56 protein-coding genes and 3 pseudogenes (1 of these 59 cut by a window edge) are annotated in these 54709 nt (G+C 73.6%); 32 read left to right on the forward strand and 27 right to left on the reverse strand.

Going from position 1 to position 54709, the window contains the following annotated elements; genetic code table 11:
* Window positions 1-229 precede the first annotated feature (229 nt).
* From ACIG5E_RS00485 to ACIG5E_RS00495, 3 genes are all read left to right on the forward strand, one after another.
* Window positions 230-3454 carry an amino acid adenylation domain-containing protein gene (locus ACIG5E_RS00485; protein ID WP_396530548.1) on the forward strand — a complete coding sequence of 1075 codons (3225 nt, stop codon included), beginning with the start codon at window positions 230-232 and terminating at the stop codon, window positions 3452-3454.
* Window positions 3455-3456: 2 nt separating this feature from the next.
* Entirely contained in the window at window positions 3457-4212 is a 756-nt protein-coding gene (locus ACIG5E_RS00490) for a leucyl/phenylalanyl-tRNA--protein transferase (RefSeq protein WP_396530549.1), read from the forward strand.
* A gap of 79 nt (window positions 4213-4291) precedes the next feature.
* Window positions 4292-5887 (forward strand): hypothetical protein, encoded by a 1596-nt coding sequence (locus ACIG5E_RS00495; RefSeq protein ID WP_396530550.1) that lies wholly within the window; start codon window positions 4292-4294, stop codon window positions 5885-5887.
* A gap of 73 nt (window positions 5888-5960) precedes the next feature.
* Here ACIG5E_RS00495 and ACIG5E_RS00500 read toward each other — a convergent pair whose 3' ends face one another.
* Window positions 5961-7190, reverse strand: a complete 1230-nt coding sequence (locus ACIG5E_RS00500; protein WP_396530551.1) for a serine hydrolase domain-containing protein — start codon at window positions 7188-7190, stop codon at window positions 5961-5963.
* Between the two features lie 263 nt (window positions 7191-7453).
* Here ACIG5E_RS00500 and ACIG5E_RS00505 point away from each other — a divergent pair, with 263 nt between their 5' ends.
* On the forward strand, window positions 7454-8215 hold the full coding sequence (locus ACIG5E_RS00505) for a serine hydrolase (protein ID WP_396530552.1): 762 nt from the start codon (window positions 7454-7456) through the stop codon (window positions 8213-8215).
* On the opposite strand, the gene ACIG5E_RS00510 is transcribed toward ACIG5E_RS00505, so the two are convergent.
* The 7 genes from ACIG5E_RS00510 to ACIG5E_RS00540 all read right to left on the reverse strand — a co-directional run bounded on the left by ACIG5E_RS00510 (window position 8202) and on the right by ACIG5E_RS00540 (window position 15370).
* Entirely contained in the window at window positions 8202-8648 is a 447-nt protein-coding gene (locus tag ACIG5E_RS00510) for a VOC family protein (RefSeq protein ID WP_396530553.1), read from the reverse strand. The two genes, ACIG5E_RS00505 and ACIG5E_RS00510, sit on opposite strands and share 14 nt — an antisense overlap.
* Before the next feature lie 65 nt (window positions 8649-8713).
* Window positions 8714-9850: an FAD-dependent monooxygenase gene (locus ACIG5E_RS00515; RefSeq protein ID WP_396530554.1), complete on the reverse strand. Its 1137-nt coding sequence runs from the start codon at window positions 9848-9850 to the stop codon at window positions 8714-8716.
* 87 nt (window positions 9851-9937) lie between these two features.
* Window positions 9938-10537 carry a GTP-binding protein gene (locus ACIG5E_RS00520; RefSeq protein ID WP_396530555.1) on the reverse strand — a complete coding sequence of 200 codons (600 nt, stop codon included), beginning with the start codon at window positions 10535-10537 and terminating at the stop codon, window positions 9938-9940.
* Window positions 10538-10540: 3 nt separating this feature from the next.
* Window positions 10541-11056, reverse strand: a complete 516-nt coding sequence (locus ACIG5E_RS00525; protein ID WP_396530556.1) for a DUF742 domain-containing protein — start codon at window positions 11054-11056, stop codon at window positions 10541-10543.
* A 5-nt stretch (window positions 11057-11061) separates the two neighbouring features.
* On the reverse strand, window positions 11062-11508 hold the full coding sequence (locus ACIG5E_RS00530; RefSeq protein WP_396530557.1) for a roadblock/LC7 domain-containing protein: 447 nt from the start codon (window positions 11506-11508) through the stop codon (window positions 11062-11064).
* Window positions 11508-14276, reverse strand: a complete 2769-nt coding sequence (locus ACIG5E_RS00535) for a nitrate- and nitrite sensing domain-containing protein (protein WP_396530558.1) — start codon at window positions 14274-14276, stop codon at window positions 11508-11510. Before ACIG5E_RS00535 ends, ACIG5E_RS00530 begins: the two co-directional genes overlap by 1 nt.
* 407 nt (window positions 14277-14683) lie before the next feature.
* Window positions 14684-15370, reverse strand: a complete 687-nt coding sequence (locus ACIG5E_RS00540) for a FadR/GntR family transcriptional regulator (RefSeq protein WP_396530994.1) — start codon at window positions 15368-15370, stop codon at window positions 14684-14686.
* A gap of 170 nt (window positions 15371-15540) precedes the next feature.
* On the opposite strand from ACIG5E_RS00540, the gene ACIG5E_RS00545 reads away from it, so the two are divergent.
* The 5 genes and pseudogenes from ACIG5E_RS00545 to ACIG5E_RS00565 all read left to right on the forward strand — a co-directional run bounded on the left by ACIG5E_RS00545 (window position 15541) and on the right by ACIG5E_RS00565 (window position 18695).
* Window positions 15541-17280, forward strand: a complete 1740-nt coding sequence (locus ACIG5E_RS00545; protein WP_396530559.1) for a 2-isopropylmalate synthase — start codon at window positions 15541-15543, stop codon at window positions 17278-17280.
* A pseudogene (locus tag ACIG5E_RS00550) lies at window positions 17253-17528 on the forward strand (peptidoglycan-binding protein); the annotation flags it as partial. The gene ACIG5E_RS00545 and the pseudogene ACIG5E_RS00550, both read left to right, overlap by 28 nt.
* Before the next feature lie 87 nt (window positions 17529-17615).
* Complete coding sequence (locus tag ACIG5E_RS00555) at window positions 17616-18080, forward strand: hypothetical protein (protein WP_396530560.1); 465 nt, start codon at window positions 17616-17618, stop codon at window positions 18078-18080.
* A gap of 11 nt (window positions 18081-18091) precedes the next feature.
* A complete protein-coding gene (locus tag ACIG5E_RS00560) occupies window positions 18092-18244 on the forward strand; it encodes a hypothetical protein (RefSeq protein WP_396530561.1) in 153 nt (50 codons plus the stop codon).
* Between the two features lie 67 nt (window positions 18245-18311).
* Window positions 18312-18695: a VOC family protein gene (locus ACIG5E_RS00565; RefSeq protein ID WP_396530562.1), complete on the forward strand. Its 384-nt coding sequence runs from the start codon at window positions 18312-18314 to the stop codon at window positions 18693-18695.
* A gap of 142 nt (window positions 18696-18837) precedes the next feature.
* On the opposite strand, the gene ACIG5E_RS00570 is transcribed toward ACIG5E_RS00565, so the two are convergent.
* Together ACIG5E_RS00570 and ACIG5E_RS00575 are read right to left on the reverse strand one after the other, a co-directional pair.
* Window positions 18838-19527 carry an alpha/beta fold hydrolase gene (locus ACIG5E_RS00570; RefSeq protein ID WP_396530563.1) on the reverse strand — a complete coding sequence of 230 codons (690 nt, stop codon included), beginning with the start codon at window positions 19525-19527 and terminating at the stop codon, window positions 18838-18840.
* 61 nt (window positions 19528-19588) lie between these two features.
* Window positions 19589-19744 (reverse strand): hypothetical protein, encoded by a 156-nt coding sequence (locus tag ACIG5E_RS00575; RefSeq protein WP_396530564.1) that lies wholly within the window; start codon window positions 19742-19744, stop codon window positions 19589-19591.
* A gap of 372 nt (window positions 19745-20116) precedes the next feature.
* Here ACIG5E_RS00575 and ACIG5E_RS00580 point away from each other — a divergent pair, with 372 nt between their 5' ends.
* Entirely contained in the window at window positions 20117-20770 is a 654-nt protein-coding gene (locus tag ACIG5E_RS00580) for a LysE family translocator (RefSeq protein ID WP_396530566.1), read from the forward strand.
* Between the two features lie 61 nt (window positions 20771-20831).
* Here the strand turns inward: ACIG5E_RS00580 and ACIG5E_RS00585 are convergent.
* The 3 genes and pseudogenes from ACIG5E_RS00585 to ACIG5E_RS00595 all read right to left on the reverse strand — a co-directional run bounded on the left by ACIG5E_RS00585 (window position 20832) and on the right by ACIG5E_RS00595 (window position 23871).
* Window positions 20832-21781: pseudogene (locus tag ACIG5E_RS00585) on the reverse strand (SDR family NAD(P)-dependent oxidoreductase).
* 306 nt (window positions 21782-22087) lie between these two features.
* On the reverse strand, window positions 22088-22984 hold the full coding sequence (locus ACIG5E_RS00590) for an aldo/keto reductase (protein WP_396530568.1): 897 nt from the start codon (window positions 22982-22984) through the stop codon (window positions 22088-22090).
* Window positions 22981-23871, reverse strand: a complete 891-nt coding sequence (locus tag ACIG5E_RS00595; protein ID WP_396530570.1) for an NAD-dependent epimerase/dehydratase family protein — start codon at window positions 23869-23871, stop codon at window positions 22981-22983. The genes ACIG5E_RS00590 and ACIG5E_RS00595 overlap by 4 nt, the downstream gene beginning before the upstream one ends.
* 109 nt (window positions 23872-23980) lie before the next feature.
* Between ACIG5E_RS00595 and ACIG5E_RS00600 the strand changes: the two genes are divergently transcribed.
* From ACIG5E_RS00600 to ACIG5E_RS00610, 3 genes are all read left to right on the forward strand, one after another.
* Window positions 23981-24961, forward strand: a complete 981-nt coding sequence (locus tag ACIG5E_RS00600) for a LysR family transcriptional regulator (RefSeq protein WP_396530571.1) — start codon at window positions 23981-23983, stop codon at window positions 24959-24961.
* A gap of 163 nt (window positions 24962-25124) precedes the next feature.
* Entirely contained in the window at window positions 25125-26336 is a 1212-nt protein-coding gene (locus ACIG5E_RS00605) for a tetratricopeptide repeat protein (RefSeq protein WP_396530573.1), read from the forward strand.
* 55 nt (window positions 26337-26391) lie between these two features.
* On the forward strand, window positions 26392-26517 hold the full coding sequence (locus ACIG5E_RS00610; protein WP_396530574.1) for a hypothetical protein: 126 nt from the start codon (window positions 26392-26394) through the stop codon (window positions 26515-26517).
* Window positions 26518-26571: 54 nt separating this feature from the next.
* Here ACIG5E_RS00610 and ACIG5E_RS00615 read toward each other — a convergent pair whose 3' ends face one another.
* Window positions 26572-27309: a TetR/AcrR family transcriptional regulator gene (locus ACIG5E_RS00615; protein WP_396530575.1), complete on the reverse strand. Its 738-nt coding sequence runs from the start codon at window positions 27307-27309 to the stop codon at window positions 26572-26574.
* A 150-nt stretch (window positions 27310-27459) separates the two neighbouring features.
* Between ACIG5E_RS00615 and ACIG5E_RS00620 the strand changes: the two genes are divergently transcribed.
* The 3 genes from ACIG5E_RS00620 (at window position 27460) to ACIG5E_RS00630 (ending at window position 30429) form a co-directional block, all read left to right on the forward strand.
* Window positions 27460-28161 (forward strand): NAD(P)-dependent oxidoreductase, encoded by a 702-nt coding sequence (locus ACIG5E_RS00620; RefSeq protein WP_396530576.1) that lies wholly within the window; start codon window positions 27460-27462, stop codon window positions 28159-28161.
* Window positions 28162-28287: 126 nt separating this feature from the next.
* Complete coding sequence (locus ACIG5E_RS00625) at window positions 28288-29100, forward strand: nucleotidyltransferase domain-containing protein (RefSeq protein ID WP_396530577.1); 813 nt, start codon at window positions 28288-28290, stop codon at window positions 29098-29100.
* A gap of 123 nt (window positions 29101-29223) precedes the next feature.
* Entirely contained in the window at window positions 29224-30429 is a 1206-nt protein-coding gene (locus ACIG5E_RS00630) for a glycosyltransferase (protein ID WP_396530578.1), read from the forward strand.
* Window positions 30430-30509: 80 nt separating this feature from the next.
* Here the strand turns inward: ACIG5E_RS00630 and ACIG5E_RS00635 are convergent, their stop codons facing one another.
* From ACIG5E_RS00635 to ACIG5E_RS00645, 3 genes are read right to left on the reverse strand one after another with little or no spacing between them, the layout of a single operon-like run.
* A complete protein-coding gene (locus ACIG5E_RS00635) occupies window positions 30510-31415 on the reverse strand; it encodes a hypothetical protein (protein ID WP_396530579.1) in 906 nt (301 codons plus the stop codon).
* Window positions 31412-31945 carry a SigE family RNA polymerase sigma factor gene (locus tag ACIG5E_RS00640; protein WP_396530580.1) on the reverse strand — a complete coding sequence of 178 codons (534 nt, stop codon included), beginning with the start codon at window positions 31943-31945 and terminating at the stop codon, window positions 31412-31414. The genes ACIG5E_RS00635 and ACIG5E_RS00640 overlap by 4 nt, the downstream gene beginning before the upstream one ends.
* Window positions 31946-32002: 57 nt before the next feature.
* Entirely contained in the window at window positions 32003-32578 is a 576-nt protein-coding gene (locus tag ACIG5E_RS00645; protein WP_396530582.1) for a GNAT family N-acetyltransferase, read from the reverse strand.
* A gap of 96 nt (window positions 32579-32674) precedes the next feature.
* On the opposite strand from ACIG5E_RS00645, the gene ACIG5E_RS00650 reads away from it, so the two are divergent.
* A complete protein-coding gene (locus tag ACIG5E_RS00650) occupies window positions 32675-33436 on the forward strand; it encodes an alpha/beta fold hydrolase (RefSeq protein WP_396530583.1) in 762 nt (253 codons plus the stop codon).
* 586 nt (window positions 33437-34022) lie between these two features.
* Window positions 34023-34832 carry an alpha/beta hydrolase gene (locus tag ACIG5E_RS00655; protein WP_396530584.1) on the forward strand — a complete coding sequence of 270 codons (810 nt, stop codon included), beginning with the start codon at window positions 34023-34025 and terminating at the stop codon, window positions 34830-34832.
* Window positions 34833-35332: 500 nt separating this feature from the next.
* Here ACIG5E_RS00655 and ACIG5E_RS00660 read toward each other — a convergent pair whose 3' ends face one another.
* Window positions 35333-35530 (reverse strand): hypothetical protein, encoded by a 198-nt coding sequence (locus tag ACIG5E_RS00660; protein WP_396530585.1) that lies wholly within the window; start codon window positions 35528-35530, stop codon window positions 35333-35335.
* Here ACIG5E_RS00660 and ACIG5E_RS00665 point away from each other — a divergent pair.
* The 10 genes from ACIG5E_RS00665 to ACIG5E_RS00710 all read left to right on the forward strand — a co-directional run bounded on the left by ACIG5E_RS00665 (window position 35529) and on the right by ACIG5E_RS00710 (window position 42841).
* The gene (locus tag ACIG5E_RS00665; protein WP_396530586.1) at window positions 35529-35912 is read left to right on the forward strand and encodes an urea transporter; all 384 of its coding nucleotides are present in this window, start codon (window positions 35529-35531) and stop codon (window positions 35910-35912) included. The two genes, ACIG5E_RS00660 and ACIG5E_RS00665, sit on opposite strands and share 2 nt — an antisense overlap.
* A gap of 98 nt (window positions 35913-36010) precedes the next feature.
* Entirely contained in the window at window positions 36011-36316 is a 306-nt protein-coding gene (locus ACIG5E_RS00670; protein ID WP_033349169.1) for an urease subunit gamma, read from the forward strand.
* A gap of 3 nt (window positions 36317-36319) precedes the next feature.
* Window positions 36320-37201 (forward strand): sirohydrochlorin chelatase, encoded by an 882-nt coding sequence (locus ACIG5E_RS00675; protein ID WP_396530588.1) that lies wholly within the window; start codon window positions 36320-36322, stop codon window positions 37199-37201.
* A 23-nt stretch (window positions 37202-37224) separates the two neighbouring features.
* A complete protein-coding gene (locus tag ACIG5E_RS00680; RefSeq protein ID WP_396530589.1) occupies window positions 37225-37653 on the forward strand; it encodes an urease subunit beta in 429 nt (142 codons plus the stop codon).
* Window positions 37653-39377 (forward strand): urease subunit alpha, encoded by a 1725-nt coding sequence (ureC, locus tag ACIG5E_RS00685; RefSeq protein ID WP_396530590.1) that lies wholly within the window; start codon window positions 37653-37655, stop codon window positions 39375-39377. Before ACIG5E_RS00680 ends, ureC begins: the two co-directional genes overlap by 1 nt.
* Complete coding sequence (locus ACIG5E_RS00690) at window positions 39374-40102, forward strand: urease accessory protein UreF (RefSeq protein WP_396530591.1); 729 nt, start codon at window positions 39374-39376, stop codon at window positions 40100-40102. The genes ureC and ACIG5E_RS00690 overlap by 4 nt, the downstream gene beginning before the upstream one ends.
* A gap of 26 nt (window positions 40103-40128) precedes the next feature.
* A complete protein-coding gene (gene ureG, locus ACIG5E_RS00695) occupies window positions 40129-40749 on the forward strand; it encodes an urease accessory protein UreG (RefSeq protein WP_188310185.1) in 621 nt (206 codons plus the stop codon).
* Between the two features lie 74 nt (window positions 40750-40823).
* Window positions 40824-41771 carry an urease accessory protein UreD gene (locus tag ACIG5E_RS00700; RefSeq protein ID WP_396530995.1) on the forward strand — a complete coding sequence of 316 codons (948 nt, stop codon included), beginning with the start codon at window positions 40824-40826 and terminating at the stop codon, window positions 41769-41771.
* Between the two features lie 112 nt (window positions 41772-41883).
* Window positions 41884-42480 carry a DUF2867 domain-containing protein gene (locus tag ACIG5E_RS00705; RefSeq protein ID WP_396530593.1) on the forward strand — a complete coding sequence of 199 codons (597 nt, stop codon included), beginning with the start codon at window positions 41884-41886 and terminating at the stop codon, window positions 42478-42480.
* Between the two features lie 22 nt (window positions 42481-42502).
* Entirely contained in the window at window positions 42503-42841 is a 339-nt protein-coding gene (locus ACIG5E_RS00710; RefSeq protein WP_396530595.1) for a hypothetical protein, read from the forward strand.
* Here ACIG5E_RS00710 and ACIG5E_RS00715 read toward each other — a convergent pair.
* The 3 genes from ACIG5E_RS00715 to ACIG5E_RS00725 are packed head-to-tail and all read right to left on the reverse strand — an operon-like array spanning window position 42838 to window position 45500.
* Window positions 42838-43281, reverse strand: coding sequence for a protein phosphatase (locus tag ACIG5E_RS00715; protein WP_396530596.1), 444 nt, complete (start codon window positions 43279-43281; stop codon window positions 42838-42840). The two genes, ACIG5E_RS00710 and ACIG5E_RS00715, sit on opposite strands and share 4 nt — an antisense overlap.
* Before the next feature lie 8 nt (window positions 43282-43289).
* Window positions 43290-44129, reverse strand: coding sequence for an SDR family NAD(P)-dependent oxidoreductase (locus ACIG5E_RS00720; RefSeq protein ID WP_396530598.1), 840 nt, complete (start codon window positions 44127-44129; stop codon window positions 43290-43292).
* A gap of 39 nt (window positions 44130-44168) precedes the next feature.
* On the reverse strand, window positions 44169-45500 hold the full coding sequence (locus tag ACIG5E_RS00725) for a LuxR C-terminal-related transcriptional regulator (RefSeq protein ID WP_396530600.1): 1332 nt from the start codon (window positions 45498-45500) through the stop codon (window positions 44169-44171).
* A 186-nt stretch (window positions 45501-45686) separates the two neighbouring features.
* On the opposite strand from ACIG5E_RS00725, the gene ACIG5E_RS00730 reads away from it, so the two are divergent.
* Window positions 45687-46616: an NADP-dependent oxidoreductase gene (locus ACIG5E_RS00730; protein ID WP_396530601.1), complete on the forward strand. Its 930-nt coding sequence runs from the start codon at window positions 45687-45689 to the stop codon at window positions 46614-46616.
* A gap of 4 nt (window positions 46617-46620) precedes the next feature.
* Here ACIG5E_RS00730 and ACIG5E_RS00735 read toward each other — a convergent pair whose 3' ends face one another.
* Together ACIG5E_RS00735 and ACIG5E_RS00740 are read right to left on the reverse strand one after the other, a co-directional pair.
* Window positions 46621-47058: a hypothetical protein gene (locus ACIG5E_RS00735; protein ID WP_396530602.1), complete on the reverse strand. Its 438-nt coding sequence runs from the start codon at window positions 47056-47058 to the stop codon at window positions 46621-46623.
* 97 nt (window positions 47059-47155) lie between these two features.
* Window positions 47156-48055: an NAD(P)-dependent oxidoreductase gene (locus ACIG5E_RS00740; protein ID WP_396530603.1), complete on the reverse strand. Its 900-nt coding sequence runs from the start codon at window positions 48053-48055 to the stop codon at window positions 47156-47158.
* A gap of 77 nt (window positions 48056-48132) precedes the next feature.
* On the opposite strand from ACIG5E_RS00740, the gene ACIG5E_RS00745 reads away from it, so the two are divergent.
* Both ACIG5E_RS00745 and ACIG5E_RS00750 read left to right on the forward strand, forming a co-directional pair.
* Window positions 48133-48519: a MerR family transcriptional regulator gene (locus tag ACIG5E_RS00745; protein ID WP_396530604.1), complete on the forward strand. Its 387-nt coding sequence runs from the start codon at window positions 48133-48135 to the stop codon at window positions 48517-48519.
* Between the two features lie 66 nt (window positions 48520-48585).
* A complete protein-coding gene (locus tag ACIG5E_RS00750) occupies window positions 48586-49362 on the forward strand; it encodes a GNAT family N-acetyltransferase (protein WP_396530605.1) in 777 nt (258 codons plus the stop codon).
* Window positions 49363-49427: 65 nt separating this feature from the next.
* Here the strand turns inward: ACIG5E_RS00750 and ACIG5E_RS00755 are convergent, their stop codons facing one another.
* The 3 genes from ACIG5E_RS00755 to ACIG5E_RS00765 form a co-directional block, all read right to left on the reverse strand.
* Window positions 49428-51260: a hypothetical protein gene (locus ACIG5E_RS00755; RefSeq protein ID WP_396530606.1), complete on the reverse strand. Its 1833-nt coding sequence runs from the start codon at window positions 51258-51260 to the stop codon at window positions 49428-49430.
* Window positions 51261-51562: 302 nt separating this feature from the next.
* On the reverse strand, window positions 51563-52234 hold the full coding sequence (locus ACIG5E_RS00760; RefSeq protein ID WP_396530608.1) for an ATP-binding cassette domain-containing protein: 672 nt from the start codon (window positions 52232-52234) through the stop codon (window positions 51563-51565).
* Between the two features lie 57 nt (window positions 52235-52291).
* Window positions 52292-52666, reverse strand: coding sequence for a hypothetical protein (locus tag ACIG5E_RS00765; protein WP_396530609.1), 375 nt, complete (start codon window positions 52664-52666; stop codon window positions 52292-52294).
* Between the two features lie 234 nt (window positions 52667-52900).
* On the opposite strand from ACIG5E_RS00765, the pseudogene ACIG5E_RS00770 reads away from it, so the two are divergent.
* Window positions 52901-53833 (forward strand): annotated as a pseudogene (locus ACIG5E_RS00770) (ABC transporter substrate-binding protein).
* Between the two features lie 23 nt (window positions 53834-53856).
* On the opposite strand, the gene ACIG5E_RS00775 reads toward ACIG5E_RS00770, so the two are convergent.
* Window positions 53857-54709 carry the 3' portion of a SpoIIE family protein phosphatase gene (locus tag ACIG5E_RS00775; RefSeq protein ID WP_396530610.1) on the reverse strand. Its footprint extends 332 nt past the window's final position, so 853 of the gene's 1185 nt are visible here — the last part of the coding sequence; the start codon falls outside the window, past its right edge; its stop codon occupies window positions 53857-53859.

The raw sequence follows: 54709 nt of genomic DNA on the forward strand, positions 1-54709 counted from the left end.
AGGCTCCCCCCTCCGCGACACCACCCCGCCGCCGGGGCAGGGGAGTTCGGGCGAGGACGGGTCTTTCGGGAACGGACCGCCCACGGCCCAGCGGCGTCCGGCGGGCTGTGCGACGGACGCTCTCGGTGGGCCGTGAATGCGTATAGTCGGAATTGTCGCACCTCCCAGCATTCTGCCGCTTCAGCACGAGGTCAAGCCGGTGGACGACGCAGTCGACAGCGCGAGAGGCGTGCGCACGGATGTGAACTCCGGGCGTCACGCCGTGGTACGGAACGACGACGGACAGTACGCGATCTGGCCCGGGGACTTGACCCTGCCGACCGGGTGGCGGCAGGTGTACGGGCCGGCCGGGCGGGCGCAGTGCCGGGCCTGGGTGGAACGGAACTGGCGGGAGTCACCGGTTCGCACCGCCCGCGCCGGGTTCGCCGAGACGGTGCACGGGCTGTTCCGGGCCCGGGCCGCGCACGATCCGGCGGCGGCCGCGGTGGTGGGGGAGGGCGCCACGCTGAGCTACCGCGAGCTGGACGAGCGCAGCGACCGGCTGGCGGCCGCGCTGCGGGCCCGGGGGGTCGGGCCGGAGCAGGTGGTGCCGGTGTGCCTGTGGCGCGGGGTGGAGCTGGTGGTGGCCTGGCTGGGGGTGCTCAAGGCGGGCGCGGCCCTCCTGCCGCTGGACCCGGCGCATCCGCGGCGGCGGCTCGCGGCGCTGGTGGCGGACTGCGGGGCGCGGGTGGCGGTCACGGACGGTCCCGAGTTCGACGGGGTGGAGGGGGTGGAGCCGTCCGAAGCCGACCCGGTGGGCGTGCCGGACGACGGCTCCGCGCCGGACGGTCTCGCCTACCTGATCTACACCTCCGGCACCACCGGCCGCCCCAAGGGCGTGCCGGTCACCCACCGTTCACTGGTTTTCACCCTCGACCGGGTCGTCCGCGCCTACGGTCTCGCCCCCGGTGAACGGGTGCTCCAGCTGGCCGCGCTCGGCGCGGACACCGCGCTGGAGCAGGTGTTCTCCACGCTGCTCGCGGGCGCGACCGTCGTCCTCGGCGGCCGGGACACCTGGGCGCCCACCGAGCTGGTCCGGCGGCTGCCCCGGCTCGGCCTGGCGGTCGCCGACTTCACCCCCGCGTACTGGCACCACGTGCTCGACCTGCTGCCGCCCGGCGGGCTCGCCCCGGCCGGGCTGCGGCTGGTGGTGGTCGGCGGGGACGTGGTGCACGCCGACGACTGCCGGGCCTGCCGGGAGCGGCTGCCGGGGGTGCGGCTGCTCAACGCGTACGGGGTGACCGAGGCGGCCGTCACCTCCCTGCACTGCGAGGTCACCCCGGAGCTGCTGGACGCCCCGGCCGCGCCGGTGCCGATCGGCCGCCCGCTGCCGGGCGTGCGGGTGCACGTGCTGAACGAGCGGCTGCGGCCGGTGCGGCCCGGCGAGCGGGGCGAGATCCACCTCGGCGGGCCGGGCCTGGCCCGCGGCTACTGGCGGGAGGCCGGGCTCACCGCCGAGTCGTTCCTGCCCGATCCGTACGCGCCGCTGCCCGGCGAGCGGATGTACCGCACCGGCGACGCCGGGCGCTGGCGGGCGGACGGGCAGCTGGAGATCCTCGGGCGCTTCGACGACCAGGTGAAGGTGCGCGGGCACCGGGTCGACCCGGCCGAGGTCGAGGCGGTGCTGGCCGGCCACCCGGCGGTGCGGCAGGCCCGGGTCGCGGCCGACGGCAGCGCGCCGGACGGCAGCCGGGTGCTCACCGCCTACTACACGCTCGGGGACGCCGTCGTGCGGCCCGAGCTGCTGCGGGCGTTCCTGGCGGAGCGGCTGCCGGAGTACCTCGTCCCGGCGGAGTTCGTGCCGCTGGAGGCCATGCCGCTCACGGCGGCGGGGAAGATCGACCGCCGGTCTCTGCCACAGGCCCGGGCGCGGACGGCCCCGGTCCGCGCGGCGGCCACGGGCGGACCGAGCGCCGTGGCGGCCGCGGGCCGACCGGAGGCCGTGGAGGCCGCCGGCGGAGCGAGCGCCGTGGAGGCCGCCGTCGGACACCTCTGGGCGGAGCTCCTCGGCGCCGAACACGTCGGTCCCGACGACGACTTCTTCGCCCTCGGCGGCACCTCGCTGCTCGCCATGGAGATGCTCGCCCGGGCCCGGATGATGTTCGGCCTGGACGTCGGCCACGTCCGCACCCTCACCCGGGCGCTGCTGCGCTCACCCGTGCTGCGCGACTTCACGGCCGCCCTGCAGGCCGCCCGCATCGGCATCGCCCTGGGCGAGGCCGCCGTCGACTGGCACGCCGAGGCCCAACTCACCCACGCGGTGGGCCAGTCCTGGAGCCCCGCGCCGTCCCGGGCCGAGCCCGCGGAGATCCTGCTCACCGGCGCCACCGGCTTCTGCGGCGCCCACCTGCTGGACGTCCTGCTCGCCACCACCCGGGCCCGGGTCCACTGCCTGGTGCGCGCACCCGACCAGGAACACGCGCTGGAACGGCTGCGCGCCAGCCGGCAGCGCTTCCTGCGGCGGGACCTGAAGGACGCCCGGGTGGTGCCGCTGGTCGGGGACCTCGCCGCCGATCGGCTCGGATTGACGGAGCATCAGTTCGACTGGCTGGCCGGGCACCTGGACGCCGTTTACCACCTCGGCGGGCAGGTCAACTTCCTCTATCCGTACCACCAGTTGCGCGCACCCAACGTCGGCGGCACCCGGGAGGTGGTCCGGCTCGCCGGGCACAGCCGGGGCATACCGGTGCACTACCTCTCCACCCTCGCCGTGCTGGCCGGGTTCGGTGCGGCCGGTGTCCGCGAGGTAAGCGAGCGCACGCCACTCGCCCACCCGGAGCGGCTCGGCGTCGGCTACGTGGAGAGCAAGTGGGTCGCCGAGCAGCTGCTGCACAACGCGGCGGCGGACGGACTGCCGGTCACCGTGCTGCGCACCAACGACGTCACCGGGGACCTCGTGGCCGGGGTGATGAACACCGGCACCGAACTCTGCGCACTGATCAAGTACTTCGCCGACAGCGGCACCTGCCCGGACGTGCGGCTGCCGCTGGACTTCGTCCCGGCCGACCGGTTCACCCGTGCGGTCGCCCACATCGCCGCGCACGCGCCGGCCGACGGCGAGGTCTACCACCTGACCTCGCCGAACCCGGCCGGGCTCCCCGACCTCGCCGACCGGCTCCGGGCGCGCGGCCACCGGATCGCCGAACTCCCCTTCCGGGACTGGGTGCAGCGGCTGGTCCGGTTCGCCGCCGGGCACCCGACGCACCCGATCGCGCCCTTCGTCCCGCTGTTCGTCGACCGGGCGCCAGGGGCGGACATGTCCATCAGCGAGCTGTACTTCCAGCCGGTGTTCCCGCGCTTCGACCGGCTGAACGCCGAGACCGCGCTGGAGGGCAGCGGGATCGAACTGCCGGACGTGGACGCCGCGTTGCTGGACCACTACCTGGTGCGGCTGGCGGACGAAGGGTTCCTGTGACCGTGACCGGCTTCGAAGCGCTGGACCTCCGGCTCGCCTCCGGCGAAAGGCCAGTGGCCTTCGGCGGGGAGCTCGGGCCGGAGCAGCTGCTGACGGCGTACCGGCACGGGCTGTTCCCGCTGCCCGCGGCGGACGAGTACGCGAGCGCCTACAACGAGGCGGTGCACGGGGAGGCGGTCGAAGCCGGGGAGGTGGCCCTGCTGCCGGGCGCGGAGGACCCGTACGCGCTGGCGTGGTGGTCGCCGGACCCGCGGCCGGTGCTGCGGCCCGGCGGGGTCCGGCTGCCCCGCAGGCTCGCCCGGCGGCTGCGGGGCGCGGCGAAGTGGTTCACGACCGCGGACGCGGCCTTCGGGGCGGTGCTCACGGCCTGCGCCGAAGGACGTCAACCAATCTGGCTCACCGAGGAGTTGCGGACGGCCCTGGTGGAGCTGAACCTGCGCGGAGCGGCCCACAGCGTGGAGGTGTGGGAGGGCGAGGAGCTGATCGGCGGGGTGTTCGGGGTGGCCGTCTGGCCGGTGCTGAGCCTGGACTCGATGTTCCACCGACGGCCGGACGCCGCCCGGGTCGCCATCGCCGACCTCGGCGCGCGGTTCGGCGCCGTGGGCGGGCGGCTGCTCGACGCCCAGTGGGACGGGCCGTATGTGCGCAGCCTCGGGGCGGTGCCGATGGCGCGCTCCCGCTACCTCGCCGAACTGGCCGGGGCCCCCGCGGCGGGCACCCTGCCGACGGTTCGGCTGCCCGTCGCGCGGCTGGTCTGACCCGCGATCGAGGCTCCCTCCGGCCCCCGCATTGGCCTGTCTTCGACAAACTTATTCCTCGTCAGTAACATGACGCTGCGTGTTCAAGCCCTCGATAGGCCGGGCCGCGCCCGCAGCCCTGCTCACCCTCATCCTCGCCGGGACGGCCGCGTGCGGGCCCACCAGCCCCGGCACCACCTCCCAGGCCGCCGGCGAACCCGCCGCCGCCACCAGCACCGCCGACGCCGCCGCGACCACCGCCGGGGGCAGCCCGGCGGGCGCCGCGACCGCCCCCGGCGCCCCGCACGCCCGGGCCGGCACCCCCGCCTCCGGCCACCCGACGCCGGTCGGCACCAATGTCACGGCCGCGCCGGCCGGGGACAAGCAGGCCGCCATCGGCGCGCCGGGCAAGGACGGCGGCGCAGTCACGGCCGCGAACAAGGCCCTCCAGCTCACCTCGTACGACCCGGGGAAGGGCACCGCTGTGCTCACCGCCGGTGGCGCGACGGCTTCGCCGACCGCTTCGCCGACGGCTTCGCCGACGGCTTCGCCGACGGCTTCTCCGACCGCCGTCCCGTCCGCCTCGCCGACCGCTTCTCCGACCGCCGTCCCGTCCGCCTCCGCCTCCGCCACCGCCGTTGCCGCGGCCGTCCAGCCCGGCCAGCTGATCGCCAGCCCGCCCACCGCCGCCGCGCCGCAGGGCGCACTGGTCGCCGTCACCGGCGTCAACCCCGCCGCGGGCAACACCCTCAACCTCACCACCCGGCCGGCCACCCTCTCCGAACTCCTCGGCGGCACCGAGGCGGACGGCCAGGTCCCCGTCGACCCGCACGGCATCACGGTGACCCCGCTGGTCAAGGACCTCAAGGCGACCGTCGGAGCCGACCTGGGCGGCGTGAAGGCCGACGCCTCCGGCACCCTGGAGGTCGACGTCAAGGCTCCAGTGCCGCTGCCCGGCGGCGCCAGCCTGGACGCCTCCGGCTCCCTCCAGCTCCACCCGGCCGTCCACTTCGCCTACCACGGCGCGGCCGCCACCAGCCCGCGCACCGCCTCCGTCGGCTTCGACCTCGGCGCCCACGCGAACTGGAAGATCACCGGCGACGTCGCCCGCAACACCGGTGCGGCGCCGATCCGGGTGCCCTTCGCCAAGCTGCAGGCCAGCCCGGTGCTGACCGTCGCCGGCCTGCCCGTGGTCGTCAACCTCGGCCTCACCTGCTACCTGGAGGTCGGCGCCGACGGCCAGGTCCACCTGGAGGCCGAGCAGGACGCCACCGGCACCTGGGCGGTGCGCGCCGACTACACCGGCGGCAAGGGCTGGACCTCGGCCACCAATGCCGACACCAAGATCTCCCCGGTGCACGTCCGCCTCAACGGCAAGGCCTCCGTCCGCGCCGCCCTCGGCGCCGAGATCAGCCTCGGCCTCTACGACACCGTCGGCGTCGAGACCACCGTCGCCCCCTACCTGAGCGCCAAGGCCGACGGCTCCCTCGCCGTCGACGTCCCCGGCAACACGCCCCAGATCCAGGGTAGTTGGGCCCTGGTCGGCGGCGTCGACCTGAACGGCGCACTGACCGCCCACCTGAAGATCTTCGGTACCCCGATCATCGAGGGCAAGCTGCCGTTCCCGCCCTTCCACCGCGAGTGGCCCCTCCTCGCCGGCTCGGCCGCCCTGCCGTCCCCGCGCGCCAGCAGCTGATCACCTGAGAACGAGCGAGGAGTGGGAAGTCGGCCCCGCCGACTTCCCACTCCTCTTCTCGTACCGGCCGGGGTCAGTCCGCGACCGCCTGGTAGACCGTGCTCCAGAAGTCGTGGATCAGCTGCGCCGAGTACGGGACGGACATCCCGACCTGGGTGAGCAGGATCCCGGTGAGCCCGTTCTCCGGGTCGGCGTACGCCGTGGCGCCGCTCCCGCCGTCCCAGCCGAACTGGCCGACCGGCGCGTAGTCGCCGCGGTAGGTGCGCACCGCCATTCCGAAGCCCCAACCGCCGTGCTGGCCCTGGCCGTACGAGAGGTGGACGTTGTCCCGGGCCAGGGCGGTGCGGGCGGCGGTCTGCTCGGGCGTGAGGCGGTTGGTGGTCATCAGCTCGACGGCGGGCCGGGACAGGATCCGCTCGCCGCCGTGCACACCGCGGTTCAGCAGCATCCGGAAGTAGGCGTGGTAGTCGTCCACGGTGGAGGCCAGCCCACCGCCGCCGCCCGGGAACGCCGGGGGCTTGCTCCAGCGCCCGTCCGCCGGTTCGTCCCAGACCGTGAACGCCCCGGTCTGCGGGTCGGGGGCGTAGAGGGGCGGCAGCCGGTCGATCTTCTCGGCGGGCACGTGGAAGCCGGTGTCCGTCATGCCCAGCGGATCGAGGACGCGTTCGCGCAGGAAGGCCTCGAACGGTTGGCCGGTGACCCTGGCGACGAGCACGCCGAGGAGGTCGCTGGCGATGTGGTACTGCCACTGCTCCCCGGGCTGGTGCATCAGCGGAAGCGTGCCGAGGCGGCGCAGCCACTCGTCCGGCTCGGGCATCGGGGTCGGCAGATCGGGCGTCAGCCCCTGCTCGAAGACCGCGTTCATGATCGGGGTGCCCAGTGCCGTCAGATCCATGCCGAGCCCGAAGGTCGAGGTCAGCACGTCCCGTACGGTGATCGGGCGCTTCGCCGGCACGGTCTCGTCCAGCGGGCCGTCGATCCGCTTCAGTACCTGCCGGTTCGCGAGTTCCGGCAGCCACTGCTCCACCAGGTCGTCCAGCCGCAGCCGGCACTCGTCCAGCAGGACCATCGCGGCGGCCATCGAGACAGGCTTGGACGTCGAGGCCATCCGGAAGATCGTGTCCCGGCGCATCGGAGCGCCGCCGTCGTGGCTCATCGTGCCGACCGCTTCGACGTGGGTCTGCCCGCCCCGGCTGACCAGGGCGACGACCCCGGGGATCCGCCCGGAGTCGACGTGCCGCGCCAGTACGTCGTGGACCTTGCCGAGGCCTGCGTCGGAGAAGCCGCCGTTGCTGCTGCCCATTGTGATCTCCCCCTGCGTGAGTGTGTTCGGGAATTGCTGAACGACAACGAAGCTACATTGCGTTTACCCATCCGTCAACGTTGCCTTGGCAGGCTAATTAGGCTGCTTGACAGGGAAATTGGCTCGTGGTTGCAATGGATCTGACGCTGAACGCAACGGGCGGTCGAGGAGATCGTTGCAATGAGCTGCGGGTGAACGCAGAGTTAGCGCATTCGGGTGACGGGGAGTTATTCCGCCGGGCCCACCGCCCCTACGCTGTCCTCATGCTGTCCGTAGTGGTGGCCCCCTGGGCGGGCGATGGCGAGCCGGTGTTCACGCGTGCACCGGACGAACTGCACGATGCCGCGAGCACGATGAAGGTCGCGGTGCTCGCTGCGCTCACCCGTGGCGGGGCGGACCTCGATGCCGAGGTGCCGGTGGTGAACCGGTTCCAGTCCGTGGTGGGCGGTGAGTTCGGCAACGATCCGGAGTGGGACAGCGATCCGCTGCCCTGGGAACTGCTCGGTACCCATGTGCCGCTGCGCCTGCTGGCCGAGCGGATGATCACCCACTCCTCCAACCTGGCGACCAACCTCTGCCTGGCCCGTACCGACCAGCGTTCGGTGGCCGAGGTGTGGCGCCGGGCGGGGGCCACCCGCAGCGCCAGCCCGCGTGGGATCGAGGACTACGCGGCGCGCGGCGCGGGCGTGCACAACCGGGTGAGCGCCCGTGATCTGGTCCGGCTGCTGCACTCGCTCGCGGACGAGCCGGAGCTGCTGGCGCTGCTGGAGCGCAACGACTTCCGGGTGGACCTCGCGGCCGGCCTCCCGCCGGGCGCCCGGATCGCGTTCAAGAACGGCTGGGTGCCCGGCGCCCGGCACTGCGTGGGGCTGGTCCACCCGCGCGACTGCCCGCCGTACCTGATCGCCGTCTGCTACACCGGCCCGCTCGCCGACGGCAGCGACCGTACGGACCCGGCGGCCCGGCTGCTGGCCCGGGTGTCGGCGGAGGTCTGGAGGCGCCGCCGAGAGATCAGTCCTCGCTGATCACCGGCATCGCCGCGCCGCCCGGGTTCCAGGCCGTCAGGAAGTCCGACTGCCGGGCGGTGTCGACGAGTTCGATCTGCGCGCCGAGGCTCTCCAGCCGGTGGTAGACGAAGGGGCGCCCGTACGGGCAGCCGGAGAAGGCCTCCGGGAACCCGGCGGCGGTGAGCCGGGCCGCGCCCGCCGTGACGTCCGAGGACCAGAAGCCGAGGTGGTGGAACCGGGCCTCGGAAGTGTCCCCCCAGGGCCCGTCCGCCGGGGCCTCGATCAGCTCGATGTGCGGCGCGTCCCCGGCCGTGAACACGATCCGGTAGTCCCACTCGCCGATCCGCCCGGCCGCCGGCTCGCTCCAGCTCATCCCCGCGGCGGCGGTGAGGTCGGTCATGGCGGCGTCGAGGTCGGGCACGGTGAAGCAGACGTGGTAGAAGGCGGTCATGATCGCCAGCCTGCTACGGCCCCCTCGCGGACGCAACTCCCGCTCGGGGGCCGGGTGGCGAGGCCTCAGTACGGCTTGACGAGGACGTGGGCCGCGCCGGGGATGCCGGTCTTCAGCAGCTCGTCCTCCTCCGGGGTGGTCGGCGTGCCGGTCTCCTGCTTGAGGACCGCCCGGGACAGCGCCTGCACCCACATCGCACGCGGGCGGCGGCGCTCCTCCCAGGCGGCGAGGGCAGCCGGGACGTCCTGCGCCGTGTCCAGGCTCTGGGCCAGGACGAGGGCGTCCTCGACGGCCATCGCGGCGCCCTGGGCGAGGTGTGGGGTGGAGGCGTGGGCGGCGTCTCCGGCGAGGGCGATGCGGCCGACGTGCCAGGGCTCCTCGACGGTGACCTGGGAGATGCGGGAGTAGACCACCGCGGCCGGGTCGGTGACCTGGGCGAGGGCCTCGGCGATCGGGCCGCCGAAGCCGGCCAGCCGCTCGTGGAGCTGCTCGTGGGCGGTCGCCTGGTCCGGGCGGAAGTCCTCGGCCTCGGCGAACACCGCGCCCAGGTACATGAGTTCCTCGCTGATCGGGGTGAGCAGCGCCTTGGCCCTGAGGTTCCCGGCGGACATCACCACGCCCTTGACCTCGGGCGAACGCGGCAGCGTGACGCGCCAGTTGGCGAAGCCGGTGTACTCGGGGGCGTACTTGTCGCCGTACAGGTGCCTGCGCAGCGGCGAGCCGATGCCGTCGAAGCCGACGACCAGGTCGTAGCGGCCGCTGTGGCCGTCGGTGAGGGTGACGTCGACCCCGGAGCCGTCGTCGGTGAGCTGCGAGACGGTCGTCCCGAAGCGGAGGCCGGCGCCGGCCGAGGTGGCGGCGGCGGCCAGCACCCGGGCCAGGGCGGGGCGCGGTATGCCGTTGTTGGACGGGGCGTCGCCCATCCGGGGCTGGGGGATCCGGGCGAGGGTGGTGCCGGCCGGGTCGCAGATGGTCAGCACCTCCCATTCGAAGCCGACGGCCAGGCACTCGTCGAGCACGCCGATCTCGCGCATCACGTGCAGGGCGTTGGAGGGCTGGACGATACCGACGCCGAGGGCCTCCAGCTGGTCGCGCAGCTCGGCGACCTCGACGTGGTGGCCGCGCCGGGCGAGGGCGGTGGCGAGGGTGAGGCCGCCGATGCCGCCGCCGTGGACGAGGATGCGCAGGGGTGCGGTGGTCATGAAGGGGCGCTCCAAAGGGGGTTGGGCCGACGGATCGGGCCGACGGATCGGGCCGACGGATCGGGCCGACGGATCGGGCCGACGGGTTCAGCCGACGGGGGCGGCGGCGAGGTCCATCAGGTGGTCGACCAGGGCGAGCAGCAGGTCGCGGCCGAAGTCGCGCTCGCGCACGTCACCGATCAGCATCGGCACCTGCGGGTCGAGGTCGAGGGCGGCCCGGATCTCCTCCGGGGTGCGGGTGTTGTGGCTGTGGAAGCAGTTGATCGCGACCACGAACGGGATGCCCCGGCTCTCGAAGAAGTCGATCGAGGCGAAGCTGGTGTCCAGCCGCCGGGTGTCGGCGATGACGATGCCGCCGAGCGCGCCGTTGACCAGGTCGTTCCACATGAACCAGAAACGTTCCTGCCCGGGCGTGCCGAACAGGTAGACCACCAGCTCGGGGCTGACGGTGATCCGCCCGAAGTCGAGGGCGACGGTGGTGGTCTCCTTCTGGTCGACGCCGGCCAGGTCGTCGACGCCGACGCTGGCCGTGGTCAGGTACTCCTCGGTGCGCAGCGGGGCGACCTCGCTGACCGAGCCGACCAGGGTGGTCTTGCCGACGCCGAAGCCGCCCGCGATCAGGATCTTGACGGCGGCCGGGGCGGCGGCGGGCTCGTCAACGGAATTGCGGGAGTGGGGTGTTGCCATCGTTCAGAGTCTCCGGAGTCCTTCGCGTACGGCCGTGAGCAGGCCGAGGTCCACGCCCCCGGCGGCGCGGGCCACCGAGAGCGGCGCCCGGGCCTTCAGCAGGCCCTGGGCGACCAGGTCGCCCAGCAGGATCTTGGTGACCGAGACCGGGAGGTCCAGGCCGGCCGCCACCTCGGCGACGGCCGCCGGGCGCCGGCAGCGGTCGAGGATCAGCCGGTGCTCGGGCTGGAGGCCGCGGGCACCGGCGCGGCTGCCCCGCGCCAGGGCCGCGTCGGCCTCGGCCTCGGCCGTGGTGAGCACGGTGATCAGGGTGAGGTCGTCGCGCTCGGGCGCGGTCCGGCCGCGGGTGATGGTGTACGGGCGCACCATGACGCCCGTCTCGTCCTCGGCGTCCGGCTCCTCCAGCTCGCTCCAGTGCGGCACCCGGCCGCGCGCCCAGGCGTCCCCCGCGCCGCTGAAGGGGCCGTGGGGGCCGTCGTGGGGTTCGCCGCCGTAGGGGGCGTCGCTGTACGGGCCCACCCGGGTCAGCCCCGGTTCCGGGAGACGAAGGCGTCGAAGGACGCGGGGGCGCCCTCCGCGCGGGCCGGGGTGGTGAGCTTCTGGCCGACCTGCTGCACCAGGGTGTGCATGGCGACGGACATCACCTCGGCGTCCACCTCCTGGGAGGCGACCACGGCCAGGTGGGTGCCCTGGGCGGCGGCGATGACGAACAGCCAGCACTCGGCGAGCTCGACGATCACCTGGTGCACCGGCCCGCCGTCGAACAGCTGGCCGACGCCCCGGGCGAGCGACTGCTGTCCGGTGGCCACGGCGGCGAGGCGCTCGGCGTCGGCCCGCTCGATGGTGCGGGAGTGGCTGACCACGAGGCCGTCGTCGGAGAGCAGGACGGCGTTGCGGGTCCCGGGCACCGAGTCGACGAGCCCGTCCAGCAGCCAGTCCAGGTCCTGGTGGGTGGCGGTCGTGCGGTTCATCACTGGTCATCCGTTCGTGTGGTTCGGGGTTCCGCGGCCGGCAGTGCCCAGGGGGAGGGGGCGGACGCGGAGGCTGGGGGGCCGGCGGGCGGAGCGGGGGGAGCCGGCGGGGAGGCGGAGGCGGGCCGCGGGTGTTCGCCGCTGTCCTGGGCCCGGGCGGCGCGGGACTGGCGCTGGAAGGCGCCGATGGTGGCGCCCGAGCGCCGGACCGGCCGCCCGTTCTCGGGCTGTACGGGCTGTACGGGCTGTACGGGCTGGTGGAGCGGGCCGTTGGCGGGCTGTTCGGCGGTCGGCTCGACCCACTGCTGCCGGGTCGGCGGCGGCACCCGCAGCTCGGCGGCCAGGCTGGCCTGCCGGACGCGCTGCGGCAGCGGCGGCTGCCCGCCCTCGACCGGGCTCAGCGGCACGGCGGAGGGGTACTCGCGCCCCCGGCGCCGCTCGGCCAGCCGGTAGTGGTCGGCCGGGCGGTACTGCTCGTCGGCGTACGGGGCCTCGGCCTCGGTGACCCGGGCGTAGGCGATGTCCGGGTAGGCGGGGGTGGGGGCGTCGGGGGTGGGGGTCGGCGCGGTGCCCGTGCCGTCCGGCGGGTCGGCCGGGGCGGCCGCGTACACCGGCGGCGGGTCGGCGGGGGAGCTGTGCTGGATCGGCTGCTCGGCGAAGCCGGGCGGGCACGGCTGCTCCTCCTGGTACGCCGGTTCCTGGAACGCCGTGGCGACGGACTCGACCGGCGCGCCGTTCCCGACGGCCCCGCCGTTCGCGAGGGCCCCGACGCTCCCGTAGGCCTCGGCCTGCCCGAACGCCTCCACCGGCGCGACCGGCGGTGCGGGCGGCCCCGCCGGCTGCGGCGCCTCGTCGGAGGCGGAGCGCACCGCCCGGCGCGAGCGCCGGACCAGCGGGATCGGTTCGACGGGCGCGGCGTCCGGCAACCCGGCGTCGCCGTCGATGACCAGTTCGTCCGGCACGAGCACGACGACCCGGGTGCCGCCGAAGGCGGACGGCCGGAACTCGATCTTCAGCCCGGTGAGCGCGGCCAGCCGGGCGACCACGTAGAAGCCGAGCCGGATGTCGTCGGCCCGGGCGAGCACGTCGGTGCGCGGCGGGCGGCTCATCAGCTCGTTGGCCGCGTCGTACTGTTCCGGGTCCATGCCGAGGCCGCGGTCCTCGATCTCGACCGCGAGTCCGCGTCCGACCATGGCGGCCCGGACCTCGACCGGGGTGGGCGGCTTGGAGAAGGTGGTGGCGTTCTCCATCAGCTCGGCGAGCACGTGGGCGACCGGCCCGACGGCCCGCTCGGAGAGCCACGGGTGGCCTTCGACGTCGATCACGATCCGCCGGTAGTCCTGCACCTCGCCCTGGGCGGAGCGCAGCACGTCCAGCAGCGGTACGGGCTTGCGCCATCGCCGCTGCGGCTGGCCGCCGGCCATGATGACGAGGTTCTCCTCGTAGCGGCGCAGGCGGGCGGTGAGGTGGTCGAGGTCGAACAGGCCCTCCAGGACCTCCGGGTCCTCGTGCTTGCGCTCCAGCTCGTCGAGCTTGCGCAGCTGGCGGCCGATCAGCAGCTGGGTGCGGCGGGCGATGCGCTGGAGGAGGCGTTCGAAGCCGCGGTGCTGTTCGGCCTGCCGGACGGCTGCCGCCAGGGCGGCGGAGCGGGCCAGGTTGAGGGTCTGGCCGAGGCGGGCGAGTTCGTCGGTGCCGTTGCCGTGTTCGCCGGTGGTGACCTCGCGGCTCTCGGCCTCGGTGTCGACCTGTTCACCGCGGCCGAGGCGGTCGACCACCTCGGGCAGGGTGCGCTCCATCTCCTCGGCCTGGGTCTGGAGTTCCTTGATCCGGCGGCGCAGCGAGCGGCTGATCCGCCAGGAGGCGATGACGACGGCGATGACCGTGATCAGGCCGATGACGGTGGTCAGCACGACGCGGGTGAGCAGGTCGAGGATGGTCCCCTTGCCGACCTCGACGATGGCGCTGGTGCGGGTCTCGATCGCCTTGACCAGCTGCGGGTTGAGCTGGTCGACGGCCTGGCGCCACTGGTCCTGGGCGGCGGGCAGCTTGACGGTGCCGTTGGAGTCGGCGGCGGTGGGCCGGGTGAGCTGCTGTTCGACGGCGGCCTTGGCCTGCCAGGCGGGGCTGTTCATCAGGTCGTGCCAGCCGGCCGCCTCGCCGTCCGGGACGTACGGGACGACCTGGACGGTGAACAGGTAGTCCTCGGCGCCGATCAGCTGCTGGACCTGCTGGTAGTCGGCGGTGCTGAGCCGGCCGCTTGGCCAGCCGCGGGCCAGGACGGCGTCCTCGCGGGCCAGCATCTCCTTGGCCCAGAAGGAGTTGACCAGGGTCTTGGACACCCAGGTGACCTCGCCCGCGTCGACGTGGCTGAGCGCGGTGAACAGTCGCAGGTCGACGGAGATCAGGTCGGTGTAGTAGGCGAAGACGGTCTGCTGGTCGACCGAGCCCTTGTCGACTGCGGCGCGCTGTTCGGCGAGCTTGCCCATCGCCTGCCGGGCTTCGGCGACGGCGCTGCGGACGTCGTCCGGGGCGTTGTCGGTGCTCTCCCCGGACAGGACCTGGAACTGGCGCACCGCGTCGTCGGTCAACTGCCGCTGGTGGCGCAGCTGGTCGGTGTTGGCGCCGGGCCGGGCGAGCGCCTCGGCGCTGAGCCGACGCTCCTCCTGGAGGTTGTAGTAGACGATGTTCGACGGCTGGCCGGCCTTCTGGGCGAGCATGCCCTGGGCGGCCTGGCGTTGGAAGTCGAAGACGGTCTCGCCGCTGGTCACGGCCCAGAGGGCGACCAGGGCGAGGCTGGGGACGACGGCCAGGACGAGCAGCGCCGACCGCAGGGACAGGCGTGGACGCCTGCGGGGGGCCTTCGGCGTCGGGGGCCGCCGATTCGCACGCGCGCGCAGAGCAGACTCCTTGGGGCTGGCGGCCGGCCGGTGAGGGGCGGGCCGTCCGGGCACGGGCTTTTTGACGAAGCGATATTAGTCATACCGTGTGATTGAAGTGAAAGCCCGTTCGCCGCCTGGGCCGTACTTGCGCACGGATCGGACACAATGTCACCCGCACGTTGACCGTTTGTGCTCGAAGCAGCTGGGTCCCGCAGTGCTTGACACAGTATCGACGCCGTCCAAGGCCGCTGGATGACCACTGTGTGAAGACTCTGTGACGCTCCGTCAATGGGTCCTCAGGAGCTGAGCAGCCGCACCCGGGTCGACTCCAGCTCTGCCGCCAGCACCCGCCCGGCCGCCGCCGGATCGCCGTCGTGCAGCGCCCGGACGAGCTCCGCGTGCGAGGCGTAGCCCTGGTTCGGATCGCCCTCCCGCAGGCCGAACAGGCCCACCAGAGCGACCAGATGCTCCCTCAGAACCGGGGCGAACTGAGCGAAGAGGTCATCCAGGACGGGGTTGTGGGCGGCGGCCACGATCGTCGTGTGCAGCGCGATGTCGGCGTCCACGAAGCCCGCGTCGTCCGCCCCGCCCGCCGCCAGGCGCGCGGCCAGTGCGGCGTCCACGGCGGCGAGGTCCGCCGCCGTACGGCGCTCCGCCGCCAGCCGGGCCGCCTGCACCTCGACCATCGTGCGCACCTCGTAGACGTGCGCCAGCTCGGCGGCGCGCAGCCGGGTCGTCCAGTCCCCGGTGGCCGGGCGGTCGGCCGTCACGAACACCCCGGAGCCCTGGCGGCTGTGCACCATCCCGGCCGCGGCGAGCGTGCGCAGCGCCTCCCGGACGGTCGAGCGTCCGACGCCCAGCTCCTTGGCGAGCGCCACCTCGCCGGGCAGCTTGCCGCCGACCGGCCACTCCCCGGCCCGGATCCGCTCCTCGATCAGGGCGGCGGCCTGTCCGGCGAGGGGGGAGGGGCGGAGCGGGGGCATCGTCGTCACCTGTCAGGTTGTCTGAGTACTTGTGTCGTGGTTACTCTACCCGCCATGCAGCCGTGGAGTGCGCTCCTTCTTGGTGGCCGCAGCGGGGCGTGACCGGACCGGCACCCCGCTGCGGGGCGCCGTCCCTGCCGGTCTCCGGTACCCGAGTTGAGGACATCCCCATGCGATTCCCGACCCTGCACGCCCCCGCCGGTCCCGTCCCGGCCGACGCCCCCGCCTGGAACCCCCAGCGCGGCGGCGCGATGCCCTCCCACCGCTACCGCCCCGCCCACGAGCGGGTCCACGTCCCCGCGCTGCTGCGCCGCTGGCCCGGCCGCCGGATCGAGCGGGCCCCGCTGTGGGTGCCCGTCGACCTGCGCGACGGCAACCAGGCGCTCGCCGAGCCGATGGACCCGGCGCGCAAGCAGCGGATGTTCGACCTGTTCCTGGCCATGGGCTTCAAGGAGATCGAGGTCGGCTACCCCTCCGCCAGCCGCACCGACTTCGACTTCGTCCGCCGGCTCGCCGAGCAGCCCGGCGCGGTGCCGCAGGACGTCACCGTCGTCGTCTTCACCGCCGCCCGGGCCGACCTCATCGACCGCACCTTCGAGGCCGTCGAGGGCCTGCCGAACGTGGTCGTCCACCTCTACACCGCCACCGCGCCGCTGTGGCGGGACGTCGTGCTGGGCAAGGGCCGGGACGAACTGCGGGCGCTGATCACGGCGGCGGCCGAGCGGATGGCCCGGCTGGGGGAGGGCCGGGACGGCCTGCGCTTCCAGTTCTCGCCCGAGGTGTTCAACCTGACCGAGCCGGACTACGTGCTGGAGGTCTGCAACGGCCTCACCGCGCTGTGGGACGCCAGTCCCGACCGGCCGGTGATCCACAACCTGCCGGCCACCGTCGAGATCGCCACGCCCAACGTGTACGCCGACCAGATCGAGTACGCCGACCGGCACCTGGACCGGCGCGACGCGGTGATCCTCTCGGTCCACCCCCACAACGACCGGGGCACCGGCGTCGCCTGCGCCGAACTGGCGGTGCTGGCCGGCGCCCAGCGGGTCGAGGGCTGCCTGTTCGGCAACGGCGAGCGCACCGGCAACGTCGACCTGGTGACCCTGGCGCTCAACCTCCACACCCAGGGCGTCGACCCGATGCTCGACCTCTCCGACATCGACGAGATCCGGCGCACCGTCGAACACTGCAACCGGCTGCCGGTGCACGAGCGGCACCCGTACGTCGGCGACCTGGTGCACACCGCCTTCTCCGGCACCCACCAGGACGCCATCAAGAAGGGCTTCGCCCAGCACGCGAAGACCGCCGCCGAACTGGGCCTGCCCGAGCGGGAGGCGCCCTGGTCGGTGCCGTACCTGCCGATCGATCCGGCCGACCTCGGGCGCGACTACGAGGCGGTGATCCGGGTCAACAGCCAGTCCGGCAAGGGCGGGATCGCCTATCTGCTGCAGACCGGCGCCGGGCTGGAACTGCCCCGGCGGCTGCAGATCGAGTTCGCCCGGGTGGTGCAGGAGGCGACGGACGACAGCGGGCTGGAGGTCACCGGCGAGGAGCTGTACGGGCTGTTCCGGGCCGAGTACCTGGACGCGGGCGCCGGGCGGGACTGGCGGGTCGGCGACGACTGGGCCGAGGTGGACGGCCGCCGGGGCACCGGCGCCGGGCCGGTGGACGCGGTAGCGGCGGCGGTGGGGGTGGAGATCCTCTCCTTCAGCGAGCACAAGGTCGGCGGCAGCTCCGACGCGGTCGCGTATGTGGAGGGCCGGATCGACGGTGAGGTGGTCTGGGGCGTCGGGCGGGACGCCTCGGTGCTCGCGGCGGGAGTACGGGCGGTGCTGAGCGCCACCGATCGGGCCACCGCCGGGCGGGCCATCGCGGGGCGGGCGCCTCGGCCGACGGTGCCATCGCGCTGAAGCACGCCGTGGGCAGCTGCCCGCTGAACATCACCGGCGGCACCGAGACCGGCCACGCCGGCGGCACCTACAGCCACGGCAACGGCTACAAGCTGGACTTCGGCATGTCGAGCTGCCTCACCAACTACATCCACGGCGCCTTCACCCACAGCGGCACCCGCGGTGACGGCGCCGACCTGTGGACCGCCCCCTCCGGCAACATCTACGCCAACGAGGGCAGCCACTGGGACGTCACCTTCATGAACTGACGCCCGCGGCACGCGGATTGCGAGGGGCGGGGCCACCGGACACTTCCGGTGGCCCCGCCCCTCGCCGCTCCAGGGGATACTGCTGCGATGCTGCTGACCTGGATCGCCGAGCTGGCGGACGAGCCGCTCGCACTGGAACCGGACGACCGGCCGGTGGAGTGGGAGACCAACACCTGGTGGCTCGCCGCCGAGGACGAGGACCGGCGGGCGCTCACGGTCGCCGAGGTGGTCGCCGCCTTCGAGCGGACGGCCGCACGGCTGCGGGAGCGGGTCCGCGGCCTGGACCACGCCGGGCCGGCGACCTTCTACGCCTGGCACGACGAGCAGGCGGGGCAGCTGAGGTGCTCCACCGCCTCGGTGGGCCCCGGCGAGCTGCCCTTCGGCGGCGCGTACCGGCCGGTCGAGGACCTCGGCCCGATCGTGGCCGACTACCTTGCCGACGACGAACCCGCAGTGGTCCAGCCGTCTGACGTGAATCCGGGGGAGGAGCCGGAGCTCCCGCCGTTCCCGGTCTGGGTCCGCGCCGTGGGTGCGCCGGAGGCCGGGTCGTAGGATCCCGCGCCATGGACGGGGAACGGGCCCGGGAGGGCTTCTGTCGCCTCCTCCAGATCGGCCTGAGCGGCAGCTCGGACGAAGCCGACACGGTGGCCGACATCTGCGAGCACTTCGCCCTCGGCGGCGAGAACTGTCGTAACTGGGTCCAGCGCTCCGGATGACGGGCGTGCGCGAGGAACCGGCGCGACTCGGTGGCGTCCGGAGGGGAAATCGGGAAGGCTCGGGCGCATGGTCTCGGTATTGCAGAACGTGGCGATCGACTGCGCGGACGCCTATGGGCTGGCCCGGTTCTGGAGCCGGGTGACCGGCCGTCCGCTGGGTCCGGAGGACGGGCCGGGGGACCGGGAGGTCGCGGTGATGCTGGGGGAGGGGCCGGTGTTGTACTTCAGCCAGGTGCCCGAGCCGAAGACGATCAAGAACCGGGTCCATCTGTGCCTGCGGCCGGAGACCTCGCGGGAGGAGGAGGTGGAACGGCTGCTGGGGCTCGGGGCCACGATGGTCAGCGATCTCCGGAATCCCGACGGCTCGGGGTGGGCGGTGCTCGCCGATCCGGAGGGCAACGAGTTCTGCGTGCTGCGCAGCGAGTCCGACAGGGCCGCGACGGCGTCGTAGCGGTTCCGTGCCGTCGGCCCGCCGCTCGGTGGCGGCGGGGGACGGCGGCGCGGTGCTCTCCGTCGGCCTGGAGGCCGTTGCCCCGGTCCTTGGGAAGTCGGCCGGGCCGACTTCCCACTCCTCTCTCGTTCGCCCGCTGCGACTACAGCGCGGTGCGGTACGCCTCCAGCCGCTCGGCCAGCTCCTTCGGGTGGCCGAGCATCGGCATGTGGTCGCCGGGCATCTCGTCCGGCTGGAAGCCGAGCCGCTCGGCCATCACCCGCCGCATGAACTCCGCGGGGAAGAACCGGTCACCGGTGGACAGCAGGGCCCTGGTCGGCACCTTCGGCCAGGCGGTCAGCGGCCAAGGGCGGCCGAACGGGGTGGCGGCCTGTTCCCGCTGGTGCTCGGCCAGCAGTTCGGCGGCGAGGGCCGCCGGGGTGTCGTGAAGGTAGAAGGAGAGCGGGTCCTCCTCCGTACCCTCGGGGACGCCCCTGCGCCGGTCGGCCTCCTGGCGCGCCGGCCCGTACCCGGTGTTGTCCCACCACAGGCCCGGCGCCTCGCCCGGGGCCGGGACCTGGGCCTGGAGCATCACCAGGAGGTCGACCGGCAGCCGGTCGCACACCAGCGGCCCGGTGAATCCGCCGAACGAGTGGGCGACGACCACGAGTTGGGTCCGGTCGCCGATCGCCTCGACCACCGTGTCCGCGTACTCCGCGAGCCCGGCCGCCTCGTCGTCGCACGGCAGGTCCGGCGCGACCACCTCATGCCCCCGGTCGCGCAACTCGGCGGCCAGCGGCCCCCAGTACCACGCGTCGGCCGCTGCGCCGTGGATCAGTACGTACGTCGCCACCGTGCACTACCTCCGTCATCCGGAACTCGCTGCTCTCCGGCGGTACTTCGCCGTTCGCAACCTACTCGGCGGCAGTGACAGCCGCCGCTTCCCCCTGCTCGCGGCGGCGGGCCTCGTACCGCATCGGTGCGTCGAGTATCCAGGCCCAGTGCTTCCGATCGAAGGAGGCTTCGTCGATGTCGGCGTCGGTGCAGCGGGGATCGTCCAGTGCGGCCACCCCGAAGGCGCCCCACAGACGGGTGGTCTGACCGTCGTCGCCGAGGCGCTCGGCCAGGAGGTCCGCGATCCCGGGCCGTGGCGCTCATTTCGGACTCGGTGCGACTTCCGACATCCTGCGCTGGCCCTCCTCGATGACCGCGATCAGCTCCGGACGCATGGGGACCGCTGCTCGGCATCCCCACCGTGCACTACTACCGCCGCCGCTGCGCCGCCGAAGCCACGGCGACGCCCAACGCAAACTGACGGCCCGGTCGGCGGCCCGCCGCTCGTGGTTCACGTCGGTGGCAGGAGCAGCGGCATCAGTCCTGCTGATGCGCGCTGAAGCGGACCTCGTTGGACGTGATCGCGGCCGTGCCTTCAGGATGGCCGCATGACCATAGCCTCCGCCATCGCCTCGTTCGCCGTCGTGGCCGGCATGCTGACCATCATGCCGGGACTGGACACCGCTCTGGTGCTGCGTTCCGCCATCACCCTCGGCCGGCGTCGGGCCTTTGCTACGGCGCTGGGGATCCTCTGCGGAGTGCTCGTGTGGGGGGTGGCCGCCGCGGTCGGTGCCTCGGCGGTGCTCACGGCATCGCATCTGCTGTACGACGCGCTGCGCGTGGCCGGCGCCGGGTACCTGGCGTGGCTGGGGATCGGCATGATCCGCCGGACACTCAAGGAGCGCGGCCGGCCTGCCCCGGGGGACACGGCGGGCTCAGCGGGGACCACGAACGCGGAGGCGACGTGGGCACGGTCCTGGGCGCGCGGGCTGGGCACCAGCCTGCTGAACCCCAAGAACGGCGTCTTCTACATGGCGATGCTGCCCCAGTTCATCCCCACCGGCGCCTCGCACCTGCTGATGGGGGTCGTCCTGGCGACCGTGCACGACCTGGAGGGGCTGGTCTGGTTCAGCGCGCTGATATTCGGTACCCAGCTGGTCCGCCGGTGGCTGAACCGCGGCTCGGTGCAGCGGGCCATCGACGCGATCACCGGCACGGTGCTCGTCGGCTTCGGCATCAAGCTGGCCCTCGCGGACAACTGACCACCGGGGTGGCCCGGTGGGCGCTCGCGGGCACGGAGCGGGAAGTCGGCCCGGTCGGCTTCTATCCGGGGAGGGCGCCCGGGTCGACGCCGGTCAGGTCGCGGCTGGTGTCCCACAGCCGGGCCGCGACGGCGGTGTCGGTGAGGTGGGTCCACACCGGTTCGCGGTGGGGCTCGCCGCGCAGGCCGAAGGCGCGCGGTCCCCACAGCTGGCCTCCGCGTACGGCCGGGTCGAGCACCGCTCGGACGGCGGGCCAGGCGCCGGCGTGCTTGCCCTGGACGAGGAGGGCCGCGGGTGCGGCGCTCAGGCGCGCGGTGGTCGTCCGTACGTGGATCGGCGGCCGGGAGGGGGTGAGGGAGTCCAGTGCGCCGCCGGGGTGGACCACCACGCTCGCCACCGTGCTGCCGGCCGCGCGCAGGCGGCGGTCGAGTTCGAGGCCGAAGTGCATCTGTGCCAGCTTGGAGCGTCCGTAGCTGCGCTTGGGCCGGTAGTCCCTGCGGGACTGCAGGTCGTCCAGGTCGAGGCGCTCGGACTTCGCCGCGAAGCTGCCCATGGTGATGACGCGGGCCGCCGGGGCAGCGGACAGCAGCGGCATCAGCCAGCGGGTGAGCGCGAAGTGCCCGAGGTGGTTCGTGCCGAACATGAGCTCGTGACCGTCCCCGGTCTCCTGGCGCGGCGGGTCATCGAGCGCGACACCCGCGTTGTGGACCACCGCGTCGAGGTGTTCCACCCCCAGTGAGTCCGCGACCGTTCGCATCGACGGGAGGTCGGCGAGGTCCATTCGTACGGCGCGCACCCGCGCACCGGGGACGCGTGCACGGATCGAAGCCGTGGCGTCCTCGGCCTTCGCGGGGTTCCGGCTGCCGAGCACGACGGTCGCTCCGGTTGCCGACAGCTGCTCCGCGACGAAGTACCGATGCCGGCGTTGCCGCCGGTGACCAGGAAGACGCTGCCGTCGGCACGCGGCAGCCGTCGGACATTCCAGGGCGGGGTGGAGGGTGCGGACGACATAACGGCGGGACTCCCTTGCTGGTGAAGGCGGCTGCGGCTGCCTGCCGGGCGGCTGCCTGCGGGGCTGCTGCCTGTGGGGCGGCTCGGAACCCACGGTTCCAGCGGCCACCTGCACGTCGCCCACAGATCACTGCCGGTCCTGTCGGACGGCCGACATGCCACTGACACGGCGGGAGGGCGAGCTCAGAACTCGGTGCCGCCGGAGGCGGCCGCTTCGCCCAGTGCGAGGAGTTTGCGGTCGGCCAGGGAGAAGGACCTTTACTGCACCTGTAGTTACTGCGGCTGTAGTTACTGCACCTGTAGTTACTACAGGTGCAGTCCCGCCATCTCCTCCGCCGACAGCGCCAGCCCGGCCGCCGCTGCCGAGTCGCGGATGGAGGCGGGCCGACGCGCGCCAGGGATCGGCAGGACGGCCGGGGACTGCGCCAGATGCCAGGCGAGGCAGATCTGCTGCGGACTGACGCCTCGGGCGTGGGCCAGGGCGTGGAACGGGGTGTCCGTCGCGGGCGCGCCACTGCCCGGCTCGTCGACGGCGCTGAGGGAGATGCCGCCGAGCGGGCTCCAGGGGAGGAAGGCGAGGCCGAGTTCGGTGCACAGGTCGAGGGTGTCGCGGGTGGCTGTGTGCGCCGGGGAGAAACGGTTCTGTACGGAGACCAGGCGCGGGCCGAGGACCTCCCGTGCGGTGCGGATCTGCGCGCAGTCCACGTTGGAGAGGCCGACCATCCGGATGGTGCCCGCGTCGGCCAGGTCGCGAAGCGCGCCGACGGATTCGGCGAACGGGACCGCCGGGTCGGGCTTGTGCAACTGGTACAGGCCGATCGTCCCGACGCCGAGCCGGGCGGCCGAGGCCTCGGCGGCGCGGCGCAGGTGGCGCGGGTCGCCGTCGACCGTCCAGCTGCCGTCGCCGGGGCGGCCCCGGCCGCCCTTGGTCGCCACCAGGACGCCGTCCGCGCCGCCTCCGTAAGCGGCCAACGCGCGGGCGATCAGGTGCTCGCTGTGGCCGACTTCGTCCGCGTGCCAGTGGTAGGAGTCGGCGGTGTCGATCAGCGTCACACCCGCGTCGAGGGCGGCGTGGACGGTGGCGATCGCCTGCTCCTCGTCGGGTCGGCCCTCGACGGACAGCGGCATCGCGCCGAGTCCGATGGCGCTGACGGTGCTGCCACCGATGATGCGGGTGAGGGCAGTTGCCTGGGCGGCGGTCATGCGTGGGCCTCCTTGACGGCCTGGGGCAGCCAGTCGGTGACGGCGGAGAAGCGAAAGCCCAGACGGGCCGACCTTCCGGTGTCCATCGCGTAGCAGCGGTCGAAGGAGAACGGTGAGGGCTGCTCGCCCGTTCCCGTGGTCAGCCGGGGCTCGGCGCCCGTCGCCCGGCCGATGGCGGCGCACAACTCCCGGACATCCATGGAGCCTTGGGAGGCGGCGTTGACCGGTCCGGTGAAGTCGGCCAGCGCGGCCCAGGCCAGGAAGCGGGCGATCTCCGCCTCGTGGACGAAGGACGCGCGCTGCGGTGCGGCGTGGACGGCCACCGGCAGGCCGCGTCCGATCAGCTCCACGTAGTGGGCCAGTCGTCCGGTGAAGTCGGCGCCGCCGAGGACGTGCGCCGTCCGGACGGTGACGAGGTCGAAGGGCGCCTGCCGGGTGAGCAGCGCCTCCGCCTGGCGCTTGCCCTCGGCGTAGTGGGCGGCGACGAAGTCCTGCTCGTTCCACGGGAGTTGCAGGTCCAACGGCTCGGCCGACAGGTCGAGAGCCGGTTCCGCGAGCGGTGGACCGCCGGGCCGTCCGAGGTGGGCGTATACCTCGACGGTGGAGGTGAGCACATAGCGCGGGGTGCGGCTGGCGAACACCCGGGCGGCGATGGCCGCCTGGACGGGGGTGTAGCAGACCTGGTCGACGACGGCGTCGAAGCGCCGGTCGGCGAGCGCGGACCGCAGTGCGGCCTCGTCGTCGCGGTCGGCGCGCAGGTGGGTCACACCGTGCGGGGCGGGGGTCGAGCCCCGGTTGACGACGGTCACCGCCGCGCCCGCGTCACGGAGTTCCTCGACCACCTGCCTGCCGAAGTAGCGGCTCCCGCCGATCACACACACGTCCACGCTTCCGATCCCTTCCCGTCGCTTCCGGTCGCTTCCGATGGGGTCAGCCTGCCGTGGACAGGCCATCAGCAGTAGTGTCGATGTGAGAAGACCATCATTAGGAGAACTGTTGATCGACGTCCAGCGACTGGCGGTGCTGCGGGAAGTCTCCCGCCGCGGCAGCTTCAACCAGGCGGCCCTGGCGCTGCACTGCACCCCCTCGGCCGTCTCCCAGCAGGTCGCCGCGCTGGAACGCGGCCTCGGCGCGCCCGTGGTCGAGCGCTCCACCCGGGGCGTCACGCTCACCGACGCGGGCCGGCTCCTGGTGGAGGCCGCCGACGCGATCGCCGCCGAACTCACCGACACCCAGCAGCGCATCGCCCGGCTGACCGCCGAACGGACCGCCCTGACCGTCGCCACCTTCGCCAGCGGCGGCCGACGCCTGCTGCCTGCAGCGCTCGCCGGCTTCGCCGCCGACCACCCGGAGGTGGAACTGACCATCCTGGAGGCGGAACCGGAGGAGAGCCTGCCCGCGGTCCGCGAGGGACGGGCCGACCTCGCCCTCGCCTATCACCTCGAAGGCCCGCCGCCCGTCCGACCCGGCGACCGCTCCGGGCTGGACTGGACGGAGCTCTGCGAGGACCCGCTGCGGGTCGTGCTGCCGCGCCACCACCCCGCCGCCGCCCGCTACCGGGCCCGGCCCGAGGCGCCCCACCTGGCCGAACTCGCCGACCAGCGCTGGATCCTGGGCTGCCGCAAGTCCGCCGGCCAGCTCGCCCGCTACGCCGACCTGGCCGGCGTCGACCTGCGGATCTCGTGCACGGCGACGGACTACGAATTCGCCCAGTCGTTGGTCCGCGCGGGCATCGGCATCGCGCTGATCCCCGAGATCGGTCTGGCCCGGCACCCGGAACTGGTCGCCCTCCCACTGGCCGAACCCAGCCCACGCCGCTACCTCGGGCTGGCCCTCGCCCGCCGCCGACGCGGACGGGCCGCGCGGCTGGCGGAGGAACTGGCCTCCCGGCTGACCGGGGGAGCGGGAGGGGAAGGGGAGGCCGCGCCGGGCGCCGGCACGTCACCGGCCCGGACGGTACTCGCGGCCGACGCGTGACACGCGCCGCCCCCGGCCGAGGCGGGGGTGGTCGTTCGAAGCGGAGGCGTGGCAACGGAGGCGTGAAACGCGGACCACCGTGGCTCGATTGGCTGTTGATGGATCCACCCGCAGGGCCGATGGTGGGTACTTCGGGTACGTGGTACGTCAACAGGAGTGGCACATGGGCATATTCGGGCGGAAGAAGAAGCAGTCCTCGCCCGCCGGGCTCGACATCGGCGGCGGGACGCGCCTGCACATCGAGGCCTCGCCGCAGGAGATCAAGCGGATGGTCAAGGACCCCCGCGCCCGCGCCGAGGCCGGGGACGTCGAGGCGATGGCCGGTCTGGGGCGGATGCTCGAGTACCAGGGCAAGGTCGAGGAGGCCAAGCTGTGGCACGGGCAGGCCGCCGCCGCCGGGGACTTGGACTCGGCCGCCTGGCTCGCCGACCGGCTGCTCAAGGAGGGGCAGACCAAGACGGGCCTCGACTACCTGCGCCTCGCCGCCCGTGGCGGACACCTCTCGGCCACCTTCAACCTCGGTGCCATCCTGCTGAGTCAGGACCAGAACAGCGAGGAGGGCGCCCGCTGGATGCTGCGCGCCGCCGAGGCGGGCCACCAGAAGGCGATCGACTACCTCGGCGTCGACATGGCGAAGGTCCGGGCCACCCGGGAGGACGTCGCCCGGGACGTCGCCAAGGCCGAGCAGGGCGACGCCGAGGCCGCGCACCGGGCGGCGACGGTGTTGCTGGACTTCGGTGAGGGCGAGCAGGCCGAGCGCCTGCTGGAGATCGCCGCGAACGGCGGGATCGCTGACGCCGCCTGGGAGTTGGCGCTGCGGGTGCACGACCGCGGCGACACCCCGCGCGCCCTGGAACTGCTGGAGCAGGCCGGCCGCAACGGGCGCCCCGGGGGTGCCAAGCTCGCCGGGCTCTGGCTGTACACCGAAGGCGAACCTGCGGCCGCGGTGCCGCTGCTGCGCCGGGCGGTCGCGGAGGGGGACGAGCTGCTCACGGCGGTGCTCGGCGCCGCACTCAGCGCCGCGGGCGACCTGGACGGTGCGGAGGCGGTGCTGCGCCCGGCGGCGGAGGCGGGCGACTGGCAGGCGCAGTACAACCTGTTGGCCGTCCTCCAGCAGCAGGCGGCCCGCACGGGCGGTGACCGGCAGACCGAGGAGATGTGGAGCCTGCTCTCACGGGCCACGGTCGGTCTGCACGCACAGGCCCAGGAACGGCTGGACGCCGGAGAGCCGCAGCGGGCCGTCGACCTGCTGCTGGTCGGCGCCCGGGCCGGCGACCCGGCGGCGCAACGGTCCTTGGGGGAGCTGCTGTTGTCCATCGACCCGAAGGACCCGGAGGGGCGCGAGTGGCTGCGGCGCTCGGGCGGCCGGCGCTGACTGCGGGCGGCGAATGGGCAGATCGGGGGTGAAGGCGGCGTCCATGGTGGTCACCATGGACGCCGTATTCACCCTGGCCTGGCAGCATGCCGCCGGTCAGGTGTTCCCCGAGGGCTTGCCGATGGCTGCCGCCGAACTGCTCGCGGTCGCCGAGGACCCGCGCCTCTGGTCCCGGCGGTGATGAACGGCGGCCGTGAGGGCCTTTGAGTCGCGAGGGCCTTGAGTCGTGGGACCGCTAGGCCGCGAGGCCCAACGACCGGACCAGCTGGGCGAGTTCGGAGCGAAACAGCTTGTCCGGCGCGGAGGTCTGGGCGCGCAGGTGGCCGTAGATCTCCAGCGCGACCAGGCCGTGCAGGTGGCCCCAGATCCGCAGGGCCAGGGCGACGCCGGCCGGGGGCAGTTCGGGGAAGGCCGGGCGGACCTTGTCGAGCAGGCCCGGATCGAAGTCGTCCCAGCCGAAGTCGCTGTCCCTGCAGGCGGGTTCGGTGCTGCTCCAGGCGGCGTCCGCGAGGGCGGCGATGCCGACGCAGACCCGCCGGGCGGCGTCCGGGGCGGGGCCGTCCTCGGGGGCGCGGTAGCCGGGGACGGGGTCGCCGTAGATCAGCCGGAAGCCTTCGGGGTTGGCGAGTGCCCAGCCGCGGAAGGCGTGCGCCCAGGCCGTGATCCGTCCGGCCGGGGCCACCCGACTCGACGGGCCCGACGCGCCCGACGCGCCCGAAGCGGCCCAGGCGGCGTCGACGGCGTCGGCGAGTGCGGTGTACACGTCCGCGATGAGGGCGGTGACCAGGTCGTCGCGGGTCGCGAAGTAGCCGTAGATGGCGTTGGCGGTCATGCCCATCTCGCGGGCGATCGCCCGCAGGGTGATCGCGTCCGGGCCGCCGGAGCGCATCAGGTCCAGGGCGGTGCGCTTGATCTCGGCGGTCGTCTCGGCCCGCAGCCGCTCGCGTCGTCCGGTGCTTCGGGTGGCTGCCACGGACTCACTCTACCGTGTCGCTCTACGGCGTCACGATGCTGATTGCCGTTCAGAAACTTCACGCCGTATAGTTTTCGCACGGCGTGAGGCAACATGCCTCCGTGCGGCCCATCCGCACGACCGCGCACCACGCATGAACAGGGGAGAACCATGCACATCGGCGTCATCGGAGCCACCGGCACCATCGGGAGCCGGGTCGTCACCGAGGCCCTCCAGCGCGGACACCGCGTCACGGCGTTCAGTCGCGACGTCTCCGCGATCACCGACCGGCGGGAGAACCTGACCTGGTCGGACATCGACGTCCTCGACGCCGCGAGCATCGCCGCCGCGCTGCCCGGCATGGACGTCCTGATCAGCGGCTTCCAGCCCGGGAACGCGGCGAAGGACTTCGAGGACACCGTCCGCCGCTCGATCGCGGACCCGACCGTCTACGCCACCGCCGCCCGGGCCCTGCTCAAGGCCCTGGAGAGCCACCCGCGCACCCGGCTGATCGTCATGGGCGGCGCCGGCAGCCTGGAGCTCGAACCGGGCGTCGTCCGCGCCGACCACGACGAGCTCATCCACGCCTCGCTGGACGAGCTCGGCCTCCCGCGCGAGTACGCGGCCGCCGTGCGCGGCCACCGGGAGGCGCTGAACGTCCTGCGCGCCTCCGATCGGCTGTGGACGTACTTCAGCCCCGCCGAGCGGATCGGCCCCGGTGAGCGCACCGGCCGCTTCCGGGTCGGCGGCGACCAGCCGGTGCTGGACGCCGACGGCGTGAGCCGGATCTCGGCGGAGGACGCCGCGGTCGCGCTGGTGGACGAGGCGGAGCTGCCGCGCTTCGTCCAGCGCCGGTTCACCGTCGGCTACTGAGGCCGGCCCGCGCCGTCGGAGCAGGAAGTCGGAGTAGGAAGTCGGCCCGGCCGACTTCCTGCTCCGTCCGGTTGTGGAACTCGAATCCGCTGGCCCGGCGCCCGCCCAGCCGCCAGACTTCCCGCCATGCATGCGATCGACGAACACATCGAGGCCATGGCGGCCCGACTCGCGCACGTACCGGGCGTGGTGGGCGTGATGCTCGGCGGTAGCCGGGCGCGCGGGGAACACCGGCCGGAGTCGGACTGGGACCTCGGCGTCTACTACCGCGGCGAGCCCGACCTCACCGCGCTGCGGGCGTTGGCCGGGCCGGACGTCGAGGTGGCCGGGCCGGGCGGCTGGGGGCCGTGGGTGAACGGCGGGGCGTGGCTGCGGGTCGACGGGGCCGCCGTGGACTGGATCCTGCGGGACCTCGACCGGGTCGAGCGGGTGTGGGCGGACTGCCGGGCCGGCCGGTACGAGGTCGGGGTGCAGGCAGGCCACCCGCTGGGGTTCTGGTCGCCGTGCTACGCCGGCGAGGTAGCGCTCGGCCGCGTACTCGCCGATCCCGCACGTGAGTTGGCCGCCCTCCAGGTGCAGACCGCTCGGTACCCCGAGCCGTTGCGGGCCGCCCTGATGGGTGCGGCGTGGGAGGCGGAGTTCCTGGTCGGCGGCGCGGCGAAGGGCGCGGCCCGGGGCGACACCCTGTACGTCGCGCTCTGCCTCTCCCGGGCGGTGGGCGTGCTGGTGCAGGCGCTGTACGCGCGCGACCGGCGCTGGTGCCTCAACGAGAAGGGCGCACTGGCGGCGGCCGACCAACTCACCGGCGTGCCAGCGGACTTCGGTGTGCGGGTGCGTCAACTGCTGGGCGCTGCCGGGGAGACGCCAGAGGCGCTGGCCGCGACCGTGGACCGGGCGCGGCAGTTGGTCGGAGAGGTCGTGGCCGTCCTGCGCGGATGACCGCACGCGCTTCCCGCCACTCTCAACGTATAGCGCACGGGGGCCCTTGCCGCAAGGCCCCGGTCATCCCGCAGAATCGTCAACTCCAGGGCGGGCCCTGGGGAAAACGGGAGGAATGACGACATGCGAGTGGTGCTGTCCACGTACGGGTCGCGCGGCGACGTCCAGCCGCTGGCGGGTCTCGCGGTGAAGCTGCGGGAACTCGGCGCGCAGGTGCGGCTGTGCGCGCCGCCGGACGAGGAGTTCACGCAGCGGCTGGCCGCCGTCGGCGTCGAGATGGTGCCCGTCGGGGACTCGGTGCGGGGGCTGGTCAGCGGGACGCCGCCGGCGCCGGGGGACTTCCCCCGGCGGGTGGCCGCGCTGGTCGCGAAGTTCCACGAGGCGGTCGCGGCGGCCGCCGAGCCCGGCGGCGTGGTGGTGGCCACCGGCATCTTCCCGGCCGTGGCCGGTGCCCAGGCGGCGGCCGAGGCGGTGGGCGCCCGCTTCGCGTACGTAGCCCTCCAGCCGACCATGCTGCCCTCCCCGCACCACCGGCCGTTCGAGTACCCGAGCCAGCCGTACCGGCCGGAGCTGACCGGCAACCGGGAGCTGTGGGAGGACGACGTCCGGACCATGAACGCGCTGTTCGGCGAGCAGGTCAACGCCCACCGGGCGTCGGTCGGCCTGCCGGCCGTGGACAACGTTCGCGACCACGTGTTCACCGACCGCCCCTGGCTGGCGACCGACCAGGTGCTCGGCCCCTGGCTGCAGCCCGCCGAGCGCGAGGTCGTGCAGACCGGCGCCTGGCTGCTGGCGGACGAGAGCCCGCTGCCCGCCGAGCTGTCGGCGTTCCTGGACGCGGGCGAGCCGCCGGTCTACGTGGGCTTCGGCAGCATGCCGCTGCGCGGCACGCCGGACGCCGCCCGCGTCGTGGTCGAGGCGGCCCGGGCGCACGGGCGGCGTGTCGTGCTCGCCCGGGGCTGGGCGGAACTGGCTCCGGCTGACGGCGGGGACGACTGCTTCGCCATCGGCGAGGTCAACCAGCAGGCGCTGTTCCCGCGGGTCGCCGCCGTCGTCCACCACGGCGGCGCGGGCACCACCACCACGGCCGCGCTGGTCGGCACCCCGCAGGTCGTGGTGCCGCAGATCGTGGACCAGCCGTACTGGGCCGGGCGCGTCGCCGAGTTGGGCATCGGCGTCGCCCACGAGGGGGCGGTTCCGACGGTCGAGTCGCTGTCCGCCGCCCTCGGGCAGGCCCTGGCGCCGGAGGTCGGCGCGCGTGCGGCGGCCGTCGCGGGCGAGATCCGCACCGACGGCGCGGAGCTGGCGGCGAAGCTGCTGCTGGGCTGACACGCGGACTCCCGGTAGCCCGGTAGCCCGGCGCAGCCGACTTCCCACTCCTCGTCCTGCGTACCGCACCACCGGCCGAACTACTGGGTCAGGAACTGCCCCCCGGAGTCCGGGATCTTGCGGCCGATCCTGTCGAAGTACTCCCAGAGCTTGGCCGTCTTGCCCTCCGGCCGGGCCACCACCGCCTGGCGCACCGGCGAGTCGGCCACGCCGACGATCGGCGGCTCGGTGACCGTGCCGTCCGTCCAGGTCACCTTCACCCGGCCGATGTCGGGGCCCAGGGTCAGACCGACGATCTCTCCCGGGGCCACGGTGTCGCCCTTGCCCCGGGCGCCCAGGAGGCCGCCGCCGATGTACGTCCCGTCACGGGGGTCGAGCTTGCCCGGCGCAGGGCTGGTGCCCACGGTGTCGTGTCCCAGGCGCACCCCGTCCACCGTGAAGTAGGTGTCGATGACATCGGAGCCGGGATCGTAGTACTGGTCGACGAATTCCTTCGTCGGCTTGGAGACCGCCGGGTCGTACGGACTGCGCTCCTGCCAGACCGCCAGCGCCTGGTCGTACGCGCGCTCCCTCGGCGCCGTCGGCCACAGCGCCTGCCACGCCTTCCACACCTTGCCGTCGGGCGTGGTGCCCAGCCCGATCATCACCCGGACCGGGGTGAACGGGTCCCGTACGGGTGGGACGGCGGTCGTGGTCGCCGCGGTCGTCGGCGGGCCGCCGGTGCCGGAGCCTTGACCGATGCCGGCCGGGACCAGTGAGTGGGAGGCGGCCGGCTCCGGGCGCAGCTCGGTGACCGCCCCGCCCGCCAGCACCACCACCGAGGCCAGCGCCAGCGCGCCGACCACCGTCCGGCGACGGCGCCGGATCCGCCGGCCGCCCGCCAGGATGTCCGCCACCGGCGCCGGGCCGATCCGCGCCGTCGACGCCGCCTCGGCCAGGCCCAGCCCGACCCACAGGCCGGCGCCCTCGTCCGTGTTCATGCTCATACCGCCCCTCCGATCTCGGTCCTGTCCTTCAGCTCCACCAGCTCCGACACCTGCCGCAACCGCCCGATGCCCTTCGCCGCGTGGCTGCGCACCGCGCCCACCGAGCACCCCATCGCCGTCGCCGTCTGGCTGTCGCTCAGGTCCTCCCAGTGCCGCAGCACCACCGCCTCGCGCTGGCGCGGCGGCAGGGTGGCGAGCGCGGCCAGCAGCGCCCCGCGCTGGTCCGAACGGGCGAAGCCGTCCTCCGACCCGGCCGCGTCCGGCACCGCGTCCACCAGCAGCTCCGGTGGCCGGCGGCGCCAACGGCGGGCGTGCTGGTTCACCAGGATCCGCCGCACGTAGGCGTACGGATCGTCCGCCCGGCGCACCTTCGACCAGGCCGCGCAGGCCTTCTCCGCCGCCGACTGCACCAGGTCCTCCGCCGCGTACTGCTCCCCGGCCAGCAGGAACGCCGTCCGCACCAGCCGGGGCCAAGCCGCGACGATGAACGTCTGGAACTCCTCGTCCCGAGTGTTCTTCGCTTCTCCCATGAGCACCTCCTCACCCACCCAGAGCCCGGACGGGGCCGGAAGCGCTTACTCCCCCGTCTACTTCCGGTCGAAGAGGTCCAGACCGCGGAGGTACCAGTCGTGCACCGTCCCGTGCGCGTCCCGCATCCGCCCGGCTGGCCGGAACCCCGCCCGGCGAGCCACCGCGGCCGAGGCGGCGTTCTCCGGCTCCACCCGGATCACCGCCTCCCGCGCACCCACCCGGGCCGCGTACCCGGAGGCCAGCAGGACGGCACGGGTGGCCAGACCCCGGCCGCGCCAGGACGGGTAGAGGCCGTAGGCGACGTTCACCTGGCCGGGGGCGAGGTCGCTGTGCTCGAACCGCAGGTCGACCGTCCCCGCCAGTACGCCGTTCTCGCCTTCCACCGCTTCTACGCCCTCCACGTCCTCCTCGCCCGCCGCGCCCGCCCGGATGCCGAAGGCGCGCAGCTGACCGGTCGTCTCCCACTGCTCGCCACAGTGCCGGAAGTACGCCGCGACGCCCTCCGGGGTGCTCGGGCTACCACTCAGCCACCGCACCAGCGCCTCGTCCTCCCCGGCCAGATGGGCCGCTGCGTCCTCCGGGCGCAGCGGGGACAGCGTGATCACTCCGTCGGACAGCTCCAGTTCGCGCATCCGCACATTCTTGGCGCGCGGCCGTCGGCCACGCCATCGGATTCCCGCACCGAAGTGCCTCGCGCTCGACCGGTCCTGCTGGCTACCATCCGCCGAATGATCCTCTCCCATGACGATTCAGGAACCGGACCTGCTGTTCTCCTGCTGCACTCCTCGGTGTGCGACCGGCGGATGTGGGACCCCCAGTGGCAGGCCCTCCTCGACGCCGGTCACCGCGTCGTCCGCTGCGACTTCCGCGGCTTCGGCGACACCCCGCTCCCCGACGGGCCCTACGGCGCCGCAGCCGACGTGCTCGCCCTCCTCGACCACCTCGGCATCGAGACCACCGCCCTGATCGGCGCCTCGTACGGCGGCCGCATCGCCCTCACCGCAGCCGCCCTGCGCCCCCACGCGGTCACCGCACTCGCCCTCCTCGGCGCGGGCCGCCCCGGCCATGAACCCACCCAAACCCTGCTCGCCTTCGGCGCTCAGGAGAACGAACTGCTGGAGGCGGGCGACGTCGAGGCCGCCGTCGAACTCAACGTCCGCACCTGGCTGGGCCCGGAGGCCGACGAGCAGACCCGCGACCTCGTCCGCCGGATGCAGCGCCACAACTTCGACGTACAGCTGGAGGCGACCGGCGGGCCGGAGAAGGAGGAAGTCGACCTCACCCGAATCACCGCCCCCACCCTCGCCATCTCCGGCGCCCACGACCTCCCGGACTTCCGCCACATCGCCGCCGAACTCCCCACCATCCTCCCCAACGCCCGCCATCTCGAACTCCCCTGGGCCGGCCACCTCCCCAACCTGGAACGCCCGTCCGAGGTCACCACCCTCCTCACGGCCTTCCTCCAAGAGTCGTCGAAGCAGCGGGGCTAGGAGCAGGAAGTCGGCGTGGTCGACTTCCTGCTCCGGGCTGGCGGGTCGCTGGACGGTGGTGATCGCGCTGCTGAGCGCGTGTCTCGGCGACGGGGTGGTTGGCGTTTGGCGGGTGGAGTAGGAAGTCGATGGGGCTGACCTCCTGCTCCAGGTGGGCCGGTGGTGATGCTGCTTCTGGGTCCGGGGGTGGGTGGAGAGCAGGCTGATCACCGGCGTCTCGATGGGGCTGTTCAGCCGGAGGGGTGTCGGTTGGGCTCATTGCTCCGGCCCGTGACGAGAACTGGCGACAGATCAGCTCACTTCCTCCGCCGGTACGTGTGCCGCGTAGAGGCGTCCGAGGAGGTGGTTGAGTTGGGTGCGTTCGGTGCCGGTCAGGGTGTGGAGGAAGCGGTCCTGTTCCGTGGTTGCCGCGGTGGCGAGGATTGTGGCGAGGGTGCTGCCGGCGGGGGTGAGGGTGATGACGCGGCGGCGGCGGTCGGTGTTGTGGGGGCGGCGTTCGACGAGTCCACGCTCCCGACCCGGGCGACTATCGGGCAGGCGATGAAAAGGCCGGACTCGAACGTGTGTTGGGCGCCATGATGGATGGGTGCACTTCACTTCGGAGACCAGCGCGGACGGCGTCTCGGAACGCCGCTTCATCCATGACGGCGTGCCCGGTGTGCTCTGGCACCCGGCCGGATCGGCTCTCGGGGGACGGCCGTTGGTGCTCTTGGGGCACGGCGGCGGGCAGCACAAGCTGGGGCCGCGGGACCGGGCCAGGGGGTGCGTGGCGCGGTACGGGTGGGCGGCGGTGGCGATCGACGCGCCTGGGCACGGTGAGCGGGAGCGCACCGCGCAGGACGAGCGATTCGCCACCGAGATCGGGGAGTTGCTGGCGGCCCGGCGGCCGATCAGCGCCTGGGTGGCGCGGCACACGGCGGCGCTCGCGGAGCGGGCCGTGCCCGAGTGGCGGGCGGTGCTGGACGCACTGGAGGGCCTGGACGGCCTGGGCGGGAGGGGCGGGACGGGCGGGGGCCTCGGGCCGGTCGGGTACTGGGGGTTGTCGCTGGGGACGGTGATCGGCATCCCGCTCACGGCGGTCGAACCCCGCATCGAGGCCGCCGTGTTCGGGCTGGCGGGCCACGCCTCGCTGGTGGAGCCCGCCGGGCGGGTGGCCGTGCCGGTGGAGTTCGTCCTGCAGTGGGACGACGAACTCCAGCCGCGCGAGGCCGCGTTGGCGCTGTACGGCGCGCTGGGCTCGCGGCAGAAGACGCTGCACGCCAACCCCGGGGGCCACCTGGCGGTGCCCGACTTCGAGTTCGCCGCCTCGGAGCGCTTCCTGCTCGGGCACCTCGACCGGAAGGCTCCCGGGACCGGAGCCGGGACGGCCCCCGACGCGGGCCCCGAAGCGGCCTGACCACCTCGTGGGGCCCGCCGCCGCACTCGGGCGCGATCACACCCCGAAGCAGTCACACTTCCGCCACATCGACCCCGCGCCTCACGGCATCCCCACAGCCTTCCCGCAGCTTTGCGTGTCCGTATTGCCGGGATGACTGGAATTTGTCGCAGATTATTTGGCATGACCATATTCCGGCGCTTGTCTGCGGCGAGTAAAACTTCGCAAAGAATTGCCCTCTTCAACCACTTGGCCACGCCAAGCATTCAACAGAATGTTGCAGCTCAGTGGCCCAGTCGTGACCCTCGGTCGATTTGACGTAACGCCAAGTGTTCATCCCGCTCGGGAATCCGCAGGAGTACGGTTCCCCACGAATCGCCGAACGGGCTCCCGAGCAATCTCCCGAGCCCCTCGGCCGTACCGGGGAATTGGTGCGCCGTATGGGCCGTATGGGTCAACAGAAGGGTGGGGAAGGGGCCCCGGAAGGGGCTTCCGCCGTCGCCCGTCCGATATCCGTCAAGTTAGTCGTCGAAGTCCTGCGCGGCGTCGCCCAGGTCGATTTCATGCCGTCCGCCGTCACGACCGCCGCGCCCGGATTCCGGAGGTTGTGGCACGGGGGCCCCGGCCCGGCCGCACTGCCCGTACCGGCCGCCGGCGGGACCGGGCTGGGAACAGCTCTGGCGCGGGTTCTTCGCGAACATCGGCCAGATCTTCTTCATGCCCCAGTGGTACGTCGGCCTGCTGTTCCTGGCCGGACTGTTCGCGGCCGGCCGGCTCGCCGGGCTGATGGCCTGTGTCGGCAGTGCCACCGGACTGCTCACCGCCTGGGCGTTCGGCGCGCCGGCCGAGGCCGTCGGGCAGGGGCTGCTCGGCTACAGCGGCGTGCTGGTGGCGCTGGCGCTGTGCGGGGTGTTCGTCGCGCCCGACGGCTGGAGCGCGGCCTACGCCGTGCTCGGTGCGGCCGCCGCGACCGTGCTGACCCCGGCGCTCGGCGCGATCACCGCGCCGTTCGGCGGCCACGCCTTCACATGGCCGTTCGTCCTGACCACCATGCTGTTCCTGGCGGCGGTACCGGTGATTCCCCGGCTGCGCCGGGTCTGATCCCACAGGCGCCCGAACCCGGTATTCCGCTACCCAACTGCCTTGCATTTCATCGGACTTGCATTCCGTCGGTTTCTCGGAAAGGAGGAGTGGTTCCCGTGAATCTCTCCCCGCGTGAGATGGACAAGCTCTACATCTACGTCGTGGCCGATCTGGCCCGCAAACGCCGCGACCGCGGCGTCAAGCTCAACTACAGCGAGGCCTGCGCGCTGATCAGCGAGGCCATCATGGAGGGCGCCCGGGACGGCCGCACCGTCGCCGAGTGCATGGAGATCGGCAAGCAGGTCGTCAGCAACGCGGACGTCATGCCCGGCGTGCGCGAGATGCTGCCGCTGCTCCAGGTCGAGGCCGCGTTCCTGGACGGCACCAAGCTGGTCTCCTGCCACGACCCGGTGGGTGCCTGAGCGATGACCGCACCTCAGCCTGCGGTGGTCGTCCTGGCCGGCGGGCACGAGAGCGTCGGCGGCCGCGACCTGGCCGCCCTGGTCGATCGCGGTCCGGCCGGGCAAGGGCCCGCCGGGCGCGGGCCGGTCGTGCACGCCGCAGCGCCCGCCGGCCGACCGCTCACCGAAGCCGTCCGCTCGGCCCTGGCGGCCGGCGACGGACCGGTGTGCGTCGTGCCGATGACCCTCGGACGGGACCCGAAGCTGATCGCCGACACCGCCCGCGCCCTGCGCTGGCTCGCCGCCGACGAGGGCCGCGGACGGCTCGCGCTCACCGCGCCCTTCGGCGCGGCCGAGCACCTGATCGGCTGGCTGCGCGCCGCCGCGGCCTCGGCCGGCAGCGGGGACGCCGTCCTCGTCACCGCCCCGGCGGCCGGCCCCTTCGAGGACGCCGAACTGTTCCGGATCGCCCGCCTGGTCCGCCAGTACGGGCGGCACCGCCTGGTCGAGGTGGCCTTCGCGGGCGGCGACCCCGGCCCGGCCGAGGGCGCCGAACGCTGCCGCCTGCTCGGCGCGGACCGGATCACGGCCGTCCCGGCCTCCTTCGGGCCGGCCCTGCCCGCCGACCTGAAGGAAGCCGACCAGCGCGACAGTGGCGTACGGGACGGCGGCCCGCTGCTGCGGCCGTCCGCGATCGCCGGCGTGGTCGCGGCCCGCACGGCGGCGGCGCTGCACCTGCTTGGCCACGGCGAGGACGGCATCCTGGCCGGCCTCGACGCCGAGCACGGCCACGGCTACGCCCACAGCCACGGCCCGGGCGCGGACCACCACAGCCACCCCCGCAGCAGCCACTCCCACCCCCACCCCCACCCCCGCCTCCACGCCCCCGCACACACCCCCCACTGAACCGGCAGAGAGGAAGGCCAGCCATGTCTGGTGGCGCCGCATACCTGTACGGCGACGACCCGGTGGAGATCAACGCCGGCCGAGCCAAGGCCACGATCACGGTCAGCAACACGGGCGACCGGGCGATCCAGGTCGGTTCCCACTACCACTTCTTCGAGGCCAACCGGGCCCTCGACTTCGACCGCAACGCCGCCTTCGGCAAGCACCTCGACATCCCGGCCGGCACCGCCGTCCGCTTCGAGCCCGGCGACACCAAGGACGTCACGCTCGCCGAGTTCGGCGGGCACCGCCGCCTGGTCGGCTTCAGCAACCTCGTGGACGGCGGCGTCACCGCGCGCGACACCCGCGCCCGCGCCATCGACCGGGCGATCGCCCTCGGCTTCAAGGGCACCAACCTCGACCACAAGGACGACGAGCCCCGCGCGGGCTTCCGGAACGAAGGCGACCGCTGATGGCCATCCTGTCCCGCAAGCAGTACACCGACCTCTTCGGCCCCACCGTCGGCGACCGCTTCCACCTCGCCGACACCAACCTCGTGGTCGAGGTCGAGCAGGACTTCAACCAGGGCCACTACGGTGACGAGGCCGTCTACGGCGGCGGCAAGGGCATCCGCGACGGCATGGCCCAGGACCCGGCCGCCACCGCCGTCCAGGGTGCGCTCGACCTGGTCATCACCAACGTCGTCGTGATGGACCCGGTGCTCGGCGTCGTCAAGGGCGACATCGGCGTCAAGGACGGCTTCATCGCCGCCGTCGGCAAGGCCGGCAACCCGCACACCCAGAGCGGGGTGCACCCGAAGCTGGTGATCGGCCCCGGCACCGAGGTGATCTCCGGCGAACACCTGATCGCCACCGCCGGCGGCATCGACACCCACATCCACTTCATCGCCCCGCAGCAGGCGCAGGAGGCGCTGAGCAACGGCATCACCACCCTGATCGGCGGGGGCACCGGCCCGTCCGACGGCACGAACGGCACCACCTGTACGCCCGGGCCCTGGAACATCGGCCGGATGTACCAGGCGGTCGAGGACCTCCCGGTCAACGTCGGCCTGCTCGGCAAGGGCAACGGCTCGCTGCCGGGCGCGCTGCGCGAGCAGGTCGAGGCGGGCGTGTGCGGCCTCAAGGTGCACGAGGACTGGGGCAGCACCCCGGCCGCGATCGACAGCGCGCTCGGCGTCGCCGACGAGTACGACGTGCAGGTGGCCATCCACACCGACACCCTCAACGAGTCCGGCTTCTTCGAGGACACCCTGTCCGCGATCGACGGCCGCACCATCCACACCTTCCACACCGAGGGCGCGGGCGGCGGCCACGCCCCCGACATCATGCGGATCGCCGGCGAGCCCAACGTGCTGCCGTCCTCCACCAACCCGACCCTGCCCTACACCGTCAACTCGGTGGACGAACTGCTGGACATGGTGATGGTCTGCCACCACCTCAGCCACGACATCCCCGAGGACGTCTCCTTCGCCGACTCCCGGGTGCGCGCCGAGACCATCGCCGCCGAGACGGTCCTGCACGACGAGGGGGTCATCTCGATCTTCTCCTCCGACTCCCAGGCCATGGGCCGGATCGGGGAATCCTTCACCCGTGCCTTCCAGACCGCCCACCATTGCAAGGAGCAGCGCGGCAAGCTGGCCGGCGACAGCGAGCGCAACGACAACTTCCGCGTGCTGCGCTACCTCGCCAAGCTCACCATCAACCCGGCGATCGCCTCCGGGACCGCCGAGTACATCGGCTCGCTGGAGGCCGGCAAGCTGGCCGACATCGTGCTCTGGCCGATCAACTCCTTCGGCGCCAAGCCCAAGATGGTCATCAAGGGCGGCATCATCAACTGGGCCCTGATGGGCGACCCGAACGCGTCGCTGCCCACCCCGCAGCCGGTCTACTACCGCCCGATGTACGGCGCGTTCGGGCGGGCCAAGCAGGCCACCCGGATCAGCTTCATGTCCCAGGCCGCCGTCGACCTCGGCGTGCCCTCCCAACTAGGGCTGGACAGCAGGGTGTTGCCGGTGCGGCGCTGCCGCTCCATCGGCAAGCAGCACATGCTGCGCAACGACGCCCTGCCGAAGATCGCGGTCGACCCGGAGACGTACAAGGTCACCCTGGACGGCGAGCCGGCCACCATCGAGCCGGCCCGCGAACTGCCGCTCAACCACCTGTTCTACCTCGCATGAGCGGCCTCCCGGGTGGCGCTGGCGGTGAGGGTGGCGGTGACGGGCTGGACGCCCTGCTGGTCAGCCTCCAGCTGACCGACTCGGCCTTCCCCAGCGGCTTCTACACCCTCTCGCACGGCCTGGAGGGCTACGCCCAGGCGAAGGCCGTCACCCCCGACACCATGCCCGAGCTGCTCGCCGACCTGCTGCGGCACAGCGTCGGACCGTCCGACGCGACGGGCCTGGCGCTGGCCCACCGGGCCGCGTCGGAGGGCGACTGGGAGCTGCTGGCCGACATCGACCAGCGGCTGCACGCCACCAAGCTCAACCGCGAGCTGAGGCTCGCCGCCACCCGCACCGGGCGCCAACTCCTGGACATCGCCCGGGAGTCGGTGGGCGGCGAGCCGCTGGAGCGGTACGCGGAACTGGTGGCCGACAAGCGCGCCCCCGGCTGCCAGGCGGTGGCCGCCGGGGTCGCGTACGCCTCGGCCGCCGTGCCGGTCGAACAGGCCGTCGCCGGCGACCTGTTCGCCTTCTGCACCAGCTTCGTCGGCGCCGCGCTGCGGCTGCGGCTGACCGACCACCGCAAGGCGCAGGTGGTGCTGCGGGCCGCCGCCCCGGTGATCCGGGAGGTGGTGGCGGCCGCGCTGGTGCGGGAGTCGGCCGACCTCGGCGGCTGCGTACCGGTCGCGGACGCGATGTCCGGGCGGCACGAGCGGGCCGAGGCCCGGCTGTTCGCGAGCTGAACACACCTACGATCGAAGGGAATCGCATGACCGAGAACGTGCTCCGGGTGGGCATCGGCGGACCGGTCGGCTCCGGCAAGACGGCGCTGATCGAGGCGCTGGTGCCGGTGCTGATCGCGCGCGGGCACCGCCCGGCGGTCATCACCAACGACATCTACACCCAGGAGGACGCCCAGCACGTCCGCCGCACCCTCGCCGGGGTGCTCGACCCCGAGCGGGTGGTCGGCGTCGAGACCGGCGCCTGCCCGCACACCGCCGTACGGGACGACCCGACGATGAACCTCGCCGCCGGGGCCGAGATGCTGGAGCGCTTCCCCGACGTCGACACCCTGCTGTACGAGTCCGGCGGCGACAACCTCACCCTGACCTTCAGCCCGGTGCTGGTCGACCTCTTCCTGTTCGTCCTCGACACCGCCGAGGGCGAGAAGATGCCCCGCAAGCGCGGCCCGGGCATCACCGAGTCGGAGCTGCTGGTCATCAACAAGATCGACATCGCCCAGTACGTCCGCGCCGACCTCGGCATCATGGAGTCCGACGCCCGGCGGGTGCGCGAGGGCGGGCCGGTGGTGCTCACCAACTGCCTGACGGGGGAAGGGCTGGAGGAGATCGCCACCTTCCTGGAGACCTTCCGGAAGGTTCCGGCGTGACGGTGTCGGCGGAGGTCGTTACGGGGGAGGTCGTCGCGCGGGAGGTCGTTACGGCGAAGGCCGTCGCCGGGGAGGTGGTCACGGTGGAGCGGGAAGTGCCCCGGCTCGACCCCCGGCACTACGAGCCGGCCCGCGTCCCGTACCAGGTCCGCCGGTACGCCGGGACGCCCGACACCCTCGCGGTCGGGCGCCCCGGCAAGGTCGGGCTGCTGGAACTGGCCTTCGAGCGGATCGGCGGGCGCACCGAACTCACCGGCCACTACCAGAAGTCGCCGCTGCAGATCATGCGCCCGCTCTACTTCGACCCGGCCCGCCCCGACCTCGCCGTCACCTTCCTGATGTCCACCGGCGGCGGCATCCTCCAGGCCGACCGGCTGCGCACCGACATCCGCTGCGGCGCCGACACGGCTGTCCACCTGACCACCCAGGCGGCCACCAAGGTCTACCGGATGGAGCACGACTACGCGACGCAGCTGGTCAACCTGGAGGCCGGGCCGGGCGCCTACGTGGAGTACCTGCCCGAGCCGGTGATCCCCTTCGTCGACTCGCGCTTCTATCAGCGCACCGTACTGACCGTCGACGCCGGGGCGACGGTCCTGGTCGGCGAGACCGTGCTGGCCGGCCGCCTCGCCCGGGGCGAGCGCAACGCCTACCGGGTGTTCGCCTCCGACCTCGAAGTGCGCCGCCCGGGAGGGGAGTTGGTCGCCCTGGACACGGTACGGCTGGAGCCCTCCGGCGGCGGCGTGGCCGGTCCGGCCGTCCTCGGCGGGCACGACGTGATGTCCAGCCTGTACGTGCTCAGCCCGCTCGCCCCGGCGGCGCGGATCGCCGACGTGCTGCACGAGGCACTGGCGGAGCGCGGGCTGCTGTACGGGGTCAGCGTGCTGCCGCAGGACAGTGGCGCCTGGCTGCGGCTGCTCGACTCCGACACCCGGGCCTGCGCGGTCGCACTGCGGGCGGCCTGGGACGCGGTGCGGCGGCTGCTGATCGGGGTGCCGGCGCCGGAGCTGCGGAAGACCTAGGCTCTGCCGTCGTCCTGGAGGTCGTTGCTCGCCAGCCGGTCGACCAGCCGGGCCGCCGTGCCGCCGGGCCGCGTAAGGAGGTCTAGCCTCGTTTCGTGAGGGGGTAACCACCATGCGGCTTCCACGCTCAGCCCACACCCGACAGCCCTGGCGGATCCACGAGTTCGCCCAGGACTTCCGGATCGAGGACGTCTGGTCCTACCGCACCCCGGGCGCCGGGCCGGACGACTTCCCGGTGATGCTCGCCGCCCTGCAGGCCGCGCGCGGCCCGCAGTCCCAGTCCCTTCCGACCCGCGTCCTGTTCGCGATCCGCTGGAAGCTCGGTGCCCTCCTCGGCTGGGACGATCCCGCCGCCGGTCTCGGCACCCGCGTCCCGTCCCTGCGTGACCGCCTCCCGCAGGACCTGCGCGACACCGTCCGCCCCACCGACGGCCCCGGCCTGCCGCTCACCCCGGTGTACCGGACCGACACCGAGTGCGTCGCCGAGATCGCCAACCGCACCGTCCACGGCCTGATGCACCTCGGCTGGGTCGCCCTCCCCGGCGGCCGCCACGAACTGCGGATGGCCGTCCTGGTCAAGTGCAACGGGCGCCTCGGGCGCCTGTACATGGCCGTCATCGCGCCGTTCCGGCACTACGTGGTCTACCCCGGGATGACCCGACAGTTCGAACGCGCCTGGCGGGACCGGGCGGTGCCCTCCACGGGCTGAGGCGCGGGCGTATGGTCGCCGGGTGAGATCAAGGACACCGCGCCGCATCCACGTCGACGACCGCGACTACCGCTGGGTGGTCCGCCTCCGCGACAGCGCCCACGTGGACGTGCGCGTCTGGCGCGACCGCCCCGGCGGGCCGTACCGTCCGCTCGTCGCCACACGCCGCTTCGACGACCCGTGGCTGCACTACGGGGTCCTGCTGACGGCCCCGCCCGAACGCGTCCGCGAGATCCTCCAGTTGGAGCCCGTCAAGCCCGCCCTGGTCGCCGACCTGATCCGGGCGGGCCTCGCGGCCGGCTGGCAGCCGGAGGACAAGGGCGCCGCACTGGTCCTCGCGGCAGACGCCGCCTGCTCCTAGGCCTGTCGCTCCACGAACTTCCGCTGCCAGGGTGTCTCCACAGCATGCCGGCTGTAGTGTTCCCGCACGTAGGCGACCGCCTCCTTCGGCGGTACGCCGTCGAGCACCGCGATGCAGGCGAGCGCCGTACCGGTGCGGCCGCGGCCGCCCGCGCAGGCGAGTTCGACGCGTTCGGCGGCGCACCGCTCCCAGGCCTGCCGGAAGGCGTCGGCCGCGTCCGCGCGGTCCGCGGGCAGTCGGAAGTCGGGCCAGCGCACCCAGCGGCTCTCCCAGGGCAGCGGATTCGGCTCCCGGCCCAGCAGGTAGATGCCGAAGTCGGGCGAGGGGCCGGGCGGGAGCGGGTTGCGGACGCCGCGGCCGCGCAGCAGTCGCCCGGAGGGCAGTCGGAGCACGCCGGGGGCGGTGGGGTCCCAGGTGGCCGGGAGTGGACGGTCGGTCATGTCACCTCTCAGACGCCGGCGTGGCCGACGAGCTTCAGGCTGCGTTCCCACAGCTCCGCCCGGGCCCGCAGGTCGTAGGCCTGCCGGTCGGCGCGGGCCTCGCGCGTCCGGTCGTAGTAGCGGCCGGTGACGCCCGCGAGGGCCGGGTCGGTGACCAGCCGGTGGGTGGCGGTGACGCCGCCCTCAAGGCTGTCGATGGTGTAGCCGATCTCCTGCAGCACCATCTTGGTCGGCATGTACGTGGACGGGTGGAGGCTGTTGACGGTCACCTCGGCGGCCGGCACCCGCGCGGCGAGTTCGAAGCCGCAGGCGATCTGGGCGAGCTTGCTGCGGCAGTAGGCGCTGGTGCCGTTGTAGCCGCGTTCCAGCATGAGGTCGTCGAAGTCGACGGCCTCCTGTCCGGCCGAGGCGACGTTGACGATCCGGGCGGGGGCGGAGGCGCGCAGCAGGGGCAGCAGTTCGAGGCTGAGCAGGAATCCGGCCAGGTGGTTGACGGCGAAGCGCAGTTCGTGGCCGTCGGCGCTGGTGCGGCGGGTGCGGCCGTCGGGTTCGCCGCTGCCGACGCCGGCGTTGTTGACCAGCACGTCGAGCCGGTCGGTGGTGGCGCGGACCTCGGCGGCCAGGGCGCGGACCTGGGCGAGGTCGGCCAGGTCGGCGCGCAGGGTGACGGGGCGGTCGGTGCCCTGGGCCTCGGCGATCTCCTCGGCCGTGCGGTCGAGCCGGCCCTGGTCGCGCCCGTGCAGCAGCACGGTGTCGCCCTCGCCGGCGAGGCGGTGGGCGAGGGCGCGGCCGAGGCCGTCGGTGGCGCCGGTGATGAGGATCGTCCGTGGCGCGGTGGGCGGGGTCATCGGGGCTCCTGTGGCCGAAGGGGCGATGGCGGAACCGGTTCAGGATGCCACGTGCAGCCGCGCGGCGCCGGGCATCCCGGCGCGGTGGGCGAGGGCGGCCGCCTCACCGCGCGAGCTGACGCCCAACTTGGCCAGGATGTTGGCGACATGGAACTTCACCGTGGATTCGCTGATGTGCAGCGCCTCGGCGATGTCCCGGTTGCGGCGGCCCTGTGCCAGCTGGTCGAGCACCTCCAGTTCGCGGGGCTGGAGTCGTTCGAGGGGGTCGGTGGCGGTGGCGGGCGAGGGCAGGCCGAGCGGCAGGTCGACGGTCACGGTCGTCCCCCAGCCGGGGACGGATTCGACGACGTAGCGGCCGCCCAGGGCGGCGATCCGCTCGGCGGTGCGGTGGACGGTGAGGGCGTCGGCGGCGAGCAGGCCGAGGCCGTCGTCGCGCACCACCGCCCGCAGTTCGCCGTCGGCCGTGAACTGCCAACTCAGGTGCAGCCGGGTGGGTTTCTCCTGGTCCAGCATCAGCATGACGGCGACCCGGACGGCGTCCCGGGCGGTGTGGGCGGTGTCCGCGGGGACGGACCGGGTGGCGTCGGCCGGGGGTGCCAGGTCGAGCCGGACCCGGGTGTGCCGCAGCAGGGGGCGCAGCTCCCGGCCGAGCCGGGCGAAGGCGGCGTCGGCGGGTTCCTCGCTGAGGGCGCGGTCGAGGTCGGCGGCGCGGCGCAGGTCGAGCAGGGCGGTCACGGCGAGCTCGGTGGCGGCGCGGCGGGCGGCGGCGTCGTCCAGGTCGGCCGAGCGCAGCGGGGCGAGTACGGCGCTGAGCGCCGCGCTGTGGGTGCCGGTGAACTCGGCGATCGCCCGGGCGCGGGCGTTGGCGGAGGCGCGGGAGACCGCCGCGTGGGTGGGTGAGGCGTCGGTGACGCGGTGGTCGGTGTGGGCGACCACCAGCTCGCACAGCTGCTGGAGGACGGCCAACGCGCCGGGGGCGACCGGCTCGGCGGATGACCGGACCAGCACCAGGACCGTTCCCTTGCCGTCGCCCGGCGCGGCCGCGACCGCCACCACCGGCCGGGTGCGGCCCGCGAGTTCGGCCTCGCCCTGCCAGGGGCGGCCGGTCCCGGTCGTCCCGGCGGCCCGGTCGGCCAGCCGGGACAGCTCCAGGCCGGTGATGGCCTCGACCAGCTCGCGCGGGCCGTGGGTGTGGGTGGGGGAGTGGGCGCAGATGCCGCTGAGGTGGGCCAACGCCGTGTGCGGGACGAGCGTGCCGACCACCTCCGACAGCCGGGGCAGCACGTCGGGCCGGGGGGAGCGCAGCACCTCGACGGCCCGCGCCAGCGCGTCCTCGGGTCGGCCCCAGTGCTCCTGCCAGGTCTCGTCCATGCCCTCCACCCTAGTTCGGGGGCCGCTGCCGGCTGCCCCTCCGTTCGGCCAGGCCGGACTGTCCGAACGGCCGGCCGGAGGGGTGTGCCCGGCGTCGCAGGATGGATCCGTCGGAACGCAACGGGCTCCGGTGGTTCCCGGCAACTCCCGGCAACTCCCGGACGAGACAAGGACGAAGGAACTCCCATGACCAAGGCGATCGCCTTCCCCCGGTTCGGCGGCGCGGACGTGCTGCACCCGATCGAGATCGAGCTGCCCGCCCCCGGGCCCGGCCAGGTGCGGGTCGCGGTCCGCGCGGTGGGCGTCAACCCGCTTGACCACAAGCTGCGCAGCGGCGAGCTGGCCGGGTTCTTCCCGGTCACCTTCCCCGCCGTGCCCGGCTACGAGGTGTCCGGGGTGGTGGAGGCGGTCGGCGCGGAGGTGACCGGCTTCGCGCCCGGCGACGAGGTGTTCGGCGTCCTTATGGGCGGCGGCTACGCCGAACAGGCGCTGCTGGACGCGGACCAGCTGGCGCCCAAGCCGGCCACGCTGAGCTGGGAGGAGGCCGCGGCGATCCCGCTGGCGGCCGAAACCAGCGAGCGGGCGCTGGACGTCCTCGGCGTCCGGCCGGGGGAGACCCTGCTGCTGCACGGTGCGGCCGGCGGAGTCGGCACCGTACTGCTGCAGCTCGCCCGGGCGCGCGGCATCACCGTGGTCGGCACCGCGAGCGAGGCCAACCACGGCTACCTGCGCGAGCTCGGCGCGATCCCGGTGACCTACGGGGACGGCCTGGCCGATCGGGTGCGGGCGGCCGCGCCGGGCGGGGTGGACCGGGCGCTGGACGCGGCCGGGAAGGGCGGGGTGCTGCCGCTGTCGATCGAGCTGACGGGCAGTGCGGAGCGGGTGCTGACGATCGCCGACATCCCGGGCGCGCAGCAGTACGGCGTCCGCTTCAGCGGTGGCGCAGAGGGCGGCGAGACGTACCACCGGCGCGCCCTCGCGGCCGTGCTCGCGCTGCACGAGGCGGGCACCCTGCGACTGCCGCTGCACCGGGTGCTCCCGCTGGCGGAGGCGGCCGAGGCGCAGCGGATCAGCGAGCAGGGGCACGTGCGCGGGAAGATCGTCCTCACGGTGTGACCCGCTAGCTCTTTCCCTTGGGAGCGGTGAAGCTACTGGTGTCCAGCGAGAGGCCACCGATCGCCGCGATCGCCGCGGTGAGGACGCCGGCCGCGGCCGCGTTGTCATGTAGGTACAGCCACACAAGCGCCGTGATGGCAAGGGCGGCAGGCAGCGCATAGAAAACCAGGAACAGGCGGTCCTTCTCCGCTCTGGGGTTGATCGAGAGCCCCAGCAGTCCTGTTGCCAGTGCACCCAGCCCATTTCCCAGATCCGGCAGGTGCTTGGGCGGATGGAGCAGAATGCCCAGCAGCAGGAGGATCACCAGCACGAAGAGAACCAGCCTGGCCTTCACGACCTCCGGCATGGCACCGGTGCCATCGGGTGGTTGCTGTGCGGCGACCGCCGGCTCGTCGTCCGTCGTCTCGGAGATCCAGCGGAACTCGTCGCGATGCCTTGGCATGGCACCAGGTGTACTCCCAGGGTAGCCCCTGCGCACCTGTGGGTGCGCTGCCCGAGTGGCCGGACAGCCGGCGGCGGATACCTGGCGCAGTAGCGATCTATCGGGCGAACAGCTCGACCAGTGCCGAGACCCCGTCCGCGCCGTGGCCGGCCTCGACCGCGCGCTGGGTGACGGCGAGGGCGGCGTCCAGGACGGTGGTGTCCAGGCCGCGGGCCCGGGCGGTGCGGGCGACGTGGGCCAGTCCGGCCGCGGCGGAGGCCACGCTGCTGCGGTCGCCGGGGTGGCGGCGTTCGTCCGCCCGCCGGGCGAAGTCCTCGATCAGCGGCGGCAGTAGCTGCGGCAACCCCTGGGCGTACGGGGCGAGTTCGCCGCCGCTGATGCCTTCGGCGCGAGCCAGGGCGAGGGCGTGGACCCAGCCGTGCACGGTGGTCCAGAACAGGTCCAGCAGGGCCGCGTCGAAGGCCGCCGCCCGCCCGGGGTCGGTGCCGACGTGGCGCACGGTGCCGAGGGCGCGGAGCGTCGGCTCGTGCGCGGCGAAGGCCTCGGCGTCGCCGCTGAGCAGGACGGTGCCCTGGGGGCGGCCGATGGTCGGGGTGGGGGTGAGGATCGCGGCGTCGAGGAGGCGGAAGCCCCGGGCCCCGGCGTCGGCGGCGTTGGCCCGGGCGTCCTCGGGGGTGATCGAGGTGGCGTTGACGACGGTCCGGCCGCGCAGCGCCTGCCCGGCGGCGTCCAGCACCGCCCGGGCGGCCGCCTGGTCACGGACGCAGAGCAGTACGAGCCCGGCATCCGCGGCCGCCACGGCTCCGGCGGGGCTCCCGGCGGCCCGGGCGCCCTGCGCGAGCAGCTCGGCGTCCCGGCCCGCCGTGCGGTTCCAGACGGTGACGGGGTGGCCGGCGGCCAGCAGTGCCCCGGCCAGCGCCCGGCCCATCGGACCCAGGCCCAGGACGGCAACGCCGGTACGGGAAACAGGGGTTGAGGAAGACGGTTGGTTCGGCATGGCGGTTACGCTAGACCTTCACGCCGACGGCAGAGTCAAGGCCGGAGCCCGTCGGCCGGTCGATGGGAGGTGCCGCGATGCGGATCGGAGAGCTCGCCCGGCGGACCGGGGTCACCCCGCGCGCCCTGCGCTACTACGAGGAGCAGGGCCTGCTCGCCCCCGAGCGCCGTCCCAGCGGCTACCGCGAGTACGGCGACCGGGACGTGGACACCGTCCACGGCATCCGCACCCTGCTGGCGGCGGGCCTCAACAGCGCCGCGATCGCCGAGATCCTCCCGGGCCTGCCGCTGCCCGGGCAGCGCCGAGCCGGCCCGACCTGCCCGGAGCTGCTCGACGGCCTGGCCCGGGAACGGGACCGGATCACCCGGCAGATGGACGAACTCGCGGCCGCCCGGGCGATGCTGGACGCCATCATGGGCGCGGAGGCACCGAGCGAGGTGATCCGCACGCCCAGGCACGGCTGACCGGCCGTGGCCCTGCGGGACGGGAAACCGCTGGCGCGCGCCCCTGCGACGTGCTGAAGTGGTCGGATGGATCGTGATCATGTACTCGCCCTGTTCGACCAGCGGATCCGGCGCGACGCGCAGCCGGACGGCCCCGGCGTCCGTGTCGAGCGCGACGGCGCCGTGGTGCGCCAGGTGGGCGGGGAGCACGCCTGGAACGGCATCGTCTGGTCGGGTCTGGACGAGGCCGGGGCGGATGCCGCGATCGCCGCGCAGGTGAGCTACTTCACCGAGCTGGGGCTGGAGTTCGAGTGGAAGACCTACGCGCATGACCGCCCCGCCGACCTCGGCCGGCGGCTGCTCGCGGCCGGGTTCACCGCCGAGCCGGACGAGGCGCTGATGATCGCCCGGATCGAGGACCTGCCCGCCGGCCCGGGGCTGCCCGAGGGCGTCCGGCTGGAGCCGGTGACCGACCCGGCCGGGGTGGAGCTGATGATCGCGGCCCACGAGCAGGCCTTCGGGACCGACAAGCCCGGTCTGCGCGAGCAACTGCTCGACGGCCTGCGGCACCACTCGGACACGCTCAGCATGGTCGTCGCGATGGCCGGCGACCAGCCGGTGAGCGCCGCCCGGATGGAGCTGACCCCGGGTACGGGCTTCGCCGGCCTGTGGGGCGGCGGCACCGTCCCCGCCTGGCGCGGCCGCGGCATCTACCGCGCCCTGGTCGCCCACCGCGCCCGCCAGGCCGCCGAGCTCGGCTACGAGTACCTGCAGGTCGACGCGAGCGACCAGAGCCGCCCCATCCTGGAGCGGCTCGGCTTCGCGCGGCTGAGCACCACCACGCCGTACGTGTACCAGCCGTAGGCGGTGACGGAGGCCTGGCCCCCGGAGCGGCGGACACCGGGGGCCAGGAGTTCACGCCGTCCGGCTCAGTGCGCCGGGACCGCCACCGCCGTGACCTGCTGCTGTTGCAGGTGGGACGGGTTGGTGCCGTCGTCGTAGGTGGTCACCGAGGTGGTGTAGTCCGTCGTGCCGCCGATGGTGTTGCCGAAGTAGTCGCCGATGAAGGTGTTGGAGCCCTCGACCGGCGCGTCGAGCTGCGGATCGAAGGAGTGGGCGCTGAGCCGCAGGTTGTGGCCCAGCGGGCCGAGCGTCGGGTCGTAGAACTGGACGCTGGTGTCCACGCAGTAGTCGGTCGCATCGTAGGGCGCGCCCGGGTGCTTGGGGTTGGCGGTGTCCAGGGCCAGCCCGGCGGCCTGGGCCTCGGCGGTGCCGGCGGCGGCGCAGGGGAGCCGGCGGTCGTAGAAGGCGACGCTCACGGTGCCGTCGGCGCCGGTGGTCAGGTTGGGCTGGAACTCGTCCACCGGGGCGGCGTTGTCGTTGACCCGGACCGGGGCGCTCCAGCTCGCGCCGCCGTCGTAGGAGGCGGTGAGCAGGACGTTCACCACGCCGGTGGCGTAGTCCTCGTACGCGACGTACAGCGGGTAGTGGCCGTTCACCGGTCGGCTTCCGAGGGTGAAGGTGTCCTCGATGCCGTCGCGGAAGGTGGTGTTGGCGTACGAGCCGGGCGGCGGGGTGATGGTGCCCGGCAGGGTGGAGACCGTGGTCCAGGTCCGCCCGCCGTCGTGCGAGGCGTCCAGCATGATCGCGTCGCAGCAGAACCGGTGCGCCGGGTCGGAGTTGGTGAGGGTGGTGTACACCGTCCCGTCCGGTGCGACGTGGGGCAGCAGGTAGGTGGCGCCCTGCGGGGTGCTCGGCGGTTCGGGCAGCGTCTGCGGGGTCGACCAGTCGGTGTGGGTGCCGTCCGGGCGGGCGTCGGCGTAGGCGACGTAGGGCACGGGGGTCTTGCTGTGGAAGTCCACCCACATCGCGTAGATGCGGTTCAGGTGCGGGCTGTTGGGGTTGGTGTCGACGGCGATCCACTGCTTGTCGGGGCCGTTGCCGATGCTGTCGTACGTCGCCACGTAGTCCGGGTGGCCGCCGTGGGTGGTCAGCCACTGGGTGGCGGTGGTGGCGCCGTGCGGGCGGACAGCGACCGAGATGGCCTGGGAGGCGACCGCCGGGTTGGCCTCCTGGGCGGTGCCGGGGATGAAGTCGTGGCTGCCGTCGGCGTCGTAGACGAACTGGTAGGGCAGTAGCAGCGAGTAGTAGTTGCCCCAGGTGTCGAAGGCGCCGACCGGGTCGGTGTTGTCCGTCCAGCCCTCGTAGCCGGGGATGTGGCCCTGCACCGGCCAGCTGTGCCCGCCGTCGAAGGACTCGAAGAAGCCCAGCAGGTGGTTGTAACCCTCCGGGCTCACCACCCACTTGGAGGCGCCGATCAGGTGGTTCGGGTTCGTCGGGTCGACCCGCAGGTCCGACTCCGAGTGCCCCTTCACCAGTATCGGGGTCGCCGCCGGGTAGCCGGGGTTGCTGCCGACCTGGGTCGGGTACGGACCCGCCGCTCCGGTGTCCTCACCGGTGGTCGCACCGCCGGCCGGGCACGGCGTCATGCCGCTGTAGCCCTCCGCCGGGCCGCTGTTGACGGCGTACGGCACCTCGGGCCGGAAGCAGCTGGTCAGGGCGGAGGTGGCCTGCACGTTGCTCACGGCGTTCGCGGCCTGGCTCGCGGCGTAGGCGGCGTCGCTCTGGGTGCCCTGGGGGAGCGCGGGGGCGACGGCGGTGGCGGCGTTCGCGGCGTTCGCGGCGGAGGAGGGGAAGGGGGAGAGGAGCGACAGGCCGAGCAGCGCCGGGCCGAGCAGCAGAGCGAGTCTTCGAGTGCGCAACGGGGATGCCTCCTGCGGTCTGGGGGTGAACCTGGGGCAGTGCCTTGGGAGTTGCCGGAGCGCACCGATGGGGGCCGGGTGGGTCACCGACGCCTCGCGGCCCGATGACGGTATGGGTGCGGCGTCATGCCAACAAGGGCGGCGCCGGGAAGTTGACGTCCCGTTTGCCGGGGGCGTGGGCGGTCATTGCGTCCGGCCGGGGCTTGTCATGGGCCGGCGTCGGCCGCCGGGCCGTGCCGTGCCGGTGCTGTGTCGACGCAGGGCGCCGACCGGACGATCAGGCGGTACGGACCAGCGGGCGGTCAGGAGCCGAGCGCGAACCGCTCCGGCACCGGCTCGCCCGGTTCACCCGAGAACACCACCTCGCGCCGATGCAGCACGTGCACCACGGCGGCCCCGGCGAGCGTGCGCGGCAGCGACTGCGCGGCCAGCACGACCGTACGGCCCCCGGCCGCGGTGGCCAGCAGGTGGGCGTGCAGCCGGGCGGCGACGGCCGGGGCCAGCCCGCGTTCGGGCTCGTCGAGCAGGAGCAGCCTCGGCCGCGCCGCCAACGCCCTTGCGACGGCCACCAGTTGCTGCTGACCGCCGGAGAGCGCACCCGCGCGGCGGGGCAGCAGCGCGGTCAGCTCGGGGAACAGCTCCAGCGCCTCGGCCTGGCCGCCGCCGCCCAGGCCCAGGTTCTCGGCCACGGTGAGCGAGCCGAACACCCCGCGCTCGGCCGGGACCAGCGCGAGCCCCATCCGCACCCACTGGTGCACGGACAGGCCCGTGACGTCCCGCCCCCGCCAGTCCACCCGCCCGCCGGCCAGCGGCACCACCCCGGCCAGGGCGTGCAGCGCACTGGTGCGCCCGGCGCCGTTCCGGCCGAGCAGGACGGTGACGGCGGCGGCGGGGAAGGCGAGATCCACGCCGTGGAGCGCCTCCAACGGGCCGTAGCGGACCCGGGCGGCGCGCAGGGCGGCTTCGGCGGGCATGCGGTCACCTCAGGGTGGTCGGGTCCAAGTAGTGTGCGGACCAAGGGAGTCGGGTGCTCACGGCGCTCCTCCCCAGGCCCCGGTGACGCGGGCGTCCGCCAGCACGGCCGCCGTCGGACCGGCGGCGACCATCCGGCCCTGCGCCATCGCGTAGACGGAGTCGGCGAGTTCGGCCACCAGCTCGGCGTCGTGCTCGACCAGCAGCAGCGCCATGCCGCGCTCGGCGAGACCGCGCAGCACGGCCACCAGCTCGGCGTCGTGCTCGACCAGCAGCAGCGCCATGCCGCGCTCGGCGAGACCGCGCAGCACGGCCACCAGCCGGCCCGTCTGGGCCGCGTCGAGCCCCGCCGCCGGTTTATCCAGCAGCAGCACCCGCGGCCCGCCCGCCAACGCCCGGGCCAGCTCCACCAGCCGCAGCACCGCGACCGTCACCTACGCGCTCTCCCTTCGGGGCAGCGTCGTCGAGCCGAGCGCGACCGGGTAGGCCGTCCTCGACAACGGCACCTGGAAGGTCTCCCGCTCGACCCTGTGCGGGCTGCTCACCCAGGCCGGCGGCGCCAGCGCCACTCCCGTCCCCGGATGCAGCTGACCGCCCCGACGCGAGGGCGGGCCGCCGACGCACCCCCGCGCCGGCGGCTCGGCCGCGTTCCGGTCCTGCTGATCCTCATGCTCGTGTCGGCCCTCACGGGCTGCGGCACCCGGCTGCCGGACGGCGCCTTCACCGCCCGCGCCACCTCCACCCCGGGGACTCCCGCCGCGAGCACCGGCAACCCGGCCTCCGACACCGGCGTCACCGCCACCGAGATCCGGATCGGCATCGTCACCTCCCTGACCAGCCCGGTCGGCAGCGAGGTGTTCAGCGGCCCCCGGTACGGCGCCCAGGCGTTCTTCCAGGCCCTGAACGACCGCGGCGGCCTGCGCGGGCGCACGATCAAGCTGGTGACCTGCGACGGCGGCAGCGGCATCGGCAACCAGGACTGCGTGCACCGGCTGATCGACCAGGCGCACGTCTTCGCCTTCGTCAGCGGCAGCGTGCTGGACTACGCGGGCGCGCCGTACGTGAGCGGCAAGGCGGTGCCGGACATCGGCGGCCAGCCGATCGGCACCGCGTACGACCGCTGGCCGCACCTGTACGGGATCTACGCACCGACTACGCCTCCTCGCCGAACTGCCGCAACGCGCTCTGGGCCACCTCGTCGAGCCTGAACTACGAGGACGAGCAGTACCCGGCGGTGCACGACTTCCGCACCGCGATGGCCCGCTACCACCCGGACCGCGCCGCGCAGCTGTCCGCCTGGGAGCTGGAGGGCTGGGCGGGCGCGCAGTGGCTCACCGACGCGCCGGACTCCTGCGGCGCCGCGCCGACCCGCACCTGCGTGGAGGCCTTCCTGAACCGCGCCGAGCCCTACGACGCCCACGGGCTGATCCTGCCCGCCTCCTTCGTCCCGCAGCCGCCGCCCGGCGGACCGACCCGCGCCCGCCTGAACGCCGCCCGCTGGCAGGACTCCGCCCGGGGCGGGCAGGGGGGGCTGGGTCACCCAGGTGCCGGACATGACCGCCAACTGCTTCGAGGTGCCGCAGCTGCCGTACAAGCCGTGACGACCACGGCCCGGTACGGGGGTCTAAGGGAGCCGCTCGACCACCACCATCGCCGCGTCGTCGTCCAGCCGACGGCCGACGTGGGTGAGCAGGTCGCGGCGCAGGCGATCGAGGAGGACGGCGGGGCGCTCGGTCTGCCAGGCGGTGACCCGTTCGGTGAGCGGGTAGAAGCGGCGCTGGGCGTCCCGGGCCTCGATGACGCCGTCGGTGTAGATCAGCAGCCGGTCGCCGGGGCGGAACGGAAAGGTCTGCACCTCGTAGGTCACCGGGGCGAGCTCGCCGAGGCCGAGCGGCGGGGCGGGGTACCGGGTGGAGAGGGTGACGACACCCTCGGGGCGCAGCAGCAGTGGGGGCGGGTGGCCGCAGTCGATCAGGTGGACGAACTCGCCATCGTCGGGGATGTCGAGCAGGACGGCGGTGATGAAGGACTCGCCGCCCTCGTCCGGCGCGCTCTCGGGCGGCGGCTGGCGCCGGGACCGCTCGGGGCGCCTGGCTTCCGGGTGCTTGGCTTCGGGGTGCTTGGCTTCGGGGTGCTTGGCCTCGGCGCGGCGGGTTTCGGCGCGTCGGGTCTCGGCCTCTCGGGCCTCGGCCAGTTGGGCGAGGTCCCAGCAGACGCTGCCGTCCAGGTACGCGGCCAGGCTCGGCAGGTCGGTGTGCAGGTGGGCGGCGGCGCGGAAGGCGCCGAGCAGCAGGGCCGCGTCGCCGAGCGAGGACAGCCCCTTGCCGCGGACGTCGCCGACCAGCAGCCGGGTGCCGGTGGTGGTCCGGGCGGCCGCGTACAGGTCGCCGCCGACCTGCGCCTCGGCCTCGGCGGCCAGGTAGACGGAGGCCAGGTGCAGCGGCCCGATCCGGTCCGGAAGCGGGCGCAGCAGCACC

This window comes from Kitasatospora sp. NPDC053057 (assembly GCF_044546945.1).
In the GTDB taxonomy this organism is placed as follows: Bacteria; Actinomycetota; Actinomycetes; order Streptomycetales; family Streptomycetaceae; genus Kitasatospora.

Coding starts and splice junctions, on each gene's coding strand:
- ACIG5E_RS00630 (WP_396530578.1), top strand. CDS start 29,224: ATGCGAGTGGTGCTGTCCACGTACGGGTCGCGCGGCGACGTCCAGCCG.
- ACIG5E_RS00680 (WP_396530589.1), top strand. CDS start 37,225: ATGTCTGGTGGCGCCGCATACCTGTACGGCGACGACCCGGTGGAGATC.
- ACIG5E_RS00565 (WP_396530562.1), top strand. CDS start 18,312: ATGGTCTCGGTATTGCAGAACGTGGCGATCGACTGCGCGGACGCCTAT.
- ACIG5E_RS00740 (WP_396530603.1), bottom strand. CDS start 48,055: ATGCCGAACCAACCGTCTTCCTCAACCCCTGTTTCCCGTACCGGCGTT.
- ACIG5E_RS00665 (WP_396530586.1), top strand. CDS start 35,529: ATGCCCCAGTGGTACGTCGGCCTGCTGTTCCTGGCCGGACTGTTCGCG.
- ACIG5E_RS00715 (WP_396530596.1), bottom strand. CDS start 43,281: ATGACCGACCGTCCACTCCCGGCCACCTGGGACCCCACCGCCCCCGGC.
- ACIG5E_RS00540 (WP_396530994.1), bottom strand. CDS start 15,370: ATGCCCCCGCTCCGCCCCTCCCCCCTCGCCGGACAGGCCGCCGCCCTG.
- ACIG5E_RS00520 (WP_396530555.1), bottom strand. CDS start 10,537: ATGGCAACACCCCACTCCCGCAATTCCGTTGACGAGCCCGCCGCCGCC.
- ACIG5E_RS00690 (WP_396530591.1), top strand. CDS start 39,374: ATGAGCGGCCTCCCGGGTGGCGCTGGCGGTGAGGGTGGCGGTGACGGG.
- ureG (WP_188310185.1), top strand. CDS start 40,129: ATGACCGAGAACGTGCTCCGGGTGGGCATCGGCGGACCGGTCGGCTCC.
- ACIG5E_RS00610 (WP_396530574.1), top strand. CDS start 26,392: ATGGACGCCGTATTCACCCTGGCCTGGCAGCATGCCGCCGGTCAGGTG.
- ACIG5E_RS00560 (WP_396530561.1), top strand. CDS start 18,092: ATGGACGGGGAACGGGCCCGGGAGGGCTTCTGTCGCCTCCTCCAGATC.
- ACIG5E_RS00645 (WP_396530582.1), bottom strand. CDS start 32,578: ATGCGCGAACTGGAGCTGTCCGACGGAGTGATCACGCTGTCCCCGCTG.
- ACIG5E_RS00720 (WP_396530598.1), bottom strand. CDS start 44,129: ATGACCCCGCCCACCGCGCCACGGACGATCCTCATCACCGGCGCCACC.
- ACIG5E_RS00640 (WP_396530580.1), bottom strand. CDS start 31,945: ATGGGAGAAGCGAAGAACACTCGGGACGAGGAGTTCCAGACGTTCATC.
- ACIG5E_RS00750 (WP_396530605.1), top strand. CDS start 48,586: ATGGATCGTGATCATGTACTCGCCCTGTTCGACCAGCGGATCCGGCGC.
- ACIG5E_RS00625 (WP_396530577.1), top strand. CDS start 28,288: ATGCATGCGATCGACGAACACATCGAGGCCATGGCGGCCCGACTCGCG.
- ACIG5E_RS00635 (WP_396530579.1), bottom strand. CDS start 31,415: ATGAGCATGAACACGGACGAGGGCGCCGGCCTGTGGGTCGGGCTGGGC.
- ACIG5E_RS00650 (WP_396530583.1), top strand. CDS start 32,675: ATGATCCTCTCCCATGACGATTCAGGAACCGGACCTGCTGTTCTCCTG.
- ACIG5E_RS00515 (WP_396530554.1), bottom strand. CDS start 9,850: ATGACCACCGCACCCCTGCGCATCCTCGTCCACGGCGGCGGCATCGGC.
- ACIG5E_RS00580 (WP_396530566.1), top strand. CDS start 20,117: ATGACCATAGCCTCCGCCATCGCCTCGTTCGCCGTCGTGGCCGGCATG.
- ACIG5E_RS00545 (WP_396530559.1), top strand. CDS start 15,541: ATGCGATTCCCGACCCTGCACGCCCCCGCCGGTCCCGTCCCGGCCGAC.
- ACIG5E_RS00760 (WP_396530608.1), bottom strand. CDS start 52,234: ATGCCCGCCGAAGCCGCCCTGCGCGCCGCCCGGGTCCGCTACGGCCCG.
- ACIG5E_RS00725 (WP_396530600.1), bottom strand. CDS start 45,500: ATGGACGAGACCTGGCAGGAGCACTGGGGCCGACCCGAGGACGCGCTG.
- ACIG5E_RS00590 (WP_396530568.1), bottom strand. CDS start 22,984: ATGACCGCCGCCCAGGCAACTGCCCTCACCCGCATCATCGGTGGCAGC.
- ACIG5E_RS00605 (WP_396530573.1), top strand. CDS start 25,125: ATGGGCATATTCGGGCGGAAGAAGAAGCAGTCCTCGCCCGCCGGGCTC.
- ACIG5E_RS00530 (WP_396530557.1), bottom strand. CDS start 11,508: ATGAACCGCACGACCGCCACCCACCAGGACCTGGACTGGCTGCTGGAC.
- ACIG5E_RS00730 (WP_396530601.1), top strand. CDS start 45,687: ATGACCAAGGCGATCGCCTTCCCCCGGTTCGGCGGCGCGGACGTGCTG.
- ACIG5E_RS00555 (WP_396530560.1), top strand. CDS start 17,616: ATGCTGCTGACCTGGATCGCCGAGCTGGCGGACGAGCCGCTCGCACTG.
- ureC (WP_396530590.1), top strand. CDS start 37,653: ATGGCCATCCTGTCCCGCAAGCAGTACACCGACCTCTTCGGCCCCACC.
- ACIG5E_RS00505 (WP_396530552.1), top strand. CDS start 7,454: ATGCTGTCCGTAGTGGTGGCCCCCTGGGCGGGCGATGGCGAGCCGGTG.
- ACIG5E_RS00705 (WP_396530593.1), top strand. CDS start 41,884: ATGCGGCTTCCACGCTCAGCCCACACCCGACAGCCCTGGCGGATCCAC.
- ACIG5E_RS00500 (WP_396530551.1), bottom strand. CDS start 7,190: ATGGGCAGCAGCAACGGCGGCTTCTCCGACGCAGGCCTCGGCAAGGTC.
- ACIG5E_RS00735 (WP_396530602.1), bottom strand. CDS start 47,058: ATGCCAAGGCATCGCGACGAGTTCCGCTGGATCTCCGAGACGACGGAC.
- ACIG5E_RS00745 (WP_396530604.1), top strand. CDS start 48,133: ATGCGGATCGGAGAGCTCGCCCGGCGGACCGGGGTCACCCCGCGCGCC.
- ACIG5E_RS00660 (WP_396530585.1), bottom strand. CDS start 35,530: ATGAAGAAGATCTGGCCGATGTTCGCGAAGAACCCGCGCCAGAGCTGT.
- ACIG5E_RS00675 (WP_396530588.1), top strand. CDS start 36,320: ATGACCGCACCTCAGCCTGCGGTGGTCGTCCTGGCCGGCGGGCACGAG.
- ACIG5E_RS00620 (WP_396530576.1), top strand. CDS start 27,460: ATGCACATCGGCGTCATCGGAGCCACCGGCACCATCGGGAGCCGGGTC.
- ACIG5E_RS00510 (WP_396530553.1), bottom strand. CDS start 8,648: ATGACCGCCTTCTACCACGTCTGCTTCACCGTGCCCGACCTCGACGCC.